The organism is Shimia litoralis, from assembly GCF_005518135.1.
In the GTDB taxonomy this organism is placed as follows: domain Bacteria; phylum Pseudomonadota; class Alphaproteobacteria; order Rhodobacterales; family Rhodobacteraceae; genus Shimia_E; species Shimia_E litoralis.
In genome coordinates, this window is record NZ_SULI01000009.1 from 1 (window position 1) to 57510 (window position 57510).

General features: G+C 55.3%; 55 protein-coding genes and 1 tRNA gene (1 of these 56 only partly in view). 26 read left to right on the forward strand and 30 right to left on the reverse strand.

What is annotated here, in order from left to right:
* Positions 1-62 precede the first annotated feature (62 nt).
* From FAP39_RS09130 to soxR, 3 genes are all read right to left on the reverse strand, one after another.
* The gene (locus tag FAP39_RS09130; RefSeq protein WP_246059037.1) at positions 63-1379 is read right to left on the reverse strand and encodes a trimethylamine methyltransferase family protein; all 1317 of its coding nucleotides are present in this window, start codon (positions 1377-1379) and stop codon (positions 63-65) included.
* A 223-nt stretch (positions 1380-1602) separates the two neighbouring features.
* A complete protein-coding gene (locus FAP39_RS09135; RefSeq protein ID WP_138016097.1) occupies positions 1603-2784 on the reverse strand; it encodes a pyridoxal phosphate-dependent aminotransferase in 1182 nt (393 codons plus the stop codon).
* A gap of 169 nt (positions 2785-2953) precedes the next feature.
* Positions 2954-3433 carry a redox-sensitive transcriptional activator SoxR gene (soxR, locus tag FAP39_RS09140; RefSeq protein WP_138016098.1) on the reverse strand — a complete coding sequence of 160 codons (480 nt, stop codon included), beginning with the start codon at positions 3431-3433 and terminating at the stop codon, positions 2954-2956.
* Between the two features lie 78 nt (positions 3434-3511).
* Between soxR and FAP39_RS09145 the strand changes: the two genes are divergently transcribed.
* The 5 genes from FAP39_RS09145 to FAP39_RS09165 all read left to right on the forward strand — a co-directional run bounded on the left by FAP39_RS09145 (position 3512) and on the right by FAP39_RS09165 (position 8917).
* Complete coding sequence (locus FAP39_RS09145) at positions 3512-3886, forward strand: VOC family protein (protein WP_138016099.1); 375 nt, start codon at positions 3512-3514, stop codon at positions 3884-3886.
* Between the two features lie 171 nt (positions 3887-4057).
* The gene (gene cysS, locus FAP39_RS09150) at positions 4058-5524 is read left to right on the forward strand and encodes a cysteine--tRNA ligase (protein WP_138016100.1); all 1467 of its coding nucleotides are present in this window, start codon (positions 4058-4060) and stop codon (positions 5522-5524) included.
* On the forward strand, positions 5521-7149 hold the full coding sequence (cimA, locus tag FAP39_RS09155) for a citramalate synthase (RefSeq protein ID WP_138016101.1): 1629 nt from the start codon (positions 5521-5523) through the stop codon (positions 7147-7149). Before cysS ends, cimA begins: the two co-directional genes overlap by 4 nt.
* A 9-nt stretch (positions 7150-7158) precedes the next feature.
* The gene (locus FAP39_RS09160) at positions 7159-8139 is read left to right on the forward strand and encodes an alpha/beta hydrolase (RefSeq protein ID WP_212743414.1); all 981 of its coding nucleotides are present in this window, start codon (positions 7159-7161) and stop codon (positions 8137-8139) included.
* Positions 8132-8917, forward strand: coding sequence for a squalene/phytoene synthase family protein (locus FAP39_RS09165; RefSeq protein WP_138016102.1), 786 nt, complete (start codon positions 8132-8134; stop codon positions 8915-8917). Before FAP39_RS09160 ends, FAP39_RS09165 begins: the two co-directional genes overlap by 8 nt.
* A 53-nt stretch (positions 8918-8970) precedes the next feature.
* Here FAP39_RS09165 and FAP39_RS09170 read toward each other — a convergent pair whose 3' ends face one another.
* Positions 8971-10179 carry an MFS transporter gene (locus tag FAP39_RS09170; protein ID WP_138016103.1) on the reverse strand — a complete coding sequence of 403 codons (1209 nt, stop codon included), beginning with the start codon at positions 10177-10179 and terminating at the stop codon, positions 8971-8973.
* 93 nt (positions 10180-10272) lie between these two features.
* Between FAP39_RS09170 and FAP39_RS09175 the strand changes: the two genes are divergently transcribed.
* The 3 genes from FAP39_RS09175 (at position 10273) to FAP39_RS09185 (ending at position 12415) form a co-directional block, all read left to right on the forward strand.
* On the forward strand, positions 10273-10905 hold the full coding sequence (locus FAP39_RS09175) for a DNA-3-methyladenine glycosylase family protein (protein ID WP_138016104.1): 633 nt from the start codon (positions 10273-10275) through the stop codon (positions 10903-10905).
* On the forward strand, positions 10902-11567 hold the full coding sequence (locus tag FAP39_RS09180) for an alpha/beta hydrolase (protein WP_138016105.1): 666 nt from the start codon (positions 10902-10904) through the stop codon (positions 11565-11567). The genes FAP39_RS09175 and FAP39_RS09180 overlap by 4 nt, the downstream gene beginning before the upstream one ends.
* A gap of 263 nt (positions 11568-11830) precedes the next feature.
* Complete coding sequence (locus tag FAP39_RS09185; RefSeq protein ID WP_138016106.1) at positions 11831-12415, forward strand: HNH endonuclease; 585 nt, start codon at positions 11831-11833, stop codon at positions 12413-12415.
* 9 nt (positions 12416-12424) lie between these two features.
* Here the strand turns inward: FAP39_RS09185 and FAP39_RS09190 are convergent, their stop codons facing one another.
* Both FAP39_RS09190 and rocF read right to left on the reverse strand, forming a co-directional pair.
* On the reverse strand, positions 12425-13474 hold the full coding sequence (locus FAP39_RS09190; RefSeq protein WP_138016107.1) for an ornithine cyclodeaminase: 1050 nt from the start codon (positions 13472-13474) through the stop codon (positions 12425-12427).
* An 84-nt stretch (positions 13475-13558) separates the two neighbouring features.
* On the reverse strand, positions 13559-14482 hold the full coding sequence (rocF, locus tag FAP39_RS09195; protein WP_138016108.1) for an arginase: 924 nt from the start codon (positions 14480-14482) through the stop codon (positions 13559-13561).
* Positions 14483-14599: 117 nt separating this feature from the next.
* Here rocF and FAP39_RS09200 point away from each other — a divergent pair, with 117 nt between their 5' ends.
* A complete protein-coding gene (locus FAP39_RS09200) occupies positions 14600-15025 on the forward strand; it encodes an Lrp/AsnC family transcriptional regulator (protein WP_138016109.1) in 426 nt (141 codons plus the stop codon).
* A 4-nt stretch (positions 15026-15029) separates the two neighbouring features.
* Here FAP39_RS09200 and FAP39_RS09205 read toward each other — a convergent pair whose 3' ends face one another.
* Both FAP39_RS09205 and FAP39_RS09210 read right to left on the reverse strand, forming a co-directional pair.
* The gene (locus tag FAP39_RS09205; protein WP_138016110.1) at positions 15030-15509 is read right to left on the reverse strand and encodes a disulfide bond formation protein B; all 480 of its coding nucleotides are present in this window, start codon (positions 15507-15509) and stop codon (positions 15030-15032) included.
* Entirely contained in the window at positions 15506-16084 is a 579-nt protein-coding gene (locus tag FAP39_RS09210) for a YqaA family protein (protein ID WP_138016111.1), read from the reverse strand. The genes FAP39_RS09205 and FAP39_RS09210 overlap by 4 nt, the downstream gene beginning before the upstream one ends.
* 264 nt (positions 16085-16348) lie before the next feature.
* On the opposite strand from FAP39_RS09210, the gene FAP39_RS09215 reads away from it, so the two are divergent.
* The 3 genes from FAP39_RS09215 (at position 16349) to FAP39_RS09225 (ending at position 19450) form a co-directional block, all read left to right on the forward strand.
* Positions 16349-16434: transfer RNA gene (locus FAP39_RS09215), tRNA-Leu, on the forward strand.
* Between the two features lie 187 nt (positions 16435-16621).
* Positions 16622-17755 carry a BamA/TamA family outer membrane protein gene (locus FAP39_RS09220; protein ID WP_138016112.1) on the forward strand — a complete coding sequence of 378 codons (1134 nt, stop codon included), beginning with the start codon at positions 16622-16624 and terminating at the stop codon, positions 17753-17755.
* A 69-nt stretch (positions 17756-17824) separates the two neighbouring features.
* Positions 17825-19450, forward strand: coding sequence for a L,D-transpeptidase family protein (locus tag FAP39_RS09225; RefSeq protein ID WP_246059038.1), 1626 nt, complete (start codon positions 17825-17827; stop codon positions 19448-19450).
* A 51-nt stretch (positions 19451-19501) separates the two neighbouring features.
* Here FAP39_RS09225 and FAP39_RS09230 read toward each other — a convergent pair whose 3' ends face one another.
* A complete protein-coding gene (locus tag FAP39_RS09230) occupies positions 19502-21583 on the reverse strand; it encodes a mechanosensitive ion channel family protein (protein ID WP_138016113.1) in 2082 nt (693 codons plus the stop codon).
* Positions 21584-21725: 142 nt separating this feature from the next.
* On the opposite strand from FAP39_RS09230, the gene FAP39_RS09235 reads away from it, so the two are divergent.
* Complete coding sequence (locus FAP39_RS09235) at positions 21726-23414, forward strand: alpha/beta hydrolase (RefSeq protein ID WP_138016114.1); 1689 nt, start codon at positions 21726-21728, stop codon at positions 23412-23414.
* Between the two features lie 163 nt (positions 23415-23577).
* Positions 23578-24366: a Hint domain-containing protein gene (locus FAP39_RS09240; RefSeq protein ID WP_138016115.1), complete on the forward strand. Its 789-nt coding sequence runs from the start codon at positions 23578-23580 to the stop codon at positions 24364-24366.
* Here the strand turns inward: FAP39_RS09240 and FAP39_RS09245 are convergent.
* Positions 24303-25004: a nucleotidyltransferase family protein gene (locus FAP39_RS09245; protein WP_246059041.1), complete on the reverse strand. Its 702-nt coding sequence runs from the start codon at positions 25002-25004 to the stop codon at positions 24303-24305. The genes FAP39_RS09240 and FAP39_RS09245 overlap by 64 nt on opposite strands.
* Positions 25005-25101: 97 nt before the next feature.
* Here FAP39_RS09245 and FAP39_RS09250 point away from each other — a divergent pair, with 97 nt between their 5' ends.
* On the forward strand, positions 25102-25692 hold the full coding sequence (locus FAP39_RS09250) for a YceI family protein (protein WP_138016116.1): 591 nt from the start codon (positions 25102-25104) through the stop codon (positions 25690-25692).
* 16 nt (positions 25693-25708) lie between these two features.
* On the opposite strand, the gene FAP39_RS09255 is transcribed toward FAP39_RS09250, so the two are convergent.
* On the reverse strand, positions 25709-26128 hold the full coding sequence (locus tag FAP39_RS09255) for a Fur family transcriptional regulator (protein WP_138016117.1): 420 nt from the start codon (positions 26126-26128) through the stop codon (positions 25709-25711).
* 340 nt (positions 26129-26468) lie between these two features.
* On the opposite strand from FAP39_RS09255, the gene FAP39_RS09260 reads away from it, so the two are divergent.
* Entirely contained in the window at positions 26469-27800 is a 1332-nt protein-coding gene (locus tag FAP39_RS09260; RefSeq protein WP_138016118.1) for a DEAD/DEAH box helicase, read from the forward strand.
* 72 nt (positions 27801-27872) lie between these two features.
* Here FAP39_RS09260 and FAP39_RS09265 read toward each other — a convergent pair whose 3' ends face one another.
* Positions 27873-29132, reverse strand: coding sequence for a cation:proton antiporter (locus FAP39_RS09265; protein ID WP_138016119.1), 1260 nt, complete (start codon positions 29130-29132; stop codon positions 27873-27875).
* A gap of 51 nt (positions 29133-29183) precedes the next feature.
* Positions 29184-29927 (reverse strand): endonuclease/exonuclease/phosphatase family protein, encoded by a 744-nt coding sequence (locus tag FAP39_RS09270; RefSeq protein ID WP_246059042.1) that lies wholly within the window; start codon positions 29925-29927, stop codon positions 29184-29186.
* Positions 29928-30064: 137 nt separating this feature from the next.
* Here FAP39_RS09270 and FAP39_RS09275 point away from each other — a divergent pair, with 137 nt between their 5' ends.
* Entirely contained in the window at positions 30065-30943 is an 879-nt protein-coding gene (locus FAP39_RS09275) for a DMT family transporter (RefSeq protein ID WP_138016120.1), read from the forward strand.
* A 31-nt stretch (positions 30944-30974) separates the two neighbouring features.
* Here FAP39_RS09275 and FAP39_RS09280 read toward each other — a convergent pair whose 3' ends face one another.
* The 5 genes from FAP39_RS09280 to mazG all read right to left on the reverse strand — a co-directional run bounded on the left by FAP39_RS09280 (position 30975) and on the right by mazG (position 35908).
* Complete coding sequence (locus FAP39_RS09280) at positions 30975-32387, reverse strand: protein adenylyltransferase SelO (RefSeq protein ID WP_138016121.1); 1413 nt, start codon at positions 32385-32387, stop codon at positions 30975-30977.
* A gap of 6 nt (positions 32388-32393) precedes the next feature.
* Positions 32394-32843, reverse strand: coding sequence for a GNAT family N-acetyltransferase (locus FAP39_RS09285; RefSeq protein ID WP_138016122.1), 450 nt, complete (start codon positions 32841-32843; stop codon positions 32394-32396).
* On the reverse strand, positions 32840-33781 hold the full coding sequence (locus FAP39_RS09290; RefSeq protein ID WP_138016123.1) for a nucleoside hydrolase: 942 nt from the start codon (positions 33779-33781) through the stop codon (positions 32840-32842). The genes FAP39_RS09285 and FAP39_RS09290 overlap by 4 nt, the downstream gene beginning before the upstream one ends.
* Positions 33782-33984: 203 nt before the next feature.
* Entirely contained in the window at positions 33985-34998 is a 1014-nt protein-coding gene (locus FAP39_RS09295) for a Fe(3+) ABC transporter substrate-binding protein (protein ID WP_138016124.1), read from the reverse strand.
* Between the two features lie 91 nt (positions 34999-35089).
* Positions 35090-35908: a nucleoside triphosphate pyrophosphohydrolase gene (mazG, locus tag FAP39_RS09300; RefSeq protein WP_138016125.1), complete on the reverse strand. Its 819-nt coding sequence runs from the start codon at positions 35906-35908 to the stop codon at positions 35090-35092.
* Positions 35909-35971: 63 nt separating this feature from the next.
* Here mazG and FAP39_RS09305 point away from each other — a divergent pair, with 63 nt between their 5' ends.
* The 6 genes from FAP39_RS09305 to FAP39_RS09335 all read left to right on the forward strand — a co-directional run bounded on the left by FAP39_RS09305 (position 35972) and on the right by FAP39_RS09335 (position 41858).
* Positions 35972-37144 carry a M20 aminoacylase family protein gene (locus FAP39_RS09305; protein WP_138016126.1) on the forward strand — a complete coding sequence of 391 codons (1173 nt, stop codon included), beginning with the start codon at positions 35972-35974 and terminating at the stop codon, positions 37142-37144.
* A 119-nt stretch (positions 37145-37263) separates the two neighbouring features.
* A complete protein-coding gene (gene speB / locus FAP39_RS09310; RefSeq protein WP_138016127.1) occupies positions 37264-38229 on the forward strand; it encodes an agmatinase in 966 nt (321 codons plus the stop codon).
* 172 nt (positions 38230-38401) lie between these two features.
* The gene (locus tag FAP39_RS09315) at positions 38402-38842 is read left to right on the forward strand and encodes a DUF1499 domain-containing protein (RefSeq protein WP_138016128.1); all 441 of its coding nucleotides are present in this window, start codon (positions 38402-38404) and stop codon (positions 38840-38842) included.
* A 292-nt stretch (positions 38843-39134) separates the two neighbouring features.
* Positions 39135-40190 (forward strand): peptide chain release factor 1, encoded by a 1056-nt coding sequence (prfA, locus tag FAP39_RS09325; RefSeq protein ID WP_138016129.1) that lies wholly within the window; start codon positions 39135-39137, stop codon positions 40188-40190.
* Positions 40187-41020: a peptide chain release factor N(5)-glutamine methyltransferase gene (prmC, locus tag FAP39_RS09330; protein WP_138016130.1), complete on the forward strand. Its 834-nt coding sequence runs from the start codon at positions 40187-40189 to the stop codon at positions 41018-41020. Before prfA ends, prmC begins: the two co-directional genes overlap by 4 nt.
* Positions 41021-41237: 217 nt before the next feature.
* Positions 41238-41858, forward strand: a complete 621-nt coding sequence (locus tag FAP39_RS09335; protein WP_138016131.1) for a DUF4167 domain-containing protein — start codon at positions 41238-41240, stop codon at positions 41856-41858.
* Between the two features lie 92 nt (positions 41859-41950).
* Here FAP39_RS09335 and rsmA read toward each other — a convergent pair whose 3' ends face one another.
* From rsmA to lptF, 6 genes are read right to left on the reverse strand one after another with little or no spacing between them, the layout of a single operon-like run.
* Positions 41951-42793, reverse strand: coding sequence for a 16S rRNA (adenine(1518)-N(6)/adenine(1519)-N(6))-dimethyltransferase RsmA (gene rsmA / locus FAP39_RS09340; protein ID WP_138016132.1), 843 nt, complete (start codon positions 42791-42793; stop codon positions 41951-41953).
* A 22-nt stretch (positions 42794-42815) separates the two neighbouring features.
* Complete coding sequence (gene pdxA, locus FAP39_RS09345; protein WP_138016133.1) at positions 42816-43799, reverse strand: 4-hydroxythreonine-4-phosphate dehydrogenase PdxA; 984 nt, start codon at positions 43797-43799, stop codon at positions 42816-42818.
* Positions 43796-45040, reverse strand: a complete 1245-nt coding sequence (locus FAP39_RS09350; protein ID WP_246059044.1) for a peptidylprolyl isomerase — start codon at positions 45038-45040, stop codon at positions 43796-43798. Before FAP39_RS09350 ends, pdxA begins: the two co-directional genes overlap by 4 nt.
* 7 nt (positions 45041-45047) lie before the next feature.
* Positions 45048-47210, reverse strand: a complete 2163-nt coding sequence (locus FAP39_RS09355) for an LPS-assembly protein LptD (protein ID WP_138016134.1) — start codon at positions 47208-47210, stop codon at positions 45048-45050.
* Positions 47207-48304, reverse strand: coding sequence for an LPS export ABC transporter permease LptG (gene lptG, locus FAP39_RS09360; protein ID WP_138016135.1), 1098 nt, complete (start codon positions 48302-48304; stop codon positions 47207-47209). The genes FAP39_RS09355 and lptG overlap by 4 nt, the downstream gene beginning before the upstream one ends.
* Positions 48301-49410, reverse strand: a complete 1110-nt coding sequence (lptF, locus tag FAP39_RS09365) for an LPS export ABC transporter permease LptF (protein WP_246059046.1) — start codon at positions 49408-49410, stop codon at positions 48301-48303. The genes lptG and lptF overlap by 4 nt, the downstream gene beginning before the upstream one ends.
* Positions 49411-49561: 151 nt before the next feature.
* Here lptF and FAP39_RS09370 point away from each other — a divergent pair, with 151 nt between their 5' ends.
* Positions 49562-51037 carry a leucyl aminopeptidase gene (locus tag FAP39_RS09370; RefSeq protein ID WP_138016137.1) on the forward strand — a complete coding sequence of 492 codons (1476 nt, stop codon included), beginning with the start codon at positions 49562-49564 and terminating at the stop codon, positions 51035-51037.
* 6 nt (positions 51038-51043) lie between these two features.
* The gene (locus FAP39_RS09375) at positions 51044-51514 is read left to right on the forward strand and encodes a DNA polymerase III subunit chi (protein WP_138016138.1); all 471 of its coding nucleotides are present in this window, start codon (positions 51044-51046) and stop codon (positions 51512-51514) included.
* 36 nt (positions 51515-51550) lie between these two features.
* On the opposite strand, the gene FAP39_RS09380 is transcribed toward FAP39_RS09375, so the two are convergent.
* The 3 genes from FAP39_RS09380 to FAP39_RS09390 are packed head-to-tail and all read right to left on the reverse strand — an operon-like array spanning position 51551 to position 54682.
* Positions 51551-52132 (reverse strand): retropepsin-like aspartic protease family protein, encoded by a 582-nt coding sequence (locus tag FAP39_RS09380; protein WP_138016139.1) that lies wholly within the window; start codon positions 52130-52132, stop codon positions 51551-51553.
* A gap of 54 nt (positions 52133-52186) precedes the next feature.
* Positions 52187-52798, reverse strand: coding sequence for a MarC family protein (locus FAP39_RS09385; RefSeq protein ID WP_171006823.1), 612 nt, complete (start codon positions 52796-52798; stop codon positions 52187-52189).
* 36 nt (positions 52799-52834) lie between these two features.
* A complete protein-coding gene (locus FAP39_RS09390) occupies positions 52835-54682 on the reverse strand; it encodes an ATP-binding cassette domain-containing protein (protein WP_138016141.1) in 1848 nt (615 codons plus the stop codon).
* A gap of 286 nt (positions 54683-54968) precedes the next feature.
* On the opposite strand from FAP39_RS09390, the gene ndk reads away from it, so the two are divergent.
* Positions 54969-55391, forward strand: coding sequence for a nucleoside-diphosphate kinase (ndk, locus tag FAP39_RS09395; RefSeq protein ID WP_138016142.1), 423 nt, complete (start codon positions 54969-54971; stop codon positions 55389-55391).
* 46 nt (positions 55392-55437) lie between these two features.
* Here ndk and FAP39_RS09400 read toward each other — a convergent pair whose 3' ends face one another.
* The 3 genes from FAP39_RS09400 to FAP39_RS09410 all read right to left on the reverse strand — a co-directional run.
* Positions 55438-55767 (reverse strand): TfoX/Sxy family protein, encoded by a 330-nt coding sequence (locus tag FAP39_RS09400; RefSeq protein ID WP_138016143.1) that lies wholly within the window; start codon positions 55765-55767, stop codon positions 55438-55440.
* A 42-nt stretch (positions 55768-55809) separates the two neighbouring features.
* On the reverse strand, positions 55810-56619 hold the full coding sequence (locus FAP39_RS09405) for a class I SAM-dependent methyltransferase (RefSeq protein WP_138016144.1): 810 nt from the start codon (positions 56617-56619) through the stop codon (positions 55810-55812).
* A 491-nt stretch (positions 56620-57110) separates the two neighbouring features.
* Positions 57111-57510 carry the 3' portion of a hypothetical protein gene (locus tag FAP39_RS09410; RefSeq protein ID WP_171006819.1) on the reverse strand. The gene runs 311 nt beyond the window's last position, so 400 of the gene's 711 nt are visible here — the last part of the coding sequence; its start codon lies beyond the right edge, outside the window; its stop codon occupies positions 57111-57113.

Here is a 57510-nt window from a genome sequence, read left to right on the forward strand (position 1 = left end):
CTTGTATCCATTCAATCGGGTTGGATACATCTTAGCACGCTGTCCGAATTTGCCGGACCACTTCAATAATGACCTGGGCCGTCAATGCATACGTCCCGAATCTGATCCAGAGCCAGCGTTTCGTCATTCACCTCGATGCCGCGGACACAGCGCATCGCTTGCCCGATAAGATCATCGCCAAGGATCAGGGATTCATGGCAAAATCCCAACAATGACGCGTGCATGCCGGCGGATTCATATACCATGTTCAGACCAGACAATCCCGCCATCACATTCGAGCACATTTGCTCCCATCCGGCTTGCATATCCGGCAGTTTGGAATCTGAAATTCCTGCTGCTGCGCCGCCTGGCAGCCCGTAAAACTTGTGCATTTGGGCACATCCTGCGGTGAGCAGGGCTTGTTCGCCGGATCCACCCGTCATGGCACCGGTGCGCAAATCCAGCCCAAAAGGCCATGTGCCCATGATGGCTGGTGCACCGGGTTTGATGGCATTCACATACACCAAACCTGCCAGACATTCGGCAACAGCCTGAACAATCGCGCCGGCAATTGTTGACGGTGCCGTGGCACCTGCCATGCCAGCAGACAACAGCAGCACGGGCATGCCATGCAAGATGCATTGTTCCATCACCTCACAAGATTCGGTGGCGAACTTCATCGGTGGCACGACAAAGCAGTTCGAGTTGCTGACAAAGGGACGTTCGCGCCATTTGTCCTCGCCACCTGCAATCATGTGGAGCATTTCGATGGCAGGCGCGACAAAATCCGGTTCGGAAAAGGACACGCCGACGTGTTTGGTTGTCCCACTGGTACAGGCATAGATGCTGTTCAGATCCATTTCACGATTGTCGGGAATGTCGCGGCACACCATCGGGCGCTGAACAAAGTGGATATTATCCAGTTTGTCGCAAATACGGGCGGCATCATGCAAATCCTGTACCGTGCTGTCGCGATAGTCTTTGCCGTGGACATCCACCATATGCACGGCAGCGCCTGCGGTGCCGAAATGAACCCTATGCCCCGACAGCTCTAGGTCGGTGTTCCCGTCGCGACTGCAGAGTGTAATCGATCTGTTGGCCATGGCCAAAGCGTCTTCGACAACCGCGCGGGGAAATCGCAAGCGCCCGTCGTCGCCCTGGATACAGCCCGCAGCGGTCAGATAGGCGACCCCGCTGGGCGGGGCATCTGCCAAGCCGATGTTTTCCAACGCATCCAGAGCGGCGCCGTGAATTTTCAGAACATCCGCGTCGGACAGAGGCTTAAGTGTGCCGCCGGACATACCGGGTCGTATGGGGCGGATGTCTTGGGCCAGCGGGGATGTGCGAGCCGCGCGACGCGCGGCACGGCCGCCGGAACGGCGGGAAGATTCTTGGATCATGATTGAGACCTATAATATTGAAATAGCTTGATAATGTGAGATCAAGCCATTCAAGGTCGGCCTCGTGCCGCACGCCCGCGCTCGGCTCCGATGGTGATTGTCACCAACTGAATCTTTGATCGCGTGCCTTGCATGTATCCTCCTCAAACTAGAGGTAGGGTGAATCACAAATACGGCACCGTCTTGTTCATTTGCGACGTTGGGTCGTTTTTGAACTTCTGACCTATTTTGCCGCGTTCACGAGCCCGTCTGCGAAGGCACAAAGTGTTTTCAGTGCGTGTGCAAACCGGTCATCATCAATGGTCATGGCAACGCGGACATGGCCCGCTGCGGCGGCGCCAAAGCTTTCTCCGGGCATGACGGCGATGTGATGGGCGTCTAGGAGTTTGAGCGCGAACTCTTCGCCGCTCAGGCGGGTCGCGCGCAAATCCAGCATCAGATACATCGCGCCCTGCGCCGGAATAAGCCCGACGGTGTTTTGCCCCGCCAGAATCTCTTGCGCCAAAACGCGCCTGCGCCGGAAGGGGGCCGACACCTGTTCTTCCAGCTCAGGACCCTGAGCCAAGGCAAAATGCGCCGCATCCTGAATAAAGCCCGCCACGCCATAGGTCGTATGGGTTGCAAGATTGATCAGGTGGTCGATGGCGTCTTTGGGGCCAACAATCCAACCGACGCGAGATCCGGTCATCGCATGTGACTTGGACATGGAGCCGATCACAAGCGTGCGTTCGGCCATGTCGGGCAGTGCGCGCGGTGAAATATGCGCCCCTTGCCAAACTTGCGAGTCATAGACCTCGTCAGAAATCAGCCACAGATCGTTTTGCTTACAAACGTCAGCAATGCCGTCGAGGGTTTCGCGGCTATAGACCGTTCCAGTGGGATTATTTGGCGTGTTGATCAGGAGCGAAGTCGCCCCTTGCGCGTGTGCGGCAATGTCCTCTGCGCGGGGTTGAAAGGCGTCTTCTGCGCGCGTTTGCACGGGGACAGGGATGGCACCCACGCCCCGGATCAACCCCGGATAAGTGGCATAATATGGATCAAGATAAATGGCCTTGTCGCCATGATCACAGACGGCTGTATGGGCCGCAAAGAGCGCCGCTTGCCCACCTGGTGTGATGAGGACATTCTCATAAGTGGTTGGAACACCAGTTGTTTTCTCAATGCGTTCGGCCACTGCTTTGCGCAGCGGCAAAATGCCGGGAACCATGGCGTATCCGGTGTGTCCACCCATCGCAGAGACATCCATCGCCTCAAGAATGCTGGCGTCGGTACGAATGTCGTGTTCGCCGATGGTCAGTTCCACAACAGGGATGCCGTCTTCAATCATGCGACGGGCTTTGTAAAATACATCCCATCCGTCAGAGCCGCCGCCAGTGATGTGAGTGATCCGATCAGAAAGATGCATTGTATGGTCCTGTCTCAATTTCCGGATCAAAGAGCCAAAAACGGCCGCTTGCGTCAAATGGAATTCGGGCAACGGCAAAAATTCCGAATGCTATTCCGTTTCAACGTGGGTGGGGCCATGGGGATGGCGGGGGGGATGCCGAATGCTATCAGGCTTTGACCATGTCCGATCAGGGCGGCGTAATCTCGGACGCAGAATCACCAAGTAAATATCGTGGCCCCTGACCTTTGGTGCGTGCGCGATCTTGGGGGTTGTAGAGTTTACAGGCCTTGAGCGATAGACACCCACAGCCGATACATCCATCAAGCCGATCCCGGAGAGACTGCATCTGCGTGATGCGCGTATCAAGGTCGCGGCGAAACGCGCTCGACAGCCGTTGCCAGTCGCGTTTGGTGGGGGTGCGCCCCTCGGGAAGGGTGGCCAGAGCCGCCTGAATGTCGGCGATGGAAAACCCCAGACCTTGGGTGATCATCACAAACGACAAACGCCGGATGTCGGCACGATCATAGCGGCGCTGACCGCCCGCATTTCGAAACGGCGTCAAAAGCCCCTTGTCCTCGTAAAACCTGATGGCCGAAGGCGCGAGACCAGTTCGCGAGGCGATGTCGCCGATTGTCAGACCGCCTTTGGAAATATTTTTTGAATTCATACCATAAAACCGTTTGACCTCAAGTTAACTTGAACAATTACGATGGCCTTAAGGATGATTCAAGCAAAAGGAAATGACATGCATCTTGAACATGTAAACGTGACCGTGCCCGACCCAAAAGCCAGCGCGGCAATCCTGTGTGATCTGTTTGGCTGGCATATCCGTTGGCAGGGCGAGGCCAAAGATCAGGGATTTACTGTCCATGTCGGGGACGCCGACAGCTATCTTGCGCTCTATGCACCGACCAAACCGTTGGAGCCTTTGGGCAATACCTATGTCCGCGTTGGCGGGTTGAACCATATTGGCGTGGTGGTGCCGTCGCTTGCCAACGCAGAAGCCAACGTCAAAGCCGCCGGATATACGCCGCATAATCACGCCAACTATGAACCCGGAGAGCGGTTTTATTTTGACGGGCCCGATGGCATCGAGTTCGAAGTCATCGCCTACGATTAGAGGCTTGCCAAGACGGGCGGCCCTTCTTATGGTCGCCCGCATGAACACCGTACGCATCATCATTATTTGCTGCATTCCCTGCTAAGACATCTTGGCGGGCCGTTCTTCTATTTCAAACATGATCTGAAGTTGTTATGCCCGCCGCAGCGCATCTGTGCCTGAGGACAAGACATGACGACGATCAAATTGCACAACACAAAGACCCGCAAAAAAGAGGTTTTTGAGCCGATCGACCCCAACAACGTACGGATGTATGTCTGTGGTCCGACGGTCTATGACCGCGCCCATATTGGCAACGCGCGCCCCGTGGTGGTGTTTGATGTGCTGTATCGCCTGTTGCGCCATGTGTATGGCGCGGATCACGTCACCTATGTGCGCAATTTCACCGATGTGGATGACAAAATCAACGCCACGGCCTTGGCCCGCAAAGAGGCAGGTGCGGCAGGTACCATCGAAGAGTTGGTGCAAGAGCGCACCGAGGAAACCATTGATTGGTACCTTAAGGATATGGGGGCGTTGGGGGCGATGGAACCCAATGATATGCCACGCGCCACGCAATATATCCCGCAAATGGTGGCGATGTGCCAAGACTTGATCGACAAAGGCCATGCCTATGCCGCCGAGGGTCATGTGCTGTTTTCGGTTGAAAGCTATAAAAAATACGGCGCGCTGTCGGGGCGGTCTGTGGATGATATGATCGCGGGCGCCCGTGTCGAGGTCGCGCCGTATAAACGCAACCCGATGGATTTTGTTCTGTGGAAGCCGTCCACGGATGAGTTGCCCGGTTGGGACAGTCCATGGGGGCGTGGACGTCCGGGGTGGCATATTGAATGTTCGGCGATGTCTTATGAATTGCTGGGCGCGTCGTTTGATATTCACGGCGGCGGCAATGATCTGATGTTCCCGCATCATGAAAACGAGATCGCGCAAAGCTGCTGTGCCCATCCCGAAGGTCATTTTGCCAACTATTGGCTGCATAACGAGATGCTGCAGGTCGAAGGCAAGAAAATGTCCAAATCACTGGGCGATTTTTTCACGGTGCGTGATTTGCTGGATCAAGGTGTCCCGGGCGAAGTGATCCGCTTTGTGTTCCTGTCCACGCATTATCGCAAGCCCATGGATTGGACGGCCAAGAAGGCAGAAGAGGCGGAGAAAAAGCTGGACTATCTCTATAGCATCGTCGGGGATATTTCACTTGATTTGGAGGCTGACGATGAGGCTGATGTGATTGGCTCGTTGGCACAAGATTTGAATACTTCTCGGGCCTTGACTTCGTTAAGCGTGCTGGCTGACACATTGAAAGATGACCTATCAGATCCGGCTTTGACCAACGAAGAAAGGGAGACTGTACGAGTTGTCTTGGCGCATGCCTTGAAGCGTTCGGCGAACTTGCTCGGGTTTTTACAGGAAACGGAGACGGAGTGGCTGTCCCGTAAATCTAGTGTTGATCTGACTGGGTATGAAGAGCTGCTTGCTACTGCCCGTGCCGTTGCCATGGACACCAAAGATTTTTCTGAAGTGGACCGGATCAAGTCGGCCTTGATTGCGGCTGGCGTTGAAGTGCGGATGAGTAAGGATGGGGTCGAACTGGTCCCTGCGGCGGGCTTTGATGCCGCCAAGCTGGAGGGCCTGACATGACCAAAGAACGTTTATACATCTATGACACCACCTTGCGCGACGGTCAGCAAACTCAAGGCGTGCAATTTGCCACCAGCGAAAAGCAGCAGATCGCCGAGACGCTGGATATGTTGGGCGTGGATTACATCGAAGGCGGCTGGCCCGGTGCCAACCCGACCGATAGCGAATTTTTCGAGCTGCGCCCGCAGATGAAAGCGACCTTTACCGCCTTTGGCATGACCAAACGCGCGGGAGTTTCTGCCGAAAATGATGATGTGTTGGCGGCTGTGATGAATGCGGGCACGCCTGCGGTCTGTCTGGTCGGGAAAACCCATGATTTTCATGTCAGTACCGCCTTGGGCATCACGCTTGCGGAAAACACGGACAATATCGCCCGCACCATGGCCTATATGGTGGCACAGGGGCGCGAGGCGTTGTTTGATGCCGAACATTTCTTTGATGGCTATAAGTCAAACCCCACCTATGCGCTTGAGGCAATCAAGGCCGCCTATGACAACGGCGCGCGCTGGATCGTGTTGTGCGACACCAATGGCGGGGCTTTGCCAGCCGAGATTTATGCGATCACCAAAGCGGTGATTGATGCGGGCATCCCCGGCGATCATCTGGGTATTCACACCCATAATGACACCGAAAATGCGGTGGCCAATTCGCTGGCCGCAATCGATGCAGGCGCGCGTCAGGTTCAGGGCACGTTGAATGGTCTGGGCGAACGGTGCGGCAATGCCAACCTGACGACGTTGATCCCGACGCTGTTGCTCAAGGAACCTTATGCGAGCACCTATGAGATCGGCGTGAGCCACACCGCTCTTGTGGAACTTACCCGTGCAAGCCGGTTGCTGGATGACATTCTGAACCGCGTGCCTATGCGCCAAGCGCCCTATGTGGGGGCCTCGGCCTTTGCGCATAAGGCAGGGTTGCATGCCAGTGCGATTTTGAAAGATCCATCAACCTATGAGCACATTGATCCGGCCATTGTGGGCAATGAGCGCGTGATCCCGATGTCCAATCAGGCCGGACAATCCAATCTGCGCAAGCGTCTGGCCGATGCGGGGCTTAGCGTTGAAAAGGGCGATCCTGCCTTGGGGCGGATATTGAACCGGATCAAAGAGCGCGAGTCGCTTGGCTATAGCTATGATTCTGCGCAGGCCAGCTTTGAGTTGTTGGCGCGCGAAGAGCTGGGCCTGCGAGAGAGCTTCTTTGATGTCGAGCGGTATCGGGTGATTTCCGAACGCCGACGCAATGCACGCGGCCAGCTTGTTGTGGAATCCGAGGCGGTTGTCACCGTTCAAATGGGGGATGGCACCAAAACCACCGGATATTACAAAAACGAAAATGCCGAAGATATGCGCGATGCCGGTCCGGTGAACGCGCTTTGGCAGGCGTTGAAACATGATTTGGGGCCATATCAGGCCAAGATCGACGGCGTCCGGCTGGTGGATTTTAAGGTGCGTATCACAAATGGCGGCATAGAGGCGGTCACGCGTGTGATCATCGACAGCGAAGACGAACATGGCCGCCGGTGGGCCACGGTGGGCGTATCGGCCAACATAGTGGACGCGTCATTCGAGGCCCTGTTGGATGCCGTCAACTGGAAGCTGACCCGCGACGCAGCTGGCGCGGAATAGGGACGCCAGATGCTTGGACGCATTCTTGGGTTTGCCGCAACCTCTGTCGGAATTACGGGCGCCATTGCTGCGGGATTGATCCTGTCGGATCGACCCGTGGCGCATGTGGGCAATTCTGCGATGGATTTTTCCGGCGTCACAGATGTCGGGGCAGGGGCCGAGATGGTATTGGTGTCCGTTCCTGCGCGGGACGGCGCAACCTTAAGCGCATGGCATGTGCCTGCCAAACGTGCGGATGCGCCCTTGTTGGTGCTTGTGCATGGCTCTGCTTGGCACGGCGGCCAATTTCGCCATCTGGCAACACAGCTTGAGGGCAGGGCCGACATCGTGGCGGTGAACTTGCGGGGGCACTGGAACGGGCCCGAGCCGCGCGGCGATATCGCCTATACGGGGCAGTTGGAAGACGATCTTGCCGATGTGATTTTGGCCCTGCAAAAACCGGATCAAACGGTGATCTTGGGGGGGCATAGTTCAGGCGGGGGATTGGTGGTGCGCTTTGCTGGCGGAGCCCATCGCGACATGATCGACCAAGCCATTCTAATGGCGCCCTTTTTGAAATATGATGCCCCCACCACGCGCAAAAACTCTGGCGGATGGGCGCGGGTGATGACCCGCCGGATCATTGGCCTGTCGATGTTAAACGCGTTTGGTCTCAAGATGTTCGACCACTTGCCTGTTATTCAATTTGCGATGCCTGATCACATTCTCCAAGGCCCCCACGGCCACGAGGCCACCTTGATGTATTCATGGCGGTTGAACACATCCTTTGCCCCACGGCGCGCGTATCTAGAGGACGTGGCGGCGCTGCCTGATTTTACCTTGTTGGCAGGACGTGATGACGAAAGCTTTTTTGCCGATCGGTATGAACCTGTGATGTCTGACGTGACATCCAAGGGCCAGTATCATGTGATCGACGGTGTGGGCCACCTTGGCATCGTGGACGCCCCTGAAACGGTGACACTTCTTAAAGGACTGCTTGGCCATGACTGATGATGCGTTGACCCAAGACCTTCAGGCCTGTGCCGAATTGGTGTTTCGCGGCGATCCTGATCGGTTTCAAGCCGTAATGGCGGCCAAGCCCGCTGCACGAGATCGGTTGTTTCCCCTGTATGCATTTAACCTTGAGGTCGCGCGTGCACCTTGGGTGACCGAAGAACCGATGATCGCTGAAATGCGCCTGCAATGGTGGCGTGATGCGTTAGAAGAGATCGGCAAGGGCGCGGCCATGCGTCGTCACGAGGTCACATCGCCCTTGGCAGCCTGTTTGGGTCCGCGCGACGTCGAGTTGTTGGATGACTTGGTCGCCGCGCGCCGCTGGGATATCTACAAGGACCCGTTCGAAGATGCCGCGCATTTTGCACAGTACATCGACCGGACGTCTGGGCATTTGACCGTAGTCGCCAGCCGTTTGCTTGGGGATGCTGACGAAGCCGTGGTGCGTGATTTTGCCTATGCCGTGGGCATTGCAAACTGGTTAAACGCGATCCCCGAACTTGTGGCGCGCAAACGCGTGCCGCTGGTGGATGGGCGACCAGAGGCGGTTGGGTTCTTGGCCGAGGGAGCCTTGGCGCGTCTGAGGTCTGCAAGAAGCGCCCGCGCAAAAATTTCCAAGGCTGCGGGGCAGGCGCTTTTGGTGGGATGGCAGGCAGAGACCTTGTTGTCACAGGTCGCCAAAGACCCGGAGCGCGTGATCGACGGCGCATTGGGCATGAGCGAATTCAGCCGCAAGGCCGGCCTGATGTGGTTGGCGATGACGGGCCGCTGGTAAGCCGGCCCTGCCGTCAGCCCGTCTTTTCAGGTTTTAGGTGTGGTCGATTGGGCCTAGTCTTCTTGCGGGCGCAAGAGCAACCAGATCAGCGCACCACCTGCCAACATCAAGAATGGGGCCATCGCCAGATTGACCGAGGCCCATCCGGTTTGCGCATCCCCACCGGAACAGTTCATCAACCCACCCGACGCCAGGGACGCCATGGTGACACCACCAAAGACCAACAGATCGTTCAGGCCCTGCATGCGGCCACGTTCGCTTGGTTCGTGTGCGCCCGCCAACATTGTCGTGGCACCAATAAAGCCAAAGTTCCAACCAATCCCCAACAGGACTAAGGCGGCAAAAAAGTTCTCGAGCTCTACGCCTTGTAGCGCGATGGCACCGGCACCTGCCAAGATCACAAGACCCGTTGCCACGATTTTTTCGGTGCCAAAGCGGGCAATCAGGTGGCCAGTGAAAAACGATGGGATATACATTGCCAGAACGTGTGCGGTCACAACATCCGCGGCGATGCCTTCGTCGAACCCACAGCCGACCACGGCCAACGGTGTGGATGTCATCACCAAATTCATCAACGCATAAGACACCATCGCACAGATCACGGCGACCGCAATCCGCGGTGTGGTGATCAATTCCCAGCGACTGCGGCCCTTGGGGGCGTTTTCGTCGGGGGCTTCGGGTGTTGGAATATTGATAAACAAAAACAATGCCGATCCGATGACGTTGATCGCGATCACCGCCAGATATGTGCCCAAAAATGGGATCACCATGGATTGTGATGTCACCTTGACCAATTGCGGCCCGATAACTGCCGAGGCCAAGCCGCCTGCCATGACGTAAGAAATCGCCTTTGGGCGAAAACTGTCAGAGGCGGTGTCAGCCGCAGCAAATCGATAAAAACCCTGCGCGCTCATATAGATACCGGTGAAAAAGCTTCCCAATAGAAACAGCGGGAACGAGTTTTGATACAGTCCATACGCGCCGATGGCTGCACCGATGGCGCCACCTGCTGCGCCGATGAAAAATCCGACGCGCCGCCCGTATTTCTGCATGATGTGTGACACAGGCGTTGCCGCCAACATCGAACCCACCACGATCAACGAAATCGGCAGGGTCGCAAAACACACATTCGAGGCCAAAGATTGCCCCGCCAACCCACCGATGGTGAAAATCATCGGCATTTGAGCCCCCAAAAAGGCCTGTGCAAGCACAAGGACAATCACGGTGCGTTTGGCGCGGGTGTCATCTATGGTATGTGTCATGCGCAAAGCGTTACCTTCTTAACCTGTGAACGTCCAGAGGGCGCGCAAGGAACGTCGCGGCTTGTCGAAAATGTGTTGGAAAATGGAAGTGTTATGAGCATAGGTCGGATCATTCAGACGCCGGAATGCGTGGCCGAAGGGGCCACATTTCTCGCCCAAAAAGACCCGCATTTTGCACAGGCCTTGGCGCAAACAGGCCCGTTGCCCCTGCGCCTTAAACCTGATGGCTTTGCGCAACTCTTAAGCGCAATTGTCAGCCAGCAAGTCAGCGTGGCCTCGGCCAATGCGATCTGGGGGCGTCTAAAGGCTGCAAAACTGACGGGACCCCGTAAAATTATGTGGGCTACAGACGAAGATTTGCGCGCTGTTGGTTTGAGCCGGCAGAAAATTCGATATGCCCGCGCCTTGGCTGCGGCGCGGATCAATTATGCCGACCTGCGCGAGGCCCCGACAGATCAGGTGATCGCCACCCTGACCGAAGTCAGCGGCATCGGCGTCTGGACTGCGGAAATCTATGCGATGTTTTCTTTGGGGCGTGCGGATGTGTTCGCGTCCGGCGATTTGGCGCTTCAGGAAAGCGCGCGCATGCTGTTTGGCCTTGCGACGCGCCCAACGGATCGGGCGCTACGGGACATGGCCCAAGACTGGGCTCCGTGGCGATCGGTTGCGGCGCGGCTCTTGTGGGCTTACTACCATGTGGCAAAGGACAGAGAAGGAATCCGATGACACGTGTTTTGACAACTCAACGAAAAGAACCCAAATCGGGCGAGACCCGGTCTGCGGTGATTTTCCTGCATGGGTATGGCGCCAACGGTGCTGATTTGCTGGGGCTGGCGGATCCATTGTCGGATCATCTGCCAGATACATTGTTTTTGGCACCGGATGCGCCGGAAAACTGCGCTGGATCCCCGATGGGATACCAATGGTTTCCAATCCCGTGGATCGATGGATCCTCCGAAGAAGAAAGCGCGCGCGGCATGCAGGCCGCCGTAGACGACGTGAACGCATTTCTTGATGCGGTGATGGTAGACGAGGACCTGTTGCCAGAACAGGTTGTGGTCTTTGGCTTTAGCCAAGGCACGATGATGGCGTTGCATGTGATCCCACGCCGCGAGGACGAAATTGCTGGAATCGTTGCCTTTTCCGGCCGTTTGCTGTCGCCTGATCTGTTGCAAGACGAAGCCGTCAGCAAGCCCCCGATCCTGTTGGTGCATGGGGATGCCGATGATGTTGTCCCGCCACAATCGTTGCCCGAAGCTGCACAAGCGCTGCAATCCGCAGGCTTTACCGATGTCTATGCCCACATCATGAAGGGCACAGGCCACGGGATTGCGCCGGACGGATTGTCCGTCGCATTGGCATTTATGCGCGACAAACTGGGTCTGTGATTTTGACCAACCCGTGTTTGGCGGACCAAATCCGCCGAACACACCCTCAAATCGACGATACCAAACGCGCCGAGATCACGTGTGAATAATTCTGTGCAGCTGTCATTCTCGTGTCACAGAATTGCATAATATTGCCCCTAACTCACATATATCATGAGGGTTGCCAGATGGTTGCCACGATATATAGTAGATTCAGAGCTGGGGCGGGGTGTCTCGCCTCGATGCTTGGATGACAGGCAGACGGGCAAAGGGACGACTCGATTATGGACGGCGACTTTAGAACGGAATTTGTCAGAGATCCGGCAGGGTTGAAAAAACATCCGGCGCTTGTGCTGAATGCGGATTACCGGCCGCTGTCATATTATCCCTTGTCGTTGTGGCCATGGCAGGACGCGATCAAGGCGGCATATATGGACAGGGTCGATATTGTGGCTGAATATGATCAGGTGGTCCGAAGCCCATCGACCCATATCAAAATACCTAGTGTGGTTGTTCTCAAAGATTATGTGACCCCTCAAAAGCGCGTGGCCTTCACGCGCTTTAATTTATTCTTGAGGGATGAATTTTGCTGTCAGTACTGTGGGGCACGCGGCGACCTGACCTTTGATCACGTGGTGCCACGCGCGGCGGGCGGCGTCACCAGTTGGGAAAATGTGGTCGCGGCCTGTTCCCCGTGCAATCTGCGCAAGGGGTCAAAATCATTGCGAAATTGCGGGTTGTCGCTGCGCAAACCGCCGCGCCAGCCTGCATCAGAGGAACTGCGCAATATGGGGCGACGATTTCCGCCCAACTATCTGCATGAAAGCTGGATGGATTTTCTGTATTGGGACGCCGAGTTGGACGCCTAGACGCCCGTCTTAGCTTTGATCGGCGCGCATCAGCATGCCAAACACATCGCGCGGATCATCAGGATCTGCCAATAGATCAAGATCATAGTGGAATGGCGTGTCCTTGATTTTGTCGCGCACATACCGCAGTGCAGAAAAATCTTCGATTGCAAAGCCGACGCTGTCAAACAGGGTGATTTGCCGCGAACCGCTGCGGCCTTGGGCAGCCCCGGTAATCACCTCCCAAAGTTCGGTCACGGGATGGTCCGGGCTCATTTGTTGGATTTCACCTTCGACGCGGGTCTGCGGGGGGTACTCGACAAAAATGTCGGATCGGGTCAGAATTCCGCTCGCCAATTCGGTCTTTCCTGGGCAGTCGCCCCCAATCGCGTTGATGTGCACGCCAGCCCCCACCATATTGTCGGTCAGAATGGTGGCGTTTTGCTTGTCTGCAGTGCAGGTCGTCAGAATATGCGCCCCTTCAATGGCCTCTTCGGGGGTGGCGCATTTGACGACGGTCAGACCCGTGTGCGCCAGATTGGCGGCGCATTTGTCGGTTGCAGCGGGATCTTTGTCGTACAATCGAATGGTGTCGATCCCGCAAATGGCTTGCATTGCCAAGGATTGGAATTCGGATTGTGCCCCGTTTCCGATCATTGCCATGGTCGAAGACCCTTTTGGTGCCAGATACTTGGCAGCCATTGCTGATGTGGCTGCAGTGCGCAGGGCTGTCAAAATCGTCATTTCGGTCAGCAAAACCGGATAGCCCGTATAGACATCCGCCAACAGGCCAAACGCGGTCACTGTCTGAAGCCCTTCCGAGGTGTTTTTCGGGTGGCCGTTTACATATTTGAACCCATAGGCCTCGCCATCCGAGGTTGGCATCAATTCGATGACTCCGACGTCTGAATGCGACGCCACACGGGGTGTTTTGTCAAACAGCTCCCATCGTTTGAAATCTGCCTCGATATAGCTGGCCAAATCACGCAACATATCCTGAATACCAATATGGTGAATAAGGCGCATCATGTTGTCGACGCTGACAAATGGAACAAGAGCTTTTGCAGAAGGTGTGGTCATCTTTGGGGTCTTTCGAAGAGAATAGGACAGAAGGGCATGCGCCCGAATGCGTCAACGGTGGGCCGCGCATTTCTGCGCGACGGGTCAATAGCTGCGCGTGCGGCGATCAAATATCCGGCGGCCAAAGGCGCTGGCGGCCAAATCAACCATCACTTTGGCCGTGCGGCCACGGTCATCAAGAAACGGGTTCAATTCGACCAAATCCATGGATGTGACCAAGCCAGAGTCGTGCAGCATTTCCATCACAAGATGCGCCTCGCGGACAGTTGCGCCGCCCGGAACCGTGGTGCCTACGGCAGGCGCGACATCGGGGTCCAGAAAGTCGACGTCCAAGGACACATGCAATTGACCGTTGGCCTGTTGCACGCGCTTGAGAAAGGCCGCGAGCGGTTTGGCAATGCCGCTTTCGTCAATTTCACGCATGTCGTGCCGATGGATGTCGCTGGCCTCAAGGGCCTTGCGTTCGGCTTCGTCTACGGATCGAAGCCCGATAATACAGATATTGGTTTGGAGAACGGGGTGCGCGACCTCTGGAAACCCGTCAAACCCGTCAGCCCCTGAAAAATAGGCCACTGGGGTGCCATGCAAATTGCCAGAGTCGCTGCTGAGGGGGGTGTGAAAATCGCTGTGGGCATCCAGCCAAAGCACAAATTGCGGACTACCTTGTTTGGCAGCGTGGGCCGCAACACCGGACACGGTGCCAGCCGACAGTGCGTGGTCGCCACCCAGAAAAATGGGCACGCCTTCGGACATCGCGGTTTCAGCGGCGTCAGCAAGCGACTGCGTCCATGCAATGGTCTCGTTTAGGGCAAACAAGGGGTGATCCGGATGATCGTCTTTGAAGGGACGCGGGGCCAAGTTCCCCTGATCCACAACGTCATGCCCCAAATCCACCAGAGTTTCGCGCAGGCCAGCTGTGCGATAGGAATCGGGCCCCATGAGACAGCCACGCCGACGTTTGCCAGAGTCGACCGGAGCGCCGATGAGTATACAGGTTTTTGGGGGCATGATGTTGTCCGCTGTGTTTCAGTGGATCAAGGATGGTTTCGATTTGTGTTGATTTATACCGGACAATTTGTTCAATACGGAGGTAATTTGTACCTTTAGAAGGTTGTTTTGTCCGAAATGGATCATCTAGACAATAAATTGATATCTGCCTTGCGCCACAACGCGCGTGCATCTCTGTCTGATCTTGCAATCCTGCTTGGGGTGTCGCGGACAACCGTGCGGGGGCGGATCGAGCGCCTTCGCGATAGCGGTGATATCGTCGGGTTTACTGTTGTCCTTAAAGGAGATGCACACCGCGACGCCGTGCGGGGTCTGATGATGATCGGGATTGAAGGGCGCGGCACAGAGCGCATCACCCGCCAGTTAAACGGTTTGCCCGAAGTGCGCACCATTCATAGCACCAACGGCCGATGGGATCTGATTGTAGAGTTGGGCACAGACACGCTTGAACATCTGGACGCGGTGCTTGGACGTATTCGCAAGTTTGACGGTGTCAGCATCAGCGAAACCAACTTGCTGCTGGCAACGCGCAAGGCCGCCTGAGGTTTTAGGCGGCCGGACGTTTCGCGACCGCTTGGCGGGCAAGCCAAATCCATGCAACAGCGATGGCCAAGGACCCAATTGCGTTCAGATTGGCCATTGTGACCCCAAACATTTGCCACGGGATTTCATCGCACAATGCGGGGGCAGGGCCATCCATAGATAGCAAACTGTTTGGATCAAGCGCACCGCGGCTTGTGCAGGATTCCGGCCCAAGCCACCATTTGCGCTCGATACCGGAATGGTAAAACCCGACGGCCGACGTGACCAACAGCGACAGCGCGGCAAGATAATACCAAAGCTTTGTGCCAAGCGCATAGGCCAACGCGCCAAACGCGGCGGCGGCCCAATGCGGATATCGTTGATAAAAACACAGCTCGCAGGGGGCCATCCCCCCGATATACTGAAACCCCCAAGCGCCCAAAATAGATGCGATGGAAAATCCGGTCAGCACCAAAATCATGAGGCGTGATTGAAGTCGGGTCATAGATATCTCACCAAAACAAAGCCGCCAAACAGCAGCACAAGGAAAACGGTTGCGACAAGCCCAAGCCGGTTTTCGATAAAATCCCGTACCGGCTCGCCGAATGTCCGCAAAAGACCAGCGACAATGAAAAAGCGCAAGCCCCTTGCCAGTAACGAGGTCGCGAGGAACACGCCCAAGGGCATGCCTGTCCATCCAGACATGATGGTGATGACCTTGAAGGGGAACGGCGTAATGCCTGCACCTAGGACCGCCCAGAACCCAAAGTCGTTAAACTTGGTGTTGAATTCGGCCACGGCATCCCCCTTGCCAAGGCTTTCCAAAATTGGCTGGCCAAGTTGTTCAAACGCAAAGGCACCGATCGCATAGCCCAACAATCCGCCCAGAACCGAGGCCACCAACGCGACCAGCGCGATCAGCCACGCGCGTGACGGGCGCGCAAGGATCATTGGAATCATCAGAACATCTGGTGGGATCGGGAACACAGAGCTTTCGATAAAGCTGACAAATGCCAACGCCCAAAGAGCTTTGGGGTGATCAGCCAAATGCATGGTCCAGTCGTACAGCCGTTTGAGCATTGTTCTGGGTCCTCAAAATCTTTTTGTCCTATTGGGGACTTGGGACGGGAAACTGGGCAAAATATCAAGTGAATAATGTGTCTGGTTCGGTGTTCATGCGAATTATCGCCCGTACGGGGCCCGTACAGGGCTGGTGTGGCGTTGTCGTCGCGGCAGGTCGCTCAGGCGGAAATCGTGCAGAGTGTGCAGTGTCTGAAAATTTTCAAAAATCTGTAATTTCAGGCTGGACGACGGTCGTCGCCTTGGGTAGACCACACGAACGGAGCCCAAGTGGCGGAATGGTAGACGCAGGGGATTCAAAATCCCCCGCCTTAACGGGCGTGCCGGTTCGAGTCCGGCCTTGGGTACCACTTGCTTTTGCAAGTATCCAGGCTCCGAGAAAAGCCTCCTTCGGGAGGCTTTTTCTGTTATTATGGATCGTCTCTTCGTGTCGGACGGCGCGGATCGTTCGAATAGCGCCCCGCCGTTTGTGGACCACATGTCTTGGAGCCGGTGGGTAAGTGTGTAAAAATAGCGCGAACCTGAGCAGGAATACGCATGACTTCTCATTCTAGAGTCCGGTCTATGGTTGGCGTGGCTTGTCTGGCCAGTGCGTCTTGGTGTCTACCGTTTGGCGATATGGCGCATGCCGACCAGAGCCTTGTGGCACGGTCGACAATACCAGTGAAACAGGCCGCAGAAAATGAGGATATCGGATTTCGCCGTGGCTCGTTTATTGCCGCGCCTATTCCGTTTTCCAACCCATTGATTGAAACTGGCCTGGCCTTGGGTTTGGGATATCTGTTTCAAGCAGACCCCGACTCGGGAACCTCGGTGCTTGGGGTTGGTGGGCTTAAGTCGAGCAATGGCAGTGAGGCCTTTGGACTCACTGTAAATTTGTCGCTAGATGCAGATCGCTGGAATTTTGGTGGCACATTTGCCGATGCTGACTTGAACTATGATCTGATTTTCAATTCACTTAAAATTCCGATTTCTCAAACCGGAACCTTGGGGCGTGTGTATGTGACACGTCAGGTTGCTCCTAACTTATCGTTGGGGCTGATGGGGCGGTATCTCTCTACAGAGTTGAGTTCAGGGGCGTCGTCCTTTGGCGCCACCCCGCCGAACTATTCGCTTCTTGGGGGCGTGGAAACCTTGAGCTATGGGGTCAGTGCAGAATTTGACACTCGAGACAGTGACATTTATCCGCGGTCTGGACGTCGCCTATACGTCACCGCGTTGGGGAACGAACCCTCAACGGACTTGATTGGCACGTATGACGTATACACAGCGGTTGCCAACAGCTACCACGCGTTGGGCGAAGACAGTGTGCTGGCCTTTCAGGCCGTTGGCTGCGCCACATCCGAGACTGCGCCGTTTTATGATCTCTGTTCGATTGGCGGAACGGATTCCATGCGGGGATTTAACCCGACCAAGTTTCTTGATGGGCGGCTTGCCTCGCTTCAGGTGGAATATCGCCGTCAGATGAGCAAGCGCTTTGGACTGGTAGCATTCGCCGGGGCAGGGGCTGTTGGTGCGTCTTTCGGGGATTTGGATGACTATGGGATCGCCGGCGGTGTGGGGCTTCGGATCGGAGTTTCCAAGACGTTGCCGGTCAATTTCGCGATTGATGTGTCGCACAACCACCTGAATGAAACGTTGCTATATCTTTCCGTCGGTGAACGGTTTTAACCACACTCCAAATCGGGCAGGTTGGGGTGACGTGAGGCAGATTTTGCAAACCTTGGGATAGGATGACACATGAATTTACGATCAACGGTCGCCAGTGGTGTCATTGCGCTGGTGATGACAATATCGTCGGCAAGTTGGGCCGGACCTGTTGAACAGCAAATTCAGGCGCAGATTCAGGCTTTTGCAGAGGGTGATACTTCGGGATCAAGCGTGTCTTTGGATGCGGATGTGTTTGTGCCGCGTTTTTATCAGCAACGCGCATATCAGGCCGCGTGGTTTGGAACAGCAGCAGGACAAGATTTGGTCCAAGAGATTCATCGCGGGGTGTCTCATGGGTTTCTGCCAAGTGACTTCCATCTGGATATTTTGACAGACCTTCAAGCCACAGCCCAGCGCACGGGCAATGCTGCCGATATTGCGGCCTTCGAAGTGGTCGCCTCGGATGCGGCCGCCAAGCTGTTGACCTATTCCATTTTTGGCAAAGTCGACCCTGCCAAGCTGGACGATGATTGGAATTTTGAGCGTCCGGTTCTCAAACAAGACCCTGCTGGGGTGTTGAACAGCTATTTGGCGGGCGACGGGTTCTCAGCACTCATGGGGCGTATTCTGATTGATCAGCCGCAATATGATCAACTTGTCACTGCCTTGGCGGCGTACCGTGAGGTCGCCGCAAACGGCGGTTGGCCACATGTCGTTGACCGCGAGGTTCTCAAGCCCGGCATGATTTCCGAAGTTGTTGTCGCCTTGCGGTATCGGCTTGCTGCGGAACATGCATTGAATGAAGGGCAGATTTTGCCAAATGCACCGGAAAGCGGTGAAGATCCGGCTTGGGTGTATGACACGGGCCTTGTGCGCGATGTAAAGGCTTTTCAGGCGCGCCACGGGCTTGAGGCAGATGGTGTCATTGGGCCGAAATCTTATCAGGCTCTCAACCGCACGGCTCAAGAACGTGTCGATCAAATCCGGTTGAGCCTTGAGCGCGCACGCTGGTTGATGCGAGATTTGGATGGGGATTATGTGCTGGTCAATATTGCAGGCGGGCGCACATATCTGGTGAAAGAAGACGGCAGCACATGGATCACCCGATCGGTGACGGGATCACAGTATCGCAAGACACCCGTGTTCCGGGATGCAATCCAGTACATGGAGTTCAACCCAACGTGGACCGTGCCGCATTCCATTTTTGTCAAAGACAAGCTTGCGGTTATTCGCAAAGACCCAAAGTATCTTGAGCGTAACAACTATGTTGTGCGGGGGGCAGATGGCAAACTTGTGTCGCCGTCACAGGTGAACTGGTCGGCTGATAATCCAGGTGTGACATTGGTACAGCAACCGGGTCCGACGAATGCGCTTGGCTTGGTCAAATTCATGTTTCCCAACAAATATGCCGTATATCTGCATGACACCAACAATCGTGATCTGTTTCAGCGCAACGAGCGCAACCTAAGTTCTGGATGCGTGCGCATCGAATATCCGTTCGAGTTCGCCAGCCTGTTGATGGAAGCCGACACAAGTTGGAACGAAGCCAAAATGCAAGATATTCTCGCCAGTAAACAGACCACGCGGGTCACTTTGCCTGCGCCAGTGCCGGTATTGCTGACCTATTGGACCGCTTGGCTCGAGGATGGGGCCGTGCAGTTTCGCGAAGATATCTATGCGCGCGACACACCTATCTTGAAGGCCCTCAACCGGTAATCCCGACGCTGGGGGCATGGCGCGCGGCCCCATATGAGGTCGCGCGCCGTACTATCTGGGCTTTGACGTGTTCAGCGCCGCTTGTGCGGCTTCTTCAACGGCGGCTTGGGCACCGGCACCCGCCGCAGAGCCGTCGCTGGATCGCACGCGCACTTCGCGCACGGCCACGTCAATGCCTTCTTCTTTGAACATCTTGCGCACGGCCTCGTATACCACGCGGCGCAGTTGAAACTGTTCTCCGGGGCGGGATTTGAACGATGCCCGTACGATCATGGCACTGTCGTCCATCATCACCACACCCGAAGATTTGAGAGGCTCGACAAACAAATGTCCAAAGGTTTCATCCGTCAAAAGCGTCTGGCCCAGCGCCTTGAATTTCTTGCGCAGCGCATGAGTGTCTGTGTCAAAGGGCACGCGGAAGTCCATTTTGAAAATCACCCAATCGCGCGAATGGTTGGCGATGGTCTGGATCTCGCCAAAAGGCACCGTATGCAACGCCCCAAGATGGTGGCGGATTTGCAGGGATCGAATGCCTGCCCGTTCAATGGTGCCCATGGCCACGCCTGTGTCGACATAATCGCCAACGCGAAAGGCGTCATCCAATAGGAAAAACAAGCCCGATACGATATCTTTGACCAAAGCTTGGCTGCCCATGCCGACCGCAAGCCCAATCACGCCCGCGCCAGCAAATAATGGCACAACATCGACGCCGATCGCTGACAACCCAATCATGCCTGCGATAATGGCGATCCCCGCCAGCATGCTGTTGCGCATCAACGGCAAAAGCGTGGCGATCCGTGTTTGGCGAGCGGTTTCGCTTTCGCCTGCGCGTGGGGCCGCGCGGCACAGCACACGTTCGGTGCCAATCAAAACCAGTTGCCACAGGATATACGCAATGAATGTGGTAATCAAAAGTTGCGTCAATGCGGGCACAAGCCCCCCAACGGTGCGCGCCGCGACCAGTCCATGCCATGGGCCGCTCCAGATACGGAGCAGCAACAGCAACGTTACAATCACGACCGCAGCGCGCCCCATGCGGGCAAAAAACTGGGCAAAGCTCGGGATGGTCGGGAATTGGGCTTGTTCATCATTGCGTCGATCCACACGGGTGGCCCAATCATCCAGCATCAGACACACTGCAATGGCCAGCATGACCGTCATAAAGCTAAAGATGGCCAGTTTGTTGGCCTCCATACGGCCCAACAACAATAGGATCGAGGTCGCAAACCACGACAGTGTCACATAGATGGACGCCATGAGGTGCCACACCCCGGCAAATGACGACCAGCCCTTGCCGCGTTCGCGCCCTTCAGAGCCATATCGCAGAATTTGTGCAATCGTCGGGCGGTTGGCAAAGAAAGCCAACATCACCCAAAGCGCAAGCGCACTCCGGCTGGCCAACACAAAGATCAACACCGCCTTGGGTTCCATCGCGCCGGAATGAAACAGGCTTGCGGTGACAAATGAAAACCCTGCAAAGGCGGCAATGCCCGTCACCCACCAATACAAACGACGGGCGGCGGCATCATCCAGATGCACGATACGCATCTCGGGATAAAATGGGGCCAGCACCATCCGGCTGCAAATGGTAAACACGCGCACAGCGAGAATTGCCGTGAGATAGGTGATCACCACGGTTTGGGCGACCGGATCTTGTTGGGTGGCCATCAAAAGCGGCCAACCCCCAAGGCAGGCAAAGATCGACAGACCCACCATGTTGGCCCCAAACCAGCCAAAGCGCCGCCCGATCCCGATATGGCCATCGCTCTCTTTGGTCAGCTTGATGCGTGACTGGACTGTGCGAAACACCAATTCTGCCAACACCCCGATGCCCAAGTAAAACAACGACTGAAACAGCAGGCTCCAGCTGTTGAAGCCAGTCGCGTGCAGGCGCACGAAAAAATGCCCGATTTCGGATGGAAAGCTGGGAATATAGGCAATCAGCGTGGCAAGGTTTTCCGCCGCCCGAGAGGAACTGGCGGCCAGCGTATCAAACACCACTTGGGTGGTGCCAAAAAACTCTTCTGCCATGTCGGGGGCAGGGGGTTCTTGGGCATCCGCGGCGCGCGCAAAAAGGCCAAACATAATGCCCAGAACGGGAATGGCGAGAAATGGTTGAGCAAGTCGGCGCATGGGTGCCCCTGTCTTAAAATCAAGTTGAACAAGACGGTACCGACAACACCTTGATCGAACAAGGGAAACTGTTTGATCCGTGTATATGCTATGCTACCCTTAAGCCACCAAATGTGGTTTTCTAAGAAACGGGAACAAGAGCGTGCGCAAATTTCTGGTGTCTGGGTTGGTCTGTCTTGGTGTTCTTGGGGCGGGTCCGGCACCGGCACAGGATGTCCCCGATTTAGAGACGCTGACCCTTTACGCAGAGTTTGAAACCTTGCGCAGTGCGTCCCCCAGCGACGCACTTGATATCGCAGATCAGGTTTTGGCACGCGCGGACGATCCGGATATGCGTCTGGATTTTGCCCGAACGGCGTTGGCAGCAGGCGATCCTGACCGGGCGCTGGCGTATATCAAACGCCTCAAGTTTGGCTTTGAACCCGCGGACCCACGTGCGGCGGACGTTCTGGACATCATGACCTTGGCGTATACGGCGCTTGGGGATGACGCCGCAGCGCTTGAACACGCCTTGCTGGCCTATAATGCCGTTGAAAAACGCCTTGGTGCCGAGAACCCTGCGTTATTGGTGCGGCTGGACGCGCTTGAACCCATGATCAGGGCGCAAAATCCTGCGTTGATGGCCGAAGTCCGCAAGATGCGCCGACACATTGAAAAGGTCCAAGACACGGATGCCAGTGATGGCCGTATCGCGGGCATGCGCGATCTTCAGGAACCGACAGCCGTCCAAGTTTGGTATGGCACCAACCGGCAACCGACGGGCCAAGCCGATCCCGCTCTGGCCTTTGGCACCGAAATTGGTGCGCTGTCTGTGGGGACGCTCACAGTCACCATTCCGCCCAACCATCTGGCGGGATTGATCGAACGACCCACAGGATGGTTCTTTACCGAGCAACTTGATCCGACCCAACATGTTGTTCTGGCCGAAATGCAGACCATGACCAAAGACGTCTTTGCCCAAGGGTGTTGTGACGCAGAGGATCGTCTGTTGTTTATTCATGGGTATAACGTGTCCTTTCACGACGGTGCCTTGCGTGCAGCACAGTTGTCGTATGATCTCGAATTCCCTGGCACGTCGATGTATTACAGCTGGCCCTCAAAGAGCTCGTTGTATGGATATCTCAGCGATGCCAACAATGTGGTCGCGTCCCGCCCAGCAATGGAAACATTTTTTGAAATGGCCACGCGCGGGTCGGGTAAATTGCATGTTGTGGCCCACTCCATGGGCAACCGGTATGCGCTTGAAGCCCTTGAGACATTTTTTCTCAAATATCCGGACCGCACGTTGGGGCAATTGGTTCTGGCCGCACCGGATGTGGATCGGGCCGAGTTGGCCGCACGATTTGAGGGCATTCGCGCACATACCGATGGTGTAACGCTTTATGCTTCCAAACACGATCTGGCGCTTCAGATATCGCGACGTGTGAATGGGGCCGCACGGGCAGGGGATGCCAATGGCACGCCTTTGCAACTGGCGGGGCTTGATACTGTTGATGCCTCCTTGGTCGAAGCAGATTCCTTGGGCCATTCGTATTTTGCGGACGCCCCAGAGCTATTGGGAGATATTCTGGGGGTCGTACGTCTGGGGTGGCAGCCTTCCGAACGCTGTGGGGTTGCTGCGCGCACGACAGCGTCGTCCACCGGCAGCGTCTGGGATGTGCGCCCCGACGGGTGTCCTGTTCAAGAGGTGCGTACCGCAGGTGATATGATGCGGGTGCATGGTCAGGATGCGCTTAGTCAGGCGCAAACCAGACTACAGTCCGCCGAGTCTGCGGATCAGAGCTTTTGGCTTGGGGTGATGGATGTGATCAAGCTGCGCGCGGCAAATTAAGCAATGCGTGTTGATGTCTGGCAAACGGGTATGCACCTGTTTTGACCTGAAAATGCCGAACTTGTTGCACTGCTGTGCCCGATTTCCGCCCAAGTCCCAAGACATAGTCGTGTAAGCCCAGAAATATTCTCTGGGGTTCTTAAGATTTTGTTTTGGTTTTCTTATGCATGTTGTCACTCATAAACGGCTTTCCCAAAAAACTGACACGGCGTCTTCCATCGCTCAGGTTTACGAGACCTTCTCGGATGTTACGCGGGCATCAGCTTTGGCACCATCCGGACAAGACCCGTCTGAACAGGCGTATTCCTGTTTTGCGCCTGATACCCGTATCAAGACAGTGCAAGGCGAGCGTTGCATTTGCGACCTTTCCCAAGGTGATATGGTTCTGACACGTGACAATGGCTTTCAATCCATACGATGGATCGGGGCACAAACTCTTTGTGATGATGCCCAAGATACCGCCGAGGATGTCATCGACATTGCGCAAGGCGCATTTGGGGCTGGGATGCCGGATGCAAAATTGTCGGTCTCAAGCTGTTTTCGGCTATTGGTGCGCACTGATGCGCTCTTGGATATTTCGGGGGTTTGCGAGGCGCTGATTACCGCAAAAGATCTCGTTGGATTGCCCCATGTCACGCGCAATACGCGCAAAACACCCCGTCAGTTCGTCTTGATTATTTTGGATCGGCACGAACTCATTCAGGCAAATGGGCTTTGGTGCGAGACTTTTCAGGCCCATAAACAGACCTTTGATCTGCCCGTGGGGGCGCAAGATCAGCGCGACACCCCAGAGACGCAAAGCCAAGATGTATTGAATAGGTTACGCGGTCAAACATATGGTCCGGCACGCTGTATGGTTCAGGCAGAACACGCCATCGCGATGATGTCTCAGACGTGGCGTGACCGCCAGTCGGCCCAGTCCTCTGGCGTATCCAAGTCCAATATCGCGTGATTGTCGGGCAAGCTGACATAGGTGATGGCAGACGCGTGTGCCTTGAGCACCGATCGCGCCCCCCGATCGCCTTGCAGTCCGCATAAGTCTTGGAACATTGAACGTGGAAAAATCACAGGGTGACCGTGGTCTCCGTCATCTGAAGTGGCGCGGTGGATCATCTCTGGTGCGGTGTGCCATGCAGCCAGCATTTTGGCCAAGTCATCTTCGCTCAAAAGCGGCATGTCTGCGGGAAGGATCATGGCCGCCGTGATGGATGGGGCACAGGCCTGAACCAAAGTGCGCAAGCTATGTGACATACCCAATGCCGGGTCTTGGACATGGACAAGTGTGAGGTTGGGGTTTTGCGCCAGACCGCCCAGCGCATCATGGCGCGCGATGTTGGTTGCGGGCAGGGCGATGATGACCTGACATCCCGTCGACAAGGCCCGCTTGGCCACATCACATAAGATGGGCCGCCCATGTACCAACTCAAGCAGTTTGTCAGCACCGTTCATGCGTCGAGACAGCCCGGCGGCCGGAATGAGAATGGCAAGCATAGCGCGACGTGACCCTTTGCGGTCTGTGAAAGACACTGGCGTGTTACTAATGTCACTGTGCTGGAAACCGATCTGATTGAAAAGAGCGTTCAAAATCATGATCTAAAGCCAGCTTGAACGGACCCAACGAAAAAAACACAAATGTTTCAAGTGATTGTGTCTGTGGGTGTGGCAAGCCATGTGCTAGTGTCGTTTGATGGAAATTGCGCATGTATCAAAAGTTTTGGCGTTTGGCGTTGCCTTGTTGGGGGCGGTTGGATCCGCGTGCGCCGAGCCTTATGCGTATATGTTGGATGTCAAACGTTCAAATGTGGCGTTTTTTTATGATTTGGGAGGCTTGGCCACCAAAGGCCACTTTCCAATTTCAGAAGCCGATGTCACCGTAGATTTGGCCAATGTCAGCGCATCAGAAGTTCGCGTTCGAATTGCAACGGAATTTGCGCGCGCAGGCGGTGCTTTTGCGACGATGGCGATGCGATCACCGGATTTGTTGCATACCGGTGCGTACCCCTATGCAGAATTTATCAGCCATACCGTGTCACGGAGCGACACTGGCGCGCGCATTTTGGGGGATTTGACCTTGCGCGGACAAACCCGTCCAATTGTGCTTGAGGCGAAATTCATGCGCGAGGCTGATGCGCCATTGGACAATTCCAAATTGGTGTTGCGCATTGAGGGGGGCGTCAACCGGTCAGACTATGGCGTGACAGGATTTCAAAAACTGGTTGGTGACCGCATCAACCTTGGATTTTTGGTCTATTTGGATCGGGATGCAGTCACGCAATAACCGCCAATAATTCGGGTCACGCCCCGGGCTTGCGAATTGGAACGCCGTACAGCTCAAGCTTGTGACCCATCAAACGATAGCCAAGCTTTTCCGCGATCTTTTCCTGCAGCGCTTCGATATCGGGGTCCACAAATTCGATGACCTCGCCCGAGTTGATATCAATCAGGTGATCGTGATGTTCGCGTTCTGCGTCTTCGTAGCGGGCGCGGCCATCCCCGAACTCGAGCTTGTCTAGTATGCCAGCCTCTTCAAAGAGTTTGACCGTGCGATATACTGTGGCCAGCGAAATACCCGAGTCGCGCGCCGAGGCCCGCGCATACAGTTCTTCTACATCAGGGTGATCTGCGCTTTCTTGTAACACGGCCGCAATCGTACGGCGTTGTTCAGTCATACGCAGGCCTTTGGCCTCGCAGCGGGCGATAATCGTGTCGGTCATAAGACAGTCCCTGTTGGTCTTGAACTAGGTTTTTAGCGGTGTGTTGTGGCTGTGACCACCTCTTTTCAAGAACTATCCACAGTCTTTATGACTTGACTTGTGGGGCAACAGGCCCCATCTGCACCTCTAACCGCCTTCTGCCGCGTGAGCAGCGATATACATCTGGGTCCGACAGACCCAATCAGAGGCGCTAAACTGATCCCAAAATCACGCGTGGGGCCAAGGTTTTGAACGGTGAAATTGCATACGGCAGTTCGCTAGGTTCGGGGCCTACCACCAGATTGCCCCGCTTCGGGGCTTAATGGCTTTGTGTCGTCACACAATGCCGGAAAGAATATGTATGACAACGTTTCAAGAAATGGGCCTGCCTAAGGCGCTTGTCTCAAAACTGGAAAAAAGCGGCATTTCGACGCCAACCCCCATCCAAACTGGTGCGATCCCGCACGCTTTGGAAGGTAAAGATGTTATGGGGCTTGCCCAAACCGGCACAGGGAAAACGCTGGCGTTTGGCCTGCCTTTGATTGCCCGTATGCAATCCTATAGCGGCAAGCCCGCGCCGCGCACCGTGCGCGGTCTCATTCTTGCGCCAACGCGCGAATTGGCCAACCAGATTTGCCAAAGCCTTAAGGATTTGCTGATCGGAACCCCGATGAAGGTGGGTCTTGTGGTGGGCGGCGTGTCGATCAACCCACAAATCGGCCGCGTGGCCAAAGGCACCGATATTCTGGTGGCCACACCAGGGCGCCTGATTGATTTGATGGAGCGCAATGCGCTTGACTTGGCGTCCACCGATTTTTTGGTTCTGGACGAAGCAGATCAGATGCTGGACCTTGGGTTTATCCATGCGCTGCGCAAAATTGCGGATTGGCTGCCTGAAAAACGCCAAACCATGCTGTTTTCGGCCACAATGCCGAAGCAGATGTCCGAAATTGCCGGCTCCTATCTAAATGATCCAGTCCGCGTGCAAGTGTCCCCCCCCGGTAAAGCCGCGGATAAGGTGACACAAGGCGTACACTTTATTGCCAAGGGCGAAAAAACCAGCTTGCTGATTGAATTGCTGGCCAAGCATCGTGACGAAGCCGCGATTGTGTTCTCGCGGACCAAACACGGCTCTGACCGCCTGATGAAGGCATTGGTCAAGGCCGGATACGAGGCGGGTACCGTGCATGGCAACAAGAGCCAAGGCCAACGTGAACGCGCCATCAAAGCCTTCCGGTCTGGTGAAATTCTGGTGCTTGTCGCAACAGACGTCGCGGCCCGTGGCTTGGATATTCCCGAAGTGCGCCACGTCTATAACTATGATCTGCCAAACGTGCCGGAAAACTATGTCCACCGTATTGGCCGGACTGCCCGTGCCGGTATGGACGGGGCAGCGGTTGCCTTCTGTAGCCCTGACGAGGTTGACGAGCTCAAGGCGATCCAAAAAGTCATGAAAATGGATATCCCTGTGCTGTCCGGAACACCGTGGATGGGCATGGATGATCCAAGCCATAAAACCAAACCTCGCAAGCCTGGCAATGGTGGACGCGGCAAGGGCGGCCCACGCCGTAAATCGCAAGGTGGCGGTGGCGGCGGTCAGAGCGCTGGTGGCCCAGGTGCTGGCGGCAAACCCGGTGGGGGACAACGTCGCCGTCGCGCCCCGAACCGCGGAAGCTCTGGCAAAGCAGCTTAATACAGTAAGGGCGGTGCAGGAGATGCACCGCCCTTTTGCGTCGTGAATTGCGGATAGTTTTCGCCGCCAAAATTACAGCATATCAGGCTCACGCCCCACTTTTTTGGCCAGTGGTGCCACCGTCAGGCCTTGGACAATGATCGAGAAAATCACCACGATATAGGTCGATGTCAGGATCAACGGTTTCCATTCATTTTCCGGGATAGACAAAGCCAGCGCGACGGAAATGCCGCCCTTTAGGCCGCCCCATGTCATGATTGGAATCACACCACGGCTGAATTTGCGGAATGGTTCCAAGGCCAGCACGGGCACCGAAACGGCCGCCAAACGTGCCACCAGCGACAGGCCAATCGCCAGCACACCCGCCTTGAGATAGGCCATATCAAAGGCCACGGCGAAGACTTCGAACCCAATCAGCAGAAACAGCACCGCATTCAGGATTTCGTCGATCAGTTTCCAGAATGCGTCTACGTATTCGCGGGTTTGCGCGCTCATTCCATGGGTGGTGCCAATATCGCCAATCAGCAAACCGGCACAGACCGCCATGATGGGCGCCGAGACATGGAGAGCCACCGCCAGCTCATAGCCACCAAAGGCAAGGCCAAGCGTCAAAAGCACCTCAAGAGAGTAATCATCAATGCGGCGCATGACCCGAAAGGTGATCCAGCCCAACACAATCCCCAGAAGCGCCCCGCCAAACGCCTCTTGGATGAACAGGATCGCCGCATCATCCAGTTCAGATGCCCCATGCCCCCCCCCATGACCGGTGTTGGCAAAAGCCATGCCCGACAGAACCAGAAACACCACATACCCCACACCGTCGTTAAACAGGCTCTCTCCGGCAATTTTGGTTTCCAGCGATTTGCGCAAATTGGCCTGACGCAAAACACCCAGAACGGCGACCGGATCGGTCGGTGAAATCAGTGCCCCAAACACCAGCGCAATGATCAAGGGCATGCCAGTGATCCAGCTAAAGCCGAACCCGACAATGGCGGTGGACAATCCAACGCCAATGGTGGCCATCAACGCCACCGGAATCCATTCGGCGCGTAAATCCGACAGCTTGACGTGCAAGGCGCCTGCAAACAAAAGCAACCCCAGCATACCCTCAAGCAACGTGTCCGAAAAATCGACACTGACCACCAGAGCGCGGGCGGTATCTGCGATCTCTAGTTGGGGGGCAAGCATGTCGACAGCCAGCAATCCAAAGCTGGCCAATAGCGCGACGATCAAAATGCCGATAGCCGCAGGAAGCTTCAAATACAGATAGTTAATCGCGCCAAACACGCCAGCAAGGACAATCAGAAAAGATGTAATTTGTAAAAAATGCATTGTGGTGTCCTTGGGAAATCCGTGCCTTGGCTACCACGCCCAAGGTCATTGTCACAAGGTATCCGCGCCCTTCAGGGTCAAATCTACCCATGCAGGCAGATGATCCGACGCAATGGCGGCGGGTCGCGCACTGTGCACACCATATTCGAGCGCCTTCAAGGGGGCATTTATCGCAAAGGCATCCAATGCGGCGACTGGGCGTGGCGCAGGAAAGCTGTGCGGGATATCGACGAAATCCAATCCGGGCGTTGCCGCATCCAATGCGCGCTTTGGACCCCATTCATTGAAATCACCGGCCAAGACGGTGGGCATGTCGGGGCGTTGGCGCAACAGGCGTGTGATGGCAGACAATTGAATCAGGCGAAACCGTCGCAAAAGCCCAAGGTGCACACCGATCACCCGCAAGGGGCCGATGGGTGTTGCCAGCTCTGCCAAAATTGCGCCCCGTGGTTCAAGGCCGGGCAAGTCGATCTTAAGGCTGTCGACCAAGTTGATATGTGGCCGTACCAACATGGCATTCCCGTGCCACCCCAAGGACCCGCCAGCCTGTCCAAACGGGAGAACGCGCCAACCATGAGTTTCGATCAGGTCAAAGGGCAGGGCTGTTGGACGCGGAGCCAGTCTTTTGTCGGCTTCTTGCAAAACAACGACATCTGCCTCAAGGCTATTGATCACTTGCAATGACCGATCCGGACGTCGACGCATGTCAAGGCCAACACATTTTTGCAGGTTATAGGTCGCAAGGCGGATTCGGTGGGCGTGGCGCATGGGATATTCTTGGGTCATTGGAACCATATTTGCCACCGCAAAATCAGAGTTTCCATGCCCCATGCCGTCACAGGTTGAAGATTGTTGCTTAACGAGACAATTAATCTGAAACCAACTGTCGTCCAGTGCTTGACTTTGGGTTCAAAAGCGTCGCCTGTGGCCTGATGGAACGCAAAACACATATCGATGCCTTTGGGGCGACATCACTGATATTGTTTGCCACATTGCTGGCGTTTAATCAGGTTGTGATCAAGGTCACAAATGGCGGGTTTGGCCCGGTGTTTGCCGCAGGGCTTCGGTCTGTGATTGGCTTGGTTTTTCTGGGTGCTTGGATGTGGTGGCGCGGGATCAAGCTGCCCATGGGGCGATCCTATGTTGTCATGGGTATCGTGTCGGGTTTGGTTTTTTCCCTTGAATTCATACTGTTGTATATCTCTCTTGATCTCACGGATGTCTCGCGCGCCAGTGTCATTTTCTATTCCATGCCTGTTTGGCTTACTTTGGCAGGGCATTTTGTCTTGCCGGGCGAACATCTGAATACCTCGCGCACGATCGGGTTATGTCTGGCAATGGGCGGGGTCGTTGTGGCGCTCAGTGATCGACAGGGCGGGCATGCCAGTTTGTTGGGCGATTTGGCCGCTTTGGGGGCCGCCATGAGTTGGGCCGCGATTGTGCTGGTTGTGCGGCTTGGACCGATGTCACGCATCAAACCCGAAGCACAACTGATGTGGCAACTGATTGTGTCTGCGGTGGTTTTAATGTCTGTGGCCCCGTTGTTTGGGGCGCTTTTGCGAGACCCGCAAGCGGTACATTTCGCAGGCCTGATGTTTCAGGCGGTGGGCATTGTGGCCATGGCCTATGTGTTCTGGTTCTGGTTGATGACCATCTATCCGGCCAGCTCGGTGGCCTCGTTCAGCTTTTTGTCGCCCGTGTTTAGCGTGTTGTTTGGATGGTGGCTGTTGGGCGAAACCGTGGGCGTGCAGATTTGGCTGGCCTTGGCGATGGTGGCCGTCGGCATTATCCTGATCAACCGGCGTAGATAAAAGCCGCGCCTTTTCCTGTTCAACGCTCCAATCAGGTGCCGCAAAATGTGAACGGAACCCGTTCTTCTTGTGTTGGGGGCCGTGTAAGGTCTTGGAATTCGGCGACATCTTCGAATGGGGCTGCCAATGCCCGGGACAACCGTGAAAACGGTGTCATGTCGCCCAGAACCGCGGCTTGTATCATTTCTTCGATCCGGTGGTTGCGTGGAATAATCGTTGGATTGGCCGCACGCATCGTCGCGACAGGATCAGTTTCGCGCTCAAGCCGGTCACGCCAGACGCGCGCCCAGTCTTGATAGCTGTCTCGATCTACAAACTGGTCTTGAGCTGCGTCGCGGGCCAAACTGGCAAATGTATTTGTGAAATCTGCGCCTTGGGTTGCCATCAACGTCAGGAAATCGCTCGAGATCTGGTCATCACCGGGGTGTGTTGTGGCAAATCCCAACTTGCGCCCAAGAGCCTGGCTCCAGAGGTGTTGGACTTTGGCCGGCATGGCGTGGATGATCTGGGTGAATGTGGTGACTGCCGCGTCGCGATCGGGCATCAATGGCACCAAAGCGGTGGCAAGCTGGGCCATGTTCCAAACAATGATGTCGGCTTGGGCCGCAAAGGCATACCGCCCCTTGCGGTCGATGGATGAAAAGACCGTCATAGGATGAAAGTCGTCCATAAAGGCACACGGCCCATAGTCGATGGTTTCGCCGGAAATCGCACAGTTGTCTGTGTTCATGACACCGTGAATAAAACCGACCGACATCCACTGCGCCACCAATGCGGCCTGACGATCCACAACAGCCTGTAAAAACGATGTCGGATCGCTGACGGTGGGATAATGACGCGCTACACAATATTCAAACAGGGCATTGAGCCCCGCAAGATCGCCGCGCGCTGCGAGTATTTGAAATGTACCGACGCGAATGTGGCTGCTGGCCACGCGGGTGAGCACAGCGCCGGGCAATGCGGTGTCGCGCTGAACCATCTCGCCCGTGGCAACCGCTGCCAAGGCGCGCGTGGTCGGAATGCCCAAGGCGTGCATGGCTTCGCTGACAACAAATTCGCGCAACACGGGGCCAAGCCATGCGCGCCCGTCGCCATTCCGAGAATACGGCGTGCGGCCGGATCCCTTTAGTTGGATGTCAAAGCCCTTTACGTCGCCCAACAAGATCGCCCGACCATCGCCCAACTGTGGGTTCCAATGGCCAAACTGATGACCCGCATAAAGTTGCGCCAAGGGTTCAGCCCCCTCTGGCACAAGGTTCCCACCAAACACCTGTGCGAGGTGATCAGTGTCATCTGTGCCCGTGATCCCAAGGTCGTTGGCCAGCGCGTGATTGAACGCCAGCAATTCTGGGGCACGCACAGGTGTCGGTGTCACCTTGGAAAAGAGCTGTGCAGGCAGGCGCGCGTAGGTGTTGTCAAAGTCGATGCGAAGGGCTGAAGTCATTCTAAATCACAACTTTCTTGTCATGAGCATATAGCGCTCGCGTGCGGAGAACCCCGCGCGTTGGTACAGACGCTGGGCTTTTTCATCGTCGCGGTCGACCTCAAGATGAAACGCGCGCACGCCGGCCTCGGACAGGGCGCGGGGCAGGGCCAGCATCACATCTGAGCCCATGCCACGTCCGCGCACGGCGGGTCGGATAAACAATTCATCGACAAAGGCATCCATGCCGCCAAATTCGACAGACCATCCAAAGGTGATGACCACATAGCCCACGGGGGCCCGCGCGGGTCCGATCAAATAGATTGCGCCGTGTGGGATGCCTTGGAGCAAAGGCAAAAGGCCCGCGCGCCTATCTTCATCCGACAACGTGATGTCGGCTTCGGCGTGAAAGGCCTCGACCAGCCGCAGGATTTGGTCAAGGTTCTCGGGTTTGGCAAGATGTAAGGCAGTGCTCATAGGCGCCCCAGTCGTTGTGTCAAAAGATCAAAGAACCCATCGGCGTTCACATCGCCAATCACCGTGGCATTCGGCGCACGATCTGTCACCCGCCACCAATCCACAACCGTCATGCCCATCGTCAGTTCTGACTGGGTTTCAATTTCCACATTTACATGTCGGCCCGAAAACAGATCAGGAGCAATAAGATACGCCGTCACGCAAGGATCATGCAGTGGCGCGCCGGTGCTGCCGTATTTTTCCTTGTCAAAGCGTTCAAAGAAATCCGTCATTTGCGCGACGGCAATTCCGACTGGGGTATTCAACGCCCGAAAGGCGTCGTTTCGGGGGGCTGTCACCAAGGCCTTGTGTGTCACATCCAGCGGCATCATGACAATCGGCACGCCGGATTTAAACACGATTCTAGCGGCTTGCGGGTCGACATAGATGTTAAACTCTGCTGTGGGCGTGATATTGCCCACTTCAAAATAAGCGCCGCCCATCAGTACAATTTCTTGCACCTTTTCCATTATGTCCGGTGCCTTCTCGAAGGCCATCGCAATGTTGGTCAATGGCCCAAGCGGGCAAAGTGTGACTGTGCCCGCAGGATGGGCGCGCAACGTGTCGATGATGTAATCCACGGCGTGCGTGTCTTGCAGGGGCATCGTCGGGTCCGCAAGGTCAGGTCCATTCAGGCCAGTTTTGCCATGCACATGTTCGGCCGTGACCAAATCGCGCCCCAAGGGGCGGTCGCATCCAGCATAGACACCAACATGAGCTTTATTTGCTAACTCGCAGATAGTACGTGCATTTTTTTGTGTTAGGGGCAATGGCACGTTTCCAGCAACCGCGGTAATGCCCAGGACGTCGATGTCCTCGGGACTGGCCAGCGCCAACAGGATCGCGACCGCATCGTCCTGTCCGGGGTCGGTATCAATAATGATCTTACGCGCGCTCATGGAAACTCCTTTTGTTGGTGGCAGACTGCGCAAAGGCAACCGGGATGTCTAGGCACAATGCTGTGCACAACACGTGCGAAAGCAAAACATGGCCTGTGGATGTATCATTTTGCCAAGACCTTGGGGCAACGCGATGACCTGACCGTGAAAACACAAAAAAGGGGCACCCGAAGGTGCCCCAGTGACTGCTCTTGTTTGCAGATTTAGCCGTCGAAATCGACTTCTTCAGTGATGCGCAGCGCGGCGGGACGATTGCCGGCCACTGTCATCAGGTTTACATCGTCGGCGGTAAATTCACCCCATGATTGCACCAGAGGGTCGGCCTCTGTGTTGGGCGCAATCGGATATTCAAAGTTGGCTTTGGCATAGACCTCTTGTGCGGCAGGAGACGTCAGGAATTCCATCATCTTTAGGGCCGCTTCGGGGTTTGGCGACGATTTGGCCATGGCAACACCCGACACGTTTACGTGTGTGCCTGCATTTTCAAAGGTCGGGAACACGACGTTGACGCTGTCAGCCCATGCTTTTTGTTCATCATCTGCAAGCATCTTACCCATGTAATAGGTGTTGCCGATGGCAATATCACATTCTCCGGCCCAAATGGCTTTGACTTGTGCGCGATCGTTGCCTTGCGGTTTGCGCGCCAGATTGTCTTTGATACCCGCAAGCCAAGTTTTGGCGTTTGCTTCGCCGTGGTGTTCAATCACAGCCGATGTCAAAGCGATGTTATAGGCATGTGTGCCAGAGCGCGTACAAATACGCCCTTTCCATTTAGGGTCGGCTAGGTCTTCATAGGTCGTGACTTCGCCATCTGCGACACGATCTTTGGACGCATAGACGATCCGTGCACGAGTGGTCAGGCCAAACCAGTGACCTTCGGGGTCGCGATATTCTTGTGGCACGTTGGCATTCAGGGTGTCGCTGGTGACAGGTTGGGTCAACCCCGCATTCACAACTGCGGCAAGCCGTGAAATATCAACTGTAAAGACCAAGTCAGCAGGAGACCGGCTGCCCTCAGCTTCCATGCGTTCGATCATGCCCTTTTTCAAATAGGCAACATTAACCTTGATGCCGGTCTCTTCGGTAAAGGCATCTGTCAAAGGTTTGATCAGTTCGGGCTGACGATACGAATAGATGTTGATTTCGTCTGCCATTGCCGGAACGGCCACAGCCGCGGCTGCAAACGCAAAAATGGATGTTTTGAGAGGTGCAAACATTAGAATTGTTCTCGTGTTGTCTGTGTTTCTGTTGGCGGCTAAATGCCTGAGTTTTTTAGTCAGGTCAATACCTGAATCAAATGTTCAGGTATTATGCCTGACGCTCATCGACCTTGACCGCGTCCCACAGGGCATCCATTTCCTCAAGCGATGACTGCTCTGGACGTTTGCCTAGATCGGCCAGTTTGGCCTCGACCCCCGCAAACCGGCGTTCGAATTTGATGTTGGCCTGTCGCAGGGCAGACTCGGGTTCGATATTCAAATGTCGCGCGAGATTTGCGATCACAAACAACAAATCGCCAAATTCTTCTTCGATCTCTTGCTGTCCCAATGTGTCACGCGCTTCGCTTAGCTCGCCCGCCTCTTCGACGATTTTGTCGACCACTTGGCTGATGTCTGGCCAATCAAAGCCCACACGCGCCGCGCGTTTTTGCAATTTGACCGCGCGCAATAACGCCGGCAAGCCAAGTGCGACGCCCTCAAGCGCACCTTGCTGGGCTTTGCCTGCACGCTCGGCGGCTTTGACGGTTTCCCAATCTTTGACTTGCTGTTCTGCTGATTTATCACGGGTTTCATCGCCAAAGACATGCGGATGCCGCGCGACCATCTTGTCCGACATTGTGTCGGCGACGTCATCAAACGAAAACAAACCTTTTTCCTGCGCCATCTGCGCGTGAAACACAGATTGAAACAGCAAATCCCCAAGTTCGCCCTTCAACTCGCCCCAGGACTCGCGCTCGATCGCGTCTGCCACCTCATAGGCCTCTTCGATGGTATAGGGCGCGATGGTTTTGAAGTCTTGTGCGACGTCCCACGGACAGCCCGTATCAGGATCGCGCAGGCGGCGCATAATTTCCAACAAACGCGGCATCCCGCCGTTGGGGTTCAGGATAAGCGGATCTTCGGCCATTGCGTGTCACTCCTTTAGGGTGTTGAGTGCATATCAAATCAACCTTTTCCCGGAGTCCACCCCATGCCTGTGGTAAACCGCATTGCAGATTATGCCGAAGAGATGAAAACGTGGCGCCGTCATTTGCACGCCCACCCAGAGCTCGAGTTCGCATGTCATGAAACCGCTGCCTTTGTGGTGGCGCGCCTTAAAGAGTTCGGCGTCGATGAAATTCACGAAGGGATTGCCACGTCGGGCGTCGTTGCGATCATCAATGGCCAAGGCGATCACCCCCAAGATGGCCCGACCGTCGGGTTGCGGGCTGACATGGATGCGCTGCCAATGCCCGAGACAACGGGGCTTGAGTATGCCTCCACTGTGGATGGCGCCATGCATGCCTGTGGGCATGACGGCCATACGACGATGCTTTTGGGGGCGGCGCGTTATCTTGCCGAAACACGCAAATTTTCCGGCCGCGTGGCCTTGATCTTTCAGCCCGCCGAAGAATCCGGAGGCGGCGCGGGTGTTATGGTCCAAGAAGGTATGATGGAGCGTTTTGGCATCGATCAGGTTTTTGCCTTGCACAATTCACCCGGCATCGAGGTCGGGCATTTTTCATCTACGCCGGGTCCGATCATGGCCGCAGTGGATGAGTTTCATATCGATATCCAAGGCCAAGGCGGGCATGGCGCATACCCTCAAGACACGGTTGATCCGGTTGTCGCCGCAGTGTCAGTGGCCCAAGCGATTCAGACCATTGTCAGCCGCAACCATGACACGCGCCAGCAGATGGTTGTGTCTGTGACCCAAATTCATTCGGGCAGCACCGATAACGTGATTCCCGATACGGCATATTTGAATGGAACGGTACGCACCTTTGATCCACAGGTTCAGGCGATGATTATGCGGCGGCTTCAGGAAATCACCGACGGGCAGGCGGCGGCCTTTAATGTGACGGCCAAGCTTCGGTATGAAAAAGGGTATCCACCCACCGTGAATGATCCGCAGAAGCTGGCCATTGCAGCAGATGTCGCGCGCGAAATTGCTGGCGAGTCCGCCGTGGTGGATGACGCATCTATGGAAATGGGGGCCGAAGATTTCTCCTATATGCTGGATGCGCGTCCGGGGGCATATTTGTTTCTGGGGCAGGGCGAAAGCGCTGGCTTACACAACCCGAACTATAATTTTAACGACGACATCTCGCCGATCGGGGCATCGTTTTTTGCGCGGCTTGTCGAGACGACCCAACCCCTGTGATCGCAAACAGGGATGGCGCTTGATGGTGCGGGGTATGCGCCCCGCACCTTTTCTCTTGACGTTTTGGGGGGATCAAATCAGAATTTGATCAAATTTCCACACGTCCGTCGGGAGGGAACATGGCTCTAGAAGATGCAAAATCTGCGGTGGACACCGCATTCACGCGCGAGACCTTGCGGGGGTGCAGTTTCGAAAACACCTTTGGTGGTGCGACCTCGTTTTTGCGACGTCGCTATACCAAAGATTTATCGGGAGTGGATATCGCAGTCACCGGCGTGCCATTTGATCAAGCTGTCACCAACCGGCCCGGCACGCGGCTTGGGCCGCGCGCAATCCGCGAGGCCAGTACATTGCAAGCGTTTGACCCACCTTATGGCTGGGATTTCAATGTCATGGACGAGTTTGATATCGTGGATTTTGGGGATCTTGCGTTTGATTATGCAAAAATCAGCGACTTTCCCGATGCCCTGACCAATCACATCCGGTCCATTCTGAACGCGGATACGGCCACTGTGACGCTGGGCGGGGATCATTATATCACCTTTCCCATTCTGAAAGCCTATGCGGAAAAATATGGCCCAATCTCTTTGCTGCAATTTGATGCGCACACGGATACATGGGCCGATGACGACATGGATCGTATCGATCACGGCACCATGTTCTATAAAGCCGTCAAAATGGGGTTGGTCGATCCAGCGACCTCGGTGCAGGTGGGCATTCGCACTGTGAATGACGACACCTTGGGCGTGAATATCATTGACGCTCGAGAGGTGCATGAAACCGGACCGGCGGCTGTTGTGGCCAAAATCAAATCCATTGTGGGGTCAAATCCGACATATCTGACGTTTGATATTGATGCGCTTGATCCTGCCTACGCGCCCGGAACCGGCACACCTGTTTGGGGGGGACTGACGTCTGCACAGGCGGCGATCATGCTGCGCGATTTGGCTGGCATCAATATGGTCGGGGGCGATATCGTCGAGGTTTCACCGCCCTTTGACACCACAGGTGCCACGGCCATTGCGGGGGCGCATGTGGCCACAGAATTGCTGAGTCTCTGGGGAGCCACCCGCCGCAAGACGTAATTCTTTGGGTGATTTCATCGAAAAACCCGCAGAGTTCGCAGGAATGTCTCTATTTCTTTAAGGCTGGTCTTGGAAAAGACCGGCCTTTCAGGTGTAATGACCCAAGCTTCGCGCAATATGCGACGGTGAATTTTAGAAAAGTCACGAGATCGCTGTTTTTTAGGCGCAGAGTATGTCCAAAGGACTTGTCGTGAAGAAGGGATTTGGGATGATTGTATTGTGGGTTTTGGCCTTTGTGTGTCTGGCATTTTTGGCATATGTGCGGTTGGCGCCAAGCGATCCCACTGTGTGGCATGTCGCACCATCAAGTCATGATGATAAATCGTTTTCTAACGGGGTGATCCGGCAGGTACCCTCAGGGCAAGACGGATTGCGCCGGATGGATATCATTGTGTCTTCTGATCCGCGGACCCAAAAACTGGCCGGAGATGTGGCATCGGGGATGATCACCTATGTCAGCCGGTCTCGTATGGTGGGGTTTCCTGACTATACCACCATGGTTCAATCTGGCGAAGATCTGGTGATTTACGCGCGCTCACGCTTTGGGCGCAAAGACTTTGGTGTCAACGCCGCCCGAGTGAATCGTTGGGTTGATGCTTTGACCGCCTATTAGTCCCGACGACAAACATCCCGGCGAGATTTCCCGCCACATCGGAACATTGAGCGACATTTGGCATTGCGCCATGAACATACGCCCATCGACATGAAGGCATATCATGTCGCCGACCTCTACACGGCCGCCTTGGGTGTCGGTGCAATAACAATCAATCGGCACACCATTCATATAGCCATCTGCCAAAGCAGGGGCTGCGAAGAGAACCAATGCGACACTCAATTTAAGCATACCCGCAATATACAGCATTCGAGCCCCTTGACCAAGTCCGCCAATTGTCCCACTTAAACGCATGGTTCCATTAGATAGACTAGAACAAATCGCCCAACGCTTTGAGTATCTCGAAGCGCAGATGGCTGAGGGGTCCGCAGGGGGCGACATCGCCACGCTGGCCAAGGAATATGCCGACCTTAAACCTGTGGTCGAGCAAATCTCGGCCTATCGACAGCTCTTGTCGGATATGGAAGAGGCAACTTTGATGCTGGCTGATCCAGACATGAAAGAGTTGGCCGAAGAAGAATTGCCTGCACTCAAGGCGCAAATTCCAGCAGCAGAACAGGCGCTTCAACTTGCGCTTTTGCCCAAAGACGCCGCAGACGCACGCCCCGCGATGATCGAAATCCGTCCGGGAACGGGGGGGGACGAGGCGGCCTTGTTTGCAGCTGATTTGCTGCGCATGTATCAACGCTATGCTGAAAACAATGGGTGGAAGTTCGAGATCATCGAAGAACAGATCACCGAACTTGGCGGTGTCAAAGAAGTGGTTGGCCATATCAAAGGGCAAAACGTGTTTGCCCGTTTGAAGTACGAATCTGGTGTGCATCGTGTCCAGCGGGTTCCGACGACAGAAAGCGGTGGGCGCGTTCACACCTCGGCGGCCACGGTTGCGGTTTTACCCGAAGCCGAAGATGTCGATATCCAGATTGATGCCAATGACTTGCGGATTGATACGATGCGCAGCTCTGGCGCAGGAGGACAGCACGTCAACACCACCGATTCGGCTGTGCGCATCACGCACTTGCCAAGTGGTCTTGTGGTGACCAGCTCGGAGAAATCCCAGCACCGCAACCGCGAGATCGCAATGCAAGTGTTGAAAACGCGGCTGTATGACATGGAGCGCCAGCGGGTTGATGACGAACGTTCCGCCAATCGCAAGAGCCAAGTCGGCTCGGGTGATAGATCAGAACGTATCCGGACATATAACTTCCCCCAAGGCCGCATGAGCGATCACCGGATCAATCTGACGCTTTATAAACTGGATGCCATCATGGGCGGTGATCTGGATGAAATCATTGATGCGTTGACCGCGGATGACCAAGCCACGCAATTGGCAGAGATGCAGGGATGATCTTGCGAGATGTGCTGCGCGAAGGCATTGGCCTTTTGCGGGATGCCAATATCGTTGGACCAGAACGAGATGCGCGGGCCTTGCTGGCACACGCGCTTGGGATATCGCCAAGTCGCATTTCGATTGAACCCGATATGCAAGTACCTGAGGAAAAGTTAGTTGTTTTTCATGAGTTTATAGCGCGACGTGCATCCAGGGAACCCGTATCCAAAATCTTGGGCATGCGAGAGTTTTGGGGGCGTGATTTTCTGGTGACGCCAGATGTCCTTGATCCACGTCCAGAAACCGAAACACTGATTGCGGCGATCCTTGAGGGGCCGAACCCTGACAGAATTCTGGACTTGGGCACAGGCAGCGGAATTTTAGCGGTGACGGTATTGGCCGAACATCCGGCTTGTACCGGTGTGGCGTGCGACATTAGCCCCAAGGCCCTTAAGGTAGCAACGCAGAACGCACACACGCACGGTGTCGCGTCGCGCTTGGAGATACTTCAGTCAGACTGGTTTTCAGAGATCACTGGCGCGTATGATCTCATACTGTCGAATCCGCCGTATATTTCGCAAACCGAAATGGCCGAGCTGTCCCAAGAAGTGCACGATCATGATCCACATTTGGCGCTATCTCCGGGAGGCGACGGGTTGGACCCATATCCCATTCTGGCCAACGGAGCGATGCAGCATTTGAACTCGGGTGGGCGCATTTTTGTGGAGATTGGCTGGCGTCAGGGGCCAGCTGTGCGTGACATTTTTCAACGTGCCGGATTGTGTGATGTGGCGGTTTTGCCAGATATGGATGGGCGTGATCGCGCGGTTATGGGCCGAAAACCGTAAGATGCGGCCAAAAAGCGCGCATATAGATACATATTTTTAGGAATTCCTCTTGTGCGACGGCGCAAGCCGCTTTACTCAGAAGATGTCCTAACGGTGATGCACATCTGATGGCTCCCACTGGACACCAAGCCCAAAGTCGTAACCCGGAGTTTTGAGCGCAAGAGGCGTGAAACGGGTTTTCTGACCCCTTATTGGATCAAGGCTGGACTGCAGATATATGAGATCTTCCAAATCCCGTTCGCGGAACAAGAATAACCGCAACAATAACCGTCCTTCTGGAAATATCGTAAATCGGGTGTTTGACAGCTCGGGTCCTGAAGGAAAGGTGCGCGGTACGCCGCAGCAAATCATTGATAAATACAACCAGCTTGCGCGTGATGCACAGCTGGCCAATGACCGCGTTGCGACAGAAAACTTTCAACAGCACGCCGAGCACTACATGCGCTTGTTGTCCGAAGCGATGCGCGAGCAAGAAGCGCGTCGAGAAGAGCAAGAGCGCCAGAATCGTGAGCGTCAGGCAGAACGGGATCGTGAACGTCAAGAACGTGCCGAACGCCAAGAGCGCGAGTCAAACTCTAGACCCGCAGCAGAAGTGCCAAGCGCCCCGGCTGCGCCTGTTGGCAACGATCTCTCTGAGGCGCCGCAACCGGATGTGGTTGATATTGTTTCAGATGGCGACAGCGGTCTTGTTGAGACGCCAGAGACACAACCCAAGCCCAAACCCGCGCGTAAGCCACGTCGCAAGCCCGCTCCTAGAAAGCCTGCAGCCGAAACTGCACCAGCGGACGTGGCCCCAGAGCCAGCTCCTAAGCCGGAAAACCCAGAAGCGGCCGAGTAAGCTTTACGACATCACAAACGATCACAACCCGAACCGGCTGGTTCGGGTTTTTTTGTGTCGATACCGATTATTGTGGGTGTTGCGGCACGCGGTTATGTCTGGGCGACAGCACGCGCAAGGGCGCAGAATTGTTCTATTGAGACTTGTTCTGCGCGCTCGGTCGGCTGAATGCCCGAGGCCAACAAACGATCTTCGATATCTGGGGCAACACCCTTGAGAGACGCCCGCAGCATCTTGCGTCGTTGGTTAAACGCGGTTGCCACGACACGGCTCAGGACGGATGCGTCCGCCTCAAACCGTGGGGTCTTGAGCGCCGTCAAATGCACAACTGCGCTGTGCACTTTTGGCGGCGGCGTAAACGCTTCGGGTGGAAGCGTCATAACAATTTTTGCATCCGCGCGCCATTGTGCCAAGATTGCCAACCGCCCATAGGCCTTGGACCCGGGTGTGGCGACGATGCGTTCGGCGACTTCGCGCTGGAACATCAACGTCAGACTTTCCCAATAGGGGGGCCATTGTTTGGGCGTCAACCATCGCACCAAAAGTTCGGTGCCCACATTATACGGCAGATTGGCGGCCACACGAATGGGAGGGGTCAGATGCGCCAGAGGATCAATTTCGAGCGCGTCACCATTGATCACCTCAAGTTGTCCCGGGTAGGCCTCGGAAATTTCTGCCAACACCGGCATACAGCGGGCGTCTTTTTCAATGGCCAGCACTTTGCGCGCACCTTCAGCCAGCAAACCACGCGTCAAGCCACCCGGACCCGGTCCGATTTCCAGAATGTCACACGCGCTCAGGTCTCCTGCGCGACGCGCGATCTTGGCCGTCAGATTCAGATCAAGAAGAAAATTCTGGCCCAATGCCTTGCGTGCAGACAGCTGGTGATCTTCGATCACTTGGCGCAGGGGGGGCAGGGTGTCAATTGCACTCATTTTGCAGGCTTTCCAAAAAGGATCATGGGTGTGGCTGGGTTTTTGCAAGCGCCATGCGATGCGCCATGCGCAAGGCTTCCACCATACTTGACGGGTTGGCAACACCCTTGCCCGCAATATCAAACGCAGTGCCATGGTCGGGTGAGGTGCGAATAAACGGCAATCCAACGGTCACGTTGACGCCACGGTCAAAATCAAGCGTCTTGATCGGGATCAGGGCTTGGTCATGATACATGCAAACAGCGGCATCATAGGTTGCGCGCGCCTGTGCATGAAACATGGTATCGGCGGGCAACGGCCCCACCACATCATAACCTTGCGTGCGCATCTCGGCCAAGGTTGGCGCAATGATTTCCATGTCCTCACGGCCCATGGCCCCACCTTCGCCAGCATGCGGGTTCAGACCCGCAACCGCGATGCGGGGGCTGGCAATGCCGAACTGGGTCGTCAGGCCTGCGGCGGTGATGGCAATGGTTTCGCGCAAGACTGCGGGTGTCAGGGCTGTTGGCACGTCTCTTAGTGGGATATGGATTGTTGCTGGCACCACGCGCAATTGCGCACTGGCCAACATCATCACCACGCGCTGGACATCTGCCAAATGCGCAAGGTATTCAGTATGCCCCGGAAAGGCGAAATTACATCCGTCCTTTAAGGCCTTTTTGTGAATTGGCGCAGTGCACAAAGCTGAGGCGGCACCAGACATCGCCAATTGCGTCCCAACCGCAATTGCGCGCATGACGCCCTCTGCATTTTTTGGGTCGGGTTGACCTGGTACAGCATCACCGAGAAATGTCTGCGCCAAGACAGGCAGTCCTTGTGCCATGGCAGCCGGGGCCTGTGAGGCCTCTGAAATCACGATGGTCGGGACATCACCGGCAAGATGCGATGGGTCGCCAATCAGGAAAAACGCCATTTCATCTTTGAGCAACGACCACGCTTTTTGAACAAGCTCAAGTCCAATGCCAGCAGGTTCGCCGCAGCTGAGGGCGATGGGTGCCAAGGTCATTTTTCGTAGATCAGTGCATCGGCGCGCAACTGCTCAAGATACCCGTTTGAATATGATTCATACCGCTGACTGCGCAGGGCAGACGCGACGTCCTCTCTAGAGACTTCTTCACCAGTCACAGCGGTACGGCCACACAACATCAAAACCACCAGCGCCTGACCGCCAGCTGACGTGGGTCGGGTCAAAGACGTCGAAATCTCGTTCTCGTCCAGTTTGGCAAGCTCGAGCGCATAATCACGCGGTACCTTGGACGGAGCGACGGCCTGACGGTCCAACACATCCTTGGACTGACCATAGGCTTCGCCATACAGATCATCACAGGTATCAACCCGATCGCGCAGTTCTTTGGCCAGTTGCAGCGTTTCGGCGCTGCGCCCGCCCGGAAGGTAATAGGCGGCATAGTCGATCGCGGAGTAGCTCGGCGATGAGCCACCGGTTTCCTGCATGCCACGCATTTGGAACAATGCCACCGAGTTTGGCAACGAAATAGGCGGGGTGACTTCGCTTTGGGCCAGCCCCATGATCATGGGCCGCAAGGGGGCCGGTAGCTTGGTGATAGAAATCCAGTCAATCTTGCCGCCCTGATCTTTGGTCGAGGCCTGTGAATAGCGCACCGCAGCGGCTTCGAATTCCGTCTGAGAGCGGATTTCGCTGATCTGAAGCGCCAAAGATTGCACTTGATCGTTGGTTTGTGGCGTGACGGGGATCACGATTTCAGACAACAGAACATTGATCCCACCAGCGCCGCTGTTTGATGCAATAGCACGGTCGATCTCGGCTTCGGAAATTTGCACACGGCCCGCAAAGCGCGATTGGATCACGCCGCGCCACGACAGTTCGGCGATCAAAAACGCGCGCAGGGTTTGTTCGGACACCCCTTCGGCCTCAAGCGCTTTGATCAGGTCTTCGGGTTTCAGGTTGGTACGTTTTGAGAACTCGACCAAGCCCGCCTGAATACCTTCTTCACTTGGCATAATACCAATGATTTCGGCGGCTTCTTGTTTTAGGCGATCCTCGATCAACTGCTCTTTGGCCACCTTGCGCTTATCGCCGGGTGTATTCATCAAGGACAAGAGCAGGGCGCGCTGTTCTATTTCGTAATGTGTCACCACCCGATCATTCACAGTGACCGCAGGAGAAAAGGCGCTTTGGGCGAATGTCGGGCCAACCGTAGCCGTTGACAGTGCAAGACCAAAGGCAGCAGAGGCAACCAAACGTGTGAGAAACTTATGCGAGATCATGGGCATTTTATCCTGCGTTTGCATTACAAGTACGGCTATAGCTTTTGTCATCAGCGCGCACCGAGAACCCAAGCAATGATACTGTGAAGCCAAGGTTCGTGCTGGGTTGTACCGTACCGGATGTAATAAATCTGCGCGAGGCCGAAAGACCAATTTTCACGCATTCATTTCGATATTCAAGTCCAATTCCGGCTTCTGCTGATTGACCAGAGGCCAGATCATAACGCCAGTCTGCGAGTGTCGACCAGTGGCGGCTCAGCCGATAGCGCCCGTCAATGGTCCATTCCGCAACGCGGCTTGATCTGTTTTCCGCAGGATCCGCACGCAGCCAAATATAGCTGGCTTCCATTTCCAGCTTGCTGTTGTTCCATCCCGCATGGGCCGATGCTTTGTCGATGGTGTCATAGCCGTCGAACAATCCGCGCGCGGTCAATGACAACCCGTTTTGGGTCTTTATCTGACCTGCAATAAGCAAATCTGAAGGACTTTGGGACAGGCCGGAACTTGGGGTGAAATCGGGATGGACGGTTTCTTGATACACCTGACCAAACGACAGGTTGGCTTGCCATCCATCCGGATCATATCTGGCCCAGTTCAGGCCCAGTGCGGCCCCAAATCCGCGCTCGCGACGGTCTCCCGATGGAAACCGCGACAGGGCCAACAGATTGCCTTCGTCAAATTCCACACGCGTGCTTTCGTCATTGGCGACATTCATCGTGTCGCCACCGCTCCAGCTTACTTGGGCCATAGGTTCAAGCACATAGCTAACGCCGCTGGTAGAAACCTTGGTCAAAGGCCACCGCATGTGCGCGGCCACCGACGGCGTTATTTGAGCTTCAGTGCCATTCAGAGCCTGATCTTCGCGGGTATTAAACGCATCAAGCGCCAATTGGCTGGTAATCCCACCCTGTACACCGGCAAGCAGGCTCCAGTTGCGCTGCCACCACAAGGTGGCGTTTGCACGTGTCACGTCGCGTCCGTCAACGATGGTATCTGCATCAGGCCCGTCTATGTCGACATGAGAGGTCCGCCGATGGTCATGAAGCAAAAATGACATACGCAGTTCGCCACCAATCGACGTCGGAAAGTACCGGCGTTCGGTTTCGGCGACCGCCACCAACGAGGGCAGGGTGGCGTTGTCTTCGTTGGCGCGCAGGGATTCATAGTGCAGCAACGCAAACCGTGTGTTTTCGTCTCGCCGGGACCGCCGCACGGTGATATCGCTATTCAGGCGATCTTCGTCAGAGTAATCGTATTCATACAGATATGACCGATCCGACGTCGCCTTGATATTAAAGGTCAGCTTATAGTCGCGTGGCAAGTCGAACTGGCCTTCGGCAAACACATAATGGCGAGGCTGATCCAATTTGATGTTGTCGTCAGAGATCGCTCCGTTCAGTTCGATACGGCCCTTGCGAAAAGCCTGACGATACCGGAATTCAAGCGTCGAGGTGTGCTCTGCCAGATAGGGCGTCAGCGTCAGGTCCTTGTGATCGCCGAGCGTAAAGAAATAGGGCAGTTTAAATCCAAGGCCCAGTTGGCTGTCGCGGGTGATCTTGGGAATAAGAAACCCGCTGGCCCGTTTGAGAGTCGGATCTGGCAACCGAAGTTGCGGAAAGTAAAACACCGGAACATCCAGAACGCGGAACTGGGCATGGTCGAAATAGATTTGGCGTTCTTCCTGATCGTGTATCACGCGGCGCGCCCGAATTTGCCAAAGCGGCGGTGAGCCGTCGTCACATACGCGGCACGAGCTGACAATCGCCTTGTTCAACACGTTATAACGCGCACCCACGCGGGTCATTTCGGTGGCGGCCATCTGTAGCTGTTGGTCCAGAACCATGCGGGCACTGCGCAATACTGCATTGCGGAATTCTGAATCCAATTCGGCATAGCTTGCGATCACCCGCACAACATCGCCCTGTTCCAGATGAATCGGGCCAGTGACCCGCACAATGCCGGATTTCCCGTCATATTCGATCTTTTTGGCGCGGATGCGGACGTCGCCTTGCAGAGCTTCGACATTCCCTTCAGCGGTCAGCATACCCCCAGCGGCGACATACACCTGATCCGCAACCAACATGACATCAGTGGACTCAGATGTTTGTGCCGCAACCTGTGACGTCGCAACAGCCAAAGCAAAACAGAGAATCCCAATGCCGCGTTTCATCCGTCTTCCATATGCAACAACAGGCCAAGAGCCAACATAACACTTGCAATCGGGGGCGCCCAAGCCGCCAGCGCGACGGGAATTTGGCCGTTTTCCCCCAAAATCTGTGCGAAATTTCGAATATAATAGAGCGAAAATCCGGTCATGACCGCGGCCAGAACGGCGACGCCCGTGCGTCCAAATCGTGTGTGGCGCATTGTGAATGCGGCCGCGATCAACACCATGGCCATCAAAAAGACTGGCTGGGCCAATTCCATCTGGAACCACACTTCGTGGCGGCGACTGGAAAACCCGGCCTCTTCGAGATCATCAATAAACTCAGGAAGATCCCACACCGAAATAGCCGCCGGTTTGCCAAAGCTGTCGCGAATTCGATCCTTGGTCAGGGTACTGTTGACCCTGATGATGTCATGTTCTTGTGCGCCGCCCTCGGGATTTACCCCCAATTCCAAAGGCCAAACTTTGGCACGGCGCAATTCCCATGCACCTTCGACCAGACGGGCGCTTTGGGCCTCGACCCGCTTAATCGGTCCACCATCTGGTGCATAAAGCACGATCGTGACCCCGAAGAATACGGCTGCATCCGCACTTGCACGGGCGGCGTGGATGACGGCTTGACCCTCTTCTCCACCTTGACGCAACCACACACCTTCGCGCGACACCGAAAGGGCAGACCGCCCACCAAAGCGAAACCGTTCCGAAAGTTCCTCGTATTGGGCCGATGTTGCGGCCACAATCGGATTAAAGGTCGTCACCGCGAGCGTGCCCAACAATAGGGCCACGGTGACCGGCGAAAGCAGTGACACGATCGCCGAGCGTCCGGTCGCGCGTACAACCACAAGTTCGCTAGAGCGTGCCAACCCAAGAAACAGCGTGATGGTGGCCAAGATAACGATCAGCGGCAGGATCTGATAGAGTGTCTCTGGAGATTTGAGCATGGTCATGCGCAAAACTTGGTCAAATCCGATTTTTTCGACATCAAATTTGCGGAGTTGTTCGACCAAATCTGCCAAAGCGAGCAGGGCAAAAAAGACCGCAAACATTCCCAACAGGGTCCAGAGAAACTTGCGTGCAAAATAGAGATGTATTGTCATGCCGTGGCCCTACTTGTGGCCCGACGCCGCAAACGAATGGGATGGGACGATAAGCTGAGCAAAAGAACACCAAGACCAGATCCCACCAAGACCGGCAAATACATCAAAGGCCAAAGGTCGGCGTCGTTGCGTACAGGATCGGCCACAGCATTGCGGATCATTTCCAAGACAATCAACAACACGAACGCGATCACAATCTGTTTCCAGATGCCAAACCTGCTGTATCCCCCGAGCAAAAGGGTCGCAAAACCCACAATTGCGGCAAGCGCACCCGTCAATGGTTGGGTGAATCTGGAATGTACTTCTTCGACGACCCAGCCAGTACCGACGTTCATTTCTTGGGCAATCGCGTCGGTTTGGGTCAGCAATTCATAGGTGCTGACGTGTGGCAAACCCCGAGAAACGGTTTCCTTGCGATGGATCATGGATGAAATATCATAGGCAAAGTCGGAGAAATTTGTGGTGAACAGCCGCTTGTCAGATGTCGATAAAATCTGGCTGATACCATCGACCATCACCAACTTTGGCCCGTCATCATCATTCACAAGATAGGCCTTGGCAGCGGTATAGGTCACAACCTCGTTGCGCTGGCGGCGGTCCGAAATAAACACATCCTTGAGCACACCGCCCGGTGTGATTTCGCGAATGTAAAAGGTGATGCCTTTGCCCGGATGCAAAAAGGTTCCCTCAGTCAGCAAGCGAGCGGTGACGTTTTCGGTCACTTCTTTTTGGCGCTGGCTCAGTTGTGCTGTGCTTGATGGCACGAGAAAATGCGTGAGAATGGACATCATCACCGCAATGATCACGCCAAACAGAAACACAGGTCGCGCCAATCGCCATGGGCTAAAGCCTGTGGCCTGCATCACGGTCAATTCGCTTTCGCTGCTCAAACGGTTTGTCACATAGACCGTGGCGGCAAATGTGGACATTGGCAAAACAAGTCGGATGACAGTCGGCAGACTCAGCGCGGTGAACTCAAGGAACACAATCGCGTTCTGGCCGTTGGCAATCAGCTGGTCAAACAGAACGACGGCACGGTTCACCCAATATACCGAGACAAGAACCAACGCAAAAAAGCCGAACAACACCAGAAGTTGCGACAGCATATATCTGTCGAATCTTCCCACCGCTCAAGAATCCCCCGATTATTGTTTTTATGTGCGTGACTTTAGAGGAAATGCGCAGGCGGGAAAACTGCTATCTGGTCAAGCTGCCCATGGCGCGCTAGGTCTTGGCCAACAAAAGGGAGTATCTACCGTGGCCCAGCCCGTAACAGTGACATTTGTTGAAACCGATCTTGATGCTTTGGTAACCCAAACAGGGCGTATTGCCGTGTTTGTGGGCGAGGATGCCAAACTTGACCCTGCGGGACGTCGGGTGAATCGTTTGACCAAAGGGGCCGTGCTTCGATTGGCCGAGGCCAAAGCTGAAAAGGCCGCGTCAGGCGATGTCATCACCTTGGCCTATCCTGCCGGAATGGCGGCACAGGCGGTGGATGTCGTGTTTTTGCCCCGTCGGTGTACCATCGAAGAGGCGCGCAAGGCAGGTGTGGCCTTGGGGCGGACCCGCGGTGATGCGCATTTGACCATCTGTGCCGGAAATCACAGCCGGGCGGCTGAAATCTCGATGGGGGCGGCGCTGCGTGATTATGGATTTAACGATCATAAAACGGCTGAAACCCCGAAAGATCCACGCACTGTTGCGCTGATGTGCACCAAACCCGATGAGGTGCGCACCAAAGCCGCGCCGTTGCTGGCGGTGGCCCAAGGTGTGTTCTTTACCCGTGATTTGATCAATGAACCTGCAAATATCTTGACCACTACCGAGTTTGCCAAACGTATTTCGGATATGACCGCCTTGGGTCTTGAGGTCGAAGTGCTTGAAGAGGCCGATCTTGAAAAACTTGGGATGGGGGCATTGCTGTCTGTCGGACATGGCTCGGTGAGCCCATCCAAAGTCGCGGTGATGCAGTGGAACGGCGGCGCCAAAGGCACGCCCCCCTTGGCGTTGGTCGGCAAAGGCGTTGTCTTTGATACGGGCGGGATTTCGCTGAAACCAGCGGCTGGCATGGAAGATATGACCATGGACATGGGCGGCGCGGGCGTCGTGGCCGGCACGATGCGCGCCCTTGCGCTGCGCAAAGCCAAGGCCAACGTTGTGGGGCTTGTCGGATTGGTGGAAAACATGCCATCCGGCAATGCGACCCGTCCAGGAGATGTGGTCACATCTATGAAGGGTGACACCATCGAAGTGATCAACACAGATGCCGAAGGTCGTTTGGTGCTGTGTGATGTCATGCATTATGCCCAAGACCGTTTCAAACCCTCTGGCATGATTGATCTGGCCACGCTGACTGGCGCGATCGTGATTGGGTTGGGCCATGACAATGCAGGTGTATTTTCCAACAATGATGCGTTGTGCAATCAATTCTTGCGCTCGGCCGAGGCCGAAGGCGAAGGGGCGTGGCGCATGCCGTTGGGCAAGGCCTATGATAAAATGATCAACTCGCGTGTGGCGGATATGAAAAACACGGGCGGACGTCCGGCGGGGTCGATCACCGCGGCTGAATTCCTGCACCGTTTTGTGCCAGATGACATGCCTTGGATTCACCTTGATATCGCAGGTGTGGCCAGCGTGAAGGCCGAGACAACCTATGCACCCGCGGGTGCGACCGGCTGGGGGGTGATGGCGTTGAACCGTTTGGTTGCGGATCACTTTGAAGAGGCCGAGTAAACACGTATGGGGGCGGCCTATTTTTATCATCTGACACGCCAGCCAATGGATGTGACCTTGCCAATTTTGATTGGCAAGGCCCGCGAGGCCGGATGGCGTGTTCTGGTGCGCGGCCGCTCGCCTGAACGTATGGATTGGTGGGATCAAAAGCTTTGGCAAGTCGGCGGTGACGAGGGGTTCTTACCGCATGGTCTTGCGGGCAGTGCCCACGCTGCGGAACAACCCATTTTGTTGTGCCATGATATGACAAACGCCAATGGCGCGGCCTGTCTCATGACGATTGATGGCGCGGATGTTCAGCCTGACGAGGTTATTCAAAGCGAACGGGTGTGCATCCTGTTTGACGGGCACGACATGGACGCCGTGGCACAGGCACGTGTTCAGTGGAAAACCCTGACCGATGCGGGGTGTGCTGCCCAATATTGGTCGGAAGAGACGGGAAATTGGCAGAAGAAAGCCGAAAAAACAGTCGACTAACGGATGTTTCTCATCTTGTTTGTACGATGTACGAGGCTAGCGGGTTAAGATCAGCTTTTGTCCTGTGATCGTAATCTGCTCGAACCGCTGCAGATATGACATGCCCAACAATGATTGATCTAACTCTCCGCCGTTGACCTGTGCGGCCACATTGCGATCCGTGAGGGTACCGATTTTGACCTCTGTCAACGTCACCGGTGCGGTGCGGACTTCGCCATTTGCGGTCAACGCCCGCCCGTAATAGACCAGATTTTCCAAATCCAAACCTGCCTTCGCGGCGTCCGCCTTAGACAGAACAACCTGACTCGCGCCGGTATCGACGACAAACAATATCGGCTTGCCATTGATCGTGAGCGTGAGGCGATAGTGCCCGTCTTGGCTTCTTGGAATTTCGATCCGGCCTTCATCGGAAAATACGGCCTGAGTGGGGCGTACGGTGTCGCGAATATCGCCCCACATGCCAATCGCAACGATAACGCCCAGAAAAATCAACACCCAAGCCATGGCTTGCTGCAAAATTTTGCCAAAGCTCTGTCGGTGATTGGTCACAAACCAAAACAAAACGGCGGCACATAGCACCACAAGATAGGTCAATTGTCCGTTTTCAAAACTGCTCATCGGAATCCTCTTGTGTCAAGGATATAGGTCCTCTGAGGGGTGTTCAAAAGAGGGCTATCCAGCAAATCCAAAATCTCTGAGCCCATCCAGAATGAACTGAATGGCCAAGGCAGCCAATAGCATTCCCAACAATCTGGTGACCACGTTGATGCCGGTTTTTCCCAATGCGCGCGCCAATAGACCACTTGTCATGAACAAAAACAGCACCACACCCAACACGGCAAGCGCCACCCCAAGAACCAAAGCCGCACCCTGAATCCCCGTATTCTGGCCAGCCAGAAGAATAACGGTTGCGATCGAACCGGGGCCGGCGATCAGGGGAATGGCCAAAGGAAACACCGAAGGATCAGGGCGTTCGTCTGCCTGATCCTCGCGGCGTTTGGTGCGTCTCTCAAACAGCATATCCAGCGCCGTCAAAAACAACAAAGCCCCGCCCGCAATCCGAAAGGCTGGCATGGAAATACCGATAAACCCCAGCACAGCCTCGCCAAAAAAGGCAAACAGCGCCAAAAGACCAAAGGCGACGCCGCACGCGCGTAAGGCTATGCTGCGACGCTCGGCGCCCGTCATGTCATGCGTCAGCGACACAAACAGCGGGGTCAGCCCGATGGGGTCAATGATCACGAACAACGTGAAAAAGGCTGTGATCAGCGCCGCACTATCCATCAAGATGCCATTCCATACCCATCAGGAAACTATGCTCTATTTTTGGGCTTTTTCAAGCTTGTCGAGCGCCTTGAGCCACAATTCCTCTGCGCGGTCTTGTGCATCCATCACTTCAGCGTATTTGCGCTGCCAAACTTCCATCTCGCCGATCTTTTCTTCTTCGTAAAGGGTTGGATCAGCAAGCTTCTTGGCCAGTTTGTCGCTCATTTCATTCAGCTTGGTCACACGCTGCTCGCATTTGCGCACCTCGGCACGCAAGGCCAGAATGTCGTCACGCGTCGCCTTTTTGGCCGCTGGTTTGGCTTTGGGTTTGCTGGCGGGTTTGTCCGAACTCAGCAACAACGTGCGATAGGCCTGAAGATCTTCTTCATAAGGGGCGACAGTGCCGTCTTTGACCAGCCACAAGCGGTCCGCGACCAATGTCAGCAGGTGCATATCGTGGCTTACCAGAATGACCGCGCCACTATAGGCGGTGAGGGCTTCAACCAAGGCCTCGCGGCTTTCGATGTCCAAGTGGTTTGTCGGTTCATCCAAGATCAGAAGATGTGGCGCATCCAATGTGGCCAACAGCAACGACAGCCGTGCCTTTTGACCACCAGACAAGCGGCCCACTTCGGTCTCTGCTTGGGCTGCCCCAAGTCCGAACCCTGCCAGACGCGCCCGCAGGCGGGCCTGACCCTCGGAGGGGCGTTCGCGGACAAGGTGCTGAATGGGGGTTTCATCGACGTATAGTTCGTCAACCTGATGCTGGGCAAAGAACCCGATCCGCAGTTTGCTGGATGTGGTGAACTTGCCGCCCATCGCGTCCAGACGGCCGGACAACAGCTTGGCCAAGGTGGATTTTCCCTGACCGTTCTTCCCAAGCAAAGCGATGCGATCATCCTGATCAATCCGCAGGTTCAGGTTCTTGAGCACAACGGTGTCACCATACCCGGTTGATCCGCCTTCGATCGCAATAATCGGCGGCGACAGTTCTTCGGGCGTGGGAAAGGTGAATACCACCCGCGCAGCATCTTCAGGCGCCGTGATAGGCGTCATTTTTTCCAGCATTTTCACGCGAGACTGGGCCTGTTTGGCTTTGCTGGCCTTGGCTTTAAAGCGATCAACAAAAGCTTGCAGGTGCTCGCGGTGGGCGGCTTGTTTCTTGGCGGCGGCGGCCTGAACCGCGCGCTGTTCTGCACGTTGACGCGCGAACTGGTCATACGGGCCTGTGTAATAGGTCAACTTGCGCTCGTCCAAGTGCAGGATCGCGCCTACAGAGCGGTTCAACAGCTCGCGGTCGTGCGAAATGATCAACACGGTGTGGGGGTATTTGACCAAATAGTTTTCCAGCCACAGCGCGCCTTCCAGATCCAAATAGTTGGTCGGTTCATCCAGTAACAGATAATCAGGTTGGGCAAAAAGCACTGCAGCCAGAGCCACACGCATCCGCCAACCGCCTGAGAATGCCGAACACGGCATGAGCTGTTCTTTGTGATCGAACCCAAGACCCTTTAGAATCGATCCGGCGCGCGCTTCGGCGCTCCAGGCATCAATATCGGCCAGACGGGTCTGAATCTCGGCGATGCGGTTGGATTCTGTGGCTGTTTCTGCCTCGGCCATCAACGCGGCACGTTCCGTATCCGCGGCAAGCACCGTGTTGATCAACGACACCTCGTTGCTGGGCACTTCTTGGGCGACGCCGCCGATGCGGGCGCGCTGGGGCAGGGTGATCGTGCCCCCTTCCAGCGCCAGCTCTCCGCGGATCAGGCGAAAAAGCGTCGTTTTACCCGCGCCATTCCGGCCAATCAGGCCAACCTTGTGACCGGGGGGAATGGTGGCAGATGCCTCTTCAAAAAGAGGACGGCCTTCTACGGAGTAGTTGATGTCTGATATCTTAAGCATGCAAGGCTCATGACGTATCAAATCAACAACGTCAATGAGCACTATTTGTTGCGCTACCAATCCCGTGCAGAAAGTTGCGGTGTGGTGTGGTGAGATGCGCAATCTGGCCCGAGAAATACCCGCAATTTTCCATCACGCGTGTGCCAGTCATGACCGGAACGCAAACGTGCGGGTTCCTGCTGATCAATCGCCACTTTTCAAGGGCGCAAACCCATGGTACGGGAGGCCCAATTTGAACGCGGGGACACGGGCAGGGTGCCACTCCCCATATACAGGAGAGAGACACATGGCTCTGGAACGCACATTTTCGATCATCAAGCCTGATGCAACCCGCCGTAACCTGACTGGCAAAATCAATGCCAAATTCGAAGACGCAGGCCTGCGCATTGTCGCACAAAAGCGTATTCACCTGACCAAAGCGCAAGCTGGCGAATTTTACGCTGTGCACGCCGAGCGTCCATTCTATGACGAACTGTGTGAATTCATGGCGTCAGAGCCAATCGTTGCCCAAGTTCTGGAAGGCGAAGGCGCCATCGCAAAGAACCGCGAAGTTATGGGTGCAACAAACCCAGCAGACGCCGCAGCGGGCACTATTCGTGCTGAATTTGCTGAATCTGTGGGTGAAAACTCGGTTCACGGTTCAGACGCACCAGAAACAGCCGCTGTTGAAATCGCGTATTTCTTCTCTGGTCTTGAACTGGTTGGCTAATCACAGATGTGCATCGGTCTGGTGATCGGTGCATATTCTTTGTGATCTATCGTTTCGGGATAACCCCGATTTTATCAAGGGCCGCTTCCAATTCGGAGCGGCCCTTGTCATGCGCGCTGTGTTTAATGGCGTCAAAGCGCACCCGCAGCGCGTCTTTTTCTTTGCCCTTACAGTCGTTCCATGGCCGCCCCTGAAGCGCCATAACAAGTACATAATACCCGATGAAATGCGGCTTGCTTCCAGCCTCGAGCAATCTGGCATAGGCCTTGTCAGCCCCCAATTCCCGAAGCTGTTCTGCAGTGTGGATGCCTGCCTTTTCACAGGCCTCTTCATAAGCAGGCCCCAAGTTTCGAATAGAAGAAATCTGGGTGCCCATCTTACTGACCTTTTGTAACCGGATGCGCGGAGGCAAGATGCCTTATTTGGGAATCCCGAAAATGCCACGCGCGCTGTCTTCGTTGGCGCGTTTGATGCGACGGGCGGAAAACTTGAGACCCTCGCGCATTTGCGCGTCTGACGTCAGGAGCGGATAGTCCAGCGGCTCTTTGGAGAGCAAAACAGCGCGTGCACCCGTTGAGCCGTCAAAGCGATAGACATACAAACTGTCCCAATCAAAGTGCCCTCCGTTCCAGAGGTTGGCGATATCTTGGTGAAAGTTGTGACATTGATGGTTTTCCATCAACAACACGTATTTTTCTGCCATACGCACCATATTTGCCAAGCCGATAAAATGGCTGACGGCGGTGTGAATATGCATCAAAACAGTCTGTGAATAGACGAACTCGGCTTTGGGCCAGTGGTGCGAAAATGGCATCGTAATATCTTGCAGCCCGATGCGGTTTTTCAGCTCGGGGTGTCGGTGTTGGGCCAATTCAAGTTGGGTTTCCCCACGGTCTCCGCCGGTAAAGTCGACATCTTGAAACAGGGCCATGCCGTTTGCCAAATGGTCACCAGCCCCACATCCGACCTCGTGCACAGAGGCGGGCTGTAGTTGACCAATGGCTTCATAGATCAACTGCTGATTTGGGTGAATTTGGCGTGTGCTCGACGTGACGTGACCTGTTTGTGCATCAAAGCTGAGTTCACCTGTTTTTGCGACGGCTTGATATTCGGTTTCCACCGAATTGTGCAGACGCCGTTCGTACGAATCCTCGGTGTAGGAGTTCCAATCGAAGTCATCGTCATAGAACTTCCGGTTTTTGTAAAACAGGCGATTAAACAGTTTCATTCCGGTGTCCCTTATTTATGTGGTGCGGTTGTGGCATATGCGACTGCGGCAATCAAAATATTTCTGAGGTCCTATTGGGAAACCCCAAATGCTTTTCCTCGATACCTGGCACGTGCATGTAGTTGTTCCAAAGCCTGTTTTTGCCAATGAGCGAAATGCGCATCGGGTCAGGCTGTATATCGCGGAAAAGCCATCTAAGATGCGTGCATGCAGACTGCGCCGTCCTCTCTGTGCAGATTTTTCACGCACCGCGCATTGATTTTCGCAACGACCGCATCGGGATTTGCGCATAGCGGCAACAACATTGATTTCGCCGGACTTTGCAGCATACGTCGTTGCGGACGGATCGCTTACTGACTTTCGTGGCGGATCAGGGGGACAGGACGGTGCAAGCCTGAATCCAGTGTCTGGCGGAAAAATTGGACAACGTGCCGATGTCGGATGAAACCCATGCCAGCATGAACCAAAATCGAGGCGAGGTTCCTGTTTACCTAGCGCCGAGACAAAATGGTTCGGAGCCCAATTGTGGCAATGCCAATCGCACAAAGGGCGATAACGTACCAACCTTGGGACGAAATATTGGCTATGATCACACCAACCAGAGCCCATATGACTGCGATCGGATAGGCCGTTGCGGTTGGTTTGAGCGATTGAACGAAGAGTGTGACCGCCAGCACGCCAACGAGCATTGCCAGTGCCGCAGGCTGTGGTTGCAAAATTCCATACCCGGATAGGATGACACTTGTCCCAACACCCGTGGCTGCGGTAAGCCACCCCGCATAAAGCGCAACCGGATTGACCTGCCACATTGGCGAGGGCGCTCCGGCGCGCAGCATCGCAACAATTGCATAGGCCGCCATCACGAAAATCATACCTGTGGCCAGGATTGGC

Coding starts and splice junctions, on each gene's coding strand:
- ndk (WP_138016142.1), top strand. CDS start 54,969: ATGGCTCTGGAACGCACATTTTCGATCATCAAGCCTGATGCAACCCGC.
- FAP39_RS09285 (WP_138016122.1), bottom strand. CDS start 32,843: ATGAGCACTGCCTTACATCTTGCCAAACCCGAGAACCTTGACCAAATC.
- FAP39_RS09205 (WP_138016110.1), bottom strand. CDS start 15,509: ATGACCCGACTTCAATCACGCCTCATGATTTTGGTGCTGACCGGATTT.
- pdxA (WP_138016133.1), bottom strand. CDS start 43,799: ATGACCTTGGCACCCATCGCCCTCAGCTGCGGCGAACCTGCTGGCATT.
- FAP39_RS09210 (WP_138016111.1), bottom strand. CDS start 16,084: ATGCTCAAACGGCTGTACGACTGGACCATGCATTTGGCTGATCACCCC.
- rsmA (WP_138016132.1), bottom strand. CDS start 42,793: ATGAGTGCAATTGACACCCTGCCCCCCCTGCGCCAAGTGATCGAAGAT.
- FAP39_RS09220 (WP_138016112.1), top strand. CDS start 16,622: ATGACTTCTCATTCTAGAGTCCGGTCTATGGTTGGCGTGGCTTGTCTG.
- FAP39_RS09240 (WP_138016115.1), top strand. CDS start 23,578: ATGCATGTTGTCACTCATAAACGGCTTTCCCAAAAAACTGACACGGCG.
- FAP39_RS09350 (WP_246059044.1), bottom strand. CDS start 45,040: ATGATCTCGCATAAGTTTCTCACACGTTTGGTTGCCTCTGCTGCCTTT.
- FAP39_RS09315 (WP_138016128.1), top strand. CDS start 38,402: ATGTCCAAAGGACTTGTCGTGAAGAAGGGATTTGGGATGATTGTATTG.
- FAP39_RS09200 (WP_138016109.1), top strand. CDS start 14,600: ATGGATCATCTAGACAATAAATTGATATCTGCCTTGCGCCACAACGCG.
- prmC (WP_138016130.1), top strand. CDS start 40,187: ATGATCTTGCGAGATGTGCTGCGCGAAGGCATTGGCCTTTTGCGGGAT.
- FAP39_RS09130 (WP_246059037.1), bottom strand. CDS start 1,379: ATGATCCAAGAATCTTCCCGCCGTTCCGGCGGCCGTGCCGCGCGTCGC.
- FAP39_RS09295 (WP_138016124.1), bottom strand. CDS start 34,998: ATGTTTGCACCTCTCAAAACATCCATTTTTGCGTTTGCAGCCGCGGCT.
- FAP39_RS09170 (WP_138016103.1), bottom strand. CDS start 10,179: ATGACACATACCATAGATGACACCCGCGCCAAACGCACCGTGATTGTC.
- FAP39_RS09245 (WP_246059041.1), bottom strand. CDS start 25,004: ATGATTTTGAACGCTCTTTTCAATCAGATCGGTTTCCAGCACAGTGAC.
- FAP39_RS09165 (WP_138016102.1), top strand. CDS start 8,132: ATGACTGATGATGCGTTGACCCAAGACCTTCAGGCCTGTGCCGAATTG.
- FAP39_RS09385 (WP_171006823.1), bottom strand. CDS start 52,798: ATGGATAGTGCGGCGCTGATCACAGCCTTTTTCACGTTGTTCGTGATC.
- FAP39_RS09135 (WP_138016097.1), bottom strand. CDS start 2,784: ATGCATCTTTCTGATCGGATCACTCACATCACTGGCGGCGGCTCTGAC.
- FAP39_RS09335 (WP_138016131.1), top strand. CDS start 41,238: ATGAGATCTTCCAAATCCCGTTCGCGGAACAAGAATAACCGCAACAAT.
- FAP39_RS09265 (WP_138016119.1), bottom strand. CDS start 29,132: ATGCATTTTTTACAAATTACATCTTTTCTGATTGTCCTTGCTGGCGTG.
- prfA (WP_138016129.1), top strand. CDS start 39,135: ATGGTTCCATTAGATAGACTAGAACAAATCGCCCAACGCTTTGAGTAT.
- FAP39_RS09160 (WP_212743414.1), top strand. CDS start 7,159: ATGCTTGGACGCATTCTTGGGTTTGCCGCAACCTCTGTCGGAATTACG.
- FAP39_RS09400 (WP_138016143.1), bottom strand. CDS start 55,767: ATGGGCACCCAGATTTCTTCTATTCGAAACTTGGGGCCTGCTTATGAA.
- FAP39_RS09380 (WP_138016139.1), bottom strand. CDS start 52,132: ATGAGCAGTTTTGAAAACGGACAATTGACCTATCTTGTGGTGCTATGT.
- FAP39_RS09280 (WP_138016121.1), bottom strand. CDS start 32,387: ATGACTTCAGCCCTTCGCATCGACTTTGACAACACCTACGCGCGCCTG.
- FAP39_RS09180 (WP_138016105.1), top strand. CDS start 10,902: ATGACACGTGTTTTGACAACTCAACGAAAAGAACCCAAATCGGGCGAG.
- FAP39_RS09190 (WP_138016107.1), bottom strand. CDS start 13,474: ATGACCACACCTTCTGCAAAAGCTCTTGTTCCATTTGTCAGCGTCGAC.
- rocF (WP_138016108.1), bottom strand. CDS start 14,482: ATGCCCCCAAAAACCTGTATACTCATCGGCGCTCCGGTCGACTCTGGC.
- cysS (WP_138016100.1), top strand. CDS start 4,058: ATGACGACGATCAAATTGCACAACACAAAGACCCGCAAAAAAGAGGTT.
- FAP39_RS09145 (WP_138016099.1), top strand. CDS start 3,512: ATGCATCTTGAACATGTAAACGTGACCGTGCCCGACCCAAAAGCCAGC.
- soxR (WP_138016098.1), bottom strand. CDS start 3,433: ATGAATTCAAAAAATATTTCCAAAGGCGGTCTGACAATCGGCGACATC.
- FAP39_RS09185 (WP_138016106.1), top strand. CDS start 11,831: ATGGACGGCGACTTTAGAACGGAATTTGTCAGAGATCCGGCAGGGTTG.
- FAP39_RS09225 (WP_246059038.1), top strand. CDS start 17,825: ATGAATTTACGATCAACGGTCGCCAGTGGTGTCATTGCGCTGGTGATG.
- FAP39_RS09230 (WP_138016113.1), bottom strand. CDS start 21,583: ATGCGCCGACTTGCTCAACCATTTCTCGCCATTCCCGTTCTGGGCATT.
- lptG (WP_138016135.1), bottom strand. CDS start 48,304: ATGACAATACATCTCTATTTTGCACGCAAGTTTCTCTGGACCCTGTTG.
- FAP39_RS09390 (WP_138016141.1), bottom strand. CDS start 54,682: ATGCTTAAGATATCAGACATCAACTACTCCGTAGAAGGCCGTCCTCTT.
- FAP39_RS09305 (WP_138016126.1), top strand. CDS start 35,972: ATGCCTGTGGTAAACCGCATTGCAGATTATGCCGAAGAGATGAAAACG.
- FAP39_RS09290 (WP_138016123.1), bottom strand. CDS start 33,781: ATGAGCGCGCGTAAGATCATTATTGATACCGACCCCGGACAGGACGAT.
- FAP39_RS09270 (WP_246059042.1), bottom strand. CDS start 29,927: ATGGTTCCAATGACCCAAGAATATCCCATGCGCCACGCCCACCGAATC.
- speB (WP_138016127.1), top strand. CDS start 37,264: ATGGCTCTAGAAGATGCAAAATCTGCGGTGGACACCGCATTCACGCGC.
- FAP39_RS09375 (WP_138016138.1), top strand. CDS start 51,044: ATGGGGGCGGCCTATTTTTATCATCTGACACGCCAGCCAATGGATGTG.
- FAP39_RS09255 (WP_138016117.1), bottom strand. CDS start 26,128: ATGACCGACACGATTATCGCCCGCTGCGAGGCCAAAGGCCTGCGTATG.
- lptF (WP_246059046.1), bottom strand. CDS start 49,410: ATGCTGTCGCAACTTCTGGTGTTGTTCGGCTTTTTTGCGTTGGTTCTT.
- FAP39_RS09175 (WP_138016104.1), top strand. CDS start 10,273: ATGAGCATAGGTCGGATCATTCAGACGCCGGAATGCGTGGCCGAAGGG.
- FAP39_RS09405 (WP_138016144.1), bottom strand. CDS start 56,619: ATGAAACTGTTTAATCGCCTGTTTTACAAAAACCGGAAGTTCTATGAC.
- FAP39_RS09355 (WP_138016134.1), bottom strand. CDS start 47,210: ATGAAACGCGGCATTGGGATTCTCTGTTTTGCTTTGGCTGTTGCGACG.
- FAP39_RS09260 (WP_138016118.1), top strand. CDS start 26,469: ATGACAACGTTTCAAGAAATGGGCCTGCCTAAGGCGCTTGTCTCAAAA.
- mazG (WP_138016125.1), bottom strand. CDS start 35,908: ATGGCCGAAGATCCGCTTATCCTGAACCCCAACGGCGGGATGCCGCGT.
- FAP39_RS09250 (WP_138016116.1), top strand. CDS start 25,102: ATGGAAATTGCGCATGTATCAAAAGTTTTGGCGTTTGGCGTTGCCTTG.
- FAP39_RS09275 (WP_138016120.1), top strand. CDS start 30,065: ATGGAACGCAAAACACATATCGATGCCTTTGGGGCGACATCACTGATA.
- cimA (WP_138016101.1), top strand. CDS start 5,521: ATGACCAAAGAACGTTTATACATCTATGACACCACCTTGCGCGACGGT.